This is a genomic window from Nostoc sp. (genome assembly GCF_036919815.1).
GTDB lineage: Bacteria > Cyanobacteriota > Cyanobacteriia > Cyanobacteriales > Nostocaceae > Nostoc.
Genome location: NZ_JBALCE010000124.1, coordinates 1 through 47,019, shown reverse-complemented (window position 1 = coordinate 47,019; position 47,019 = coordinate 1). Strand labels below are relative to the sequence as shown.

General features: G+C 42.2%; 45 protein-coding genes, 1 tRNA gene and 1 pseudogene. 23 read left to right on the top strand and 24 right to left on the bottom strand.

The window, feature by feature from the left end; translation table 11 throughout:
- Positions 1 to 162 precede the first annotated feature (162 nt).
- Positions 163 to 498 (top strand): hypothetical protein, encoded by a 336-nt coding sequence (locus V7K15_RS28180; RefSeq protein ID WP_334911038.1) that lies wholly within the window; start codon positions 163 to 165, stop codon positions 496 to 498.
- 253 nt (positions 499 to 751) lie between these two features.
- Here the strand turns inward: V7K15_RS28180 and V7K15_RS28175 are convergent, their stop codons facing one another.
- Positions 752 to 2,014: a DUF4912 domain-containing protein gene (locus V7K15_RS28175; protein WP_334911036.1), complete on the bottom strand. Its 1,263-nt coding sequence runs from the start codon at positions 2,012 to 2,014 to the stop codon at positions 752 to 754.
- A gap of 673 nt (positions 2,015 to 2,687) precedes the next feature.
- Here V7K15_RS28175 and V7K15_RS28170 point away from each other — a divergent pair.
- Entirely contained in the window at positions 2,688 to 3,194 is a 507-nt protein-coding gene (locus tag V7K15_RS28170; RefSeq protein ID WP_334911034.1) for a DUF1993 domain-containing protein, read from the top strand.
- Here the strand turns inward: V7K15_RS28170 and V7K15_RS28165 are convergent.
- The 4 genes from V7K15_RS28165 to V7K15_RS28150 all read right to left on the bottom strand — a co-directional run bounded on the left by V7K15_RS28165 (position 3,191) and on the right by V7K15_RS28150 (position 5,830).
- Positions 3,191 to 3,487 (bottom strand): hypothetical protein, encoded by a 297-nt coding sequence (locus V7K15_RS28165; protein ID WP_334911032.1) that lies wholly within the window; start codon positions 3,485 to 3,487, stop codon positions 3,191 to 3,193. The two genes, V7K15_RS28170 and V7K15_RS28165, sit on opposite strands and share 4 nt — an antisense overlap.
- A gap of 101 nt (positions 3,488 to 3,588) precedes the next feature.
- Positions 3,589 to 4,125 (bottom strand): bifunctional pyr operon transcriptional regulator/uracil phosphoribosyltransferase PyrR, encoded by a 537-nt coding sequence (pyrR, locus tag V7K15_RS28160; RefSeq protein ID WP_334911030.1) that lies wholly within the window; start codon positions 4,123 to 4,125, stop codon positions 3,589 to 3,591.
- Between the two features lie 111 nt (positions 4,126 to 4,236).
- The gene (gene cbiB, locus V7K15_RS28155) at positions 4,237 to 5,208 is read right to left on the bottom strand and encodes an adenosylcobinamide-phosphate synthase CbiB (RefSeq protein WP_334911028.1); all 972 of its coding nucleotides are present in this window, start codon (positions 5,206 to 5,208) and stop codon (positions 4,237 to 4,239) included.
- Between the two features lie 181 nt (positions 5,209 to 5,389).
- Positions 5,390 to 5,830 carry an Rrf2 family transcriptional regulator gene (locus V7K15_RS28150; protein WP_334911026.1) on the bottom strand — a complete coding sequence of 147 codons (441 nt, stop codon included), beginning with the start codon at positions 5,828 to 5,830 and terminating at the stop codon, positions 5,390 to 5,392.
- A 448-nt stretch (positions 5,831 to 6,278) separates the two neighbouring features.
- Between V7K15_RS28150 and V7K15_RS28145 the strand changes: the two genes are divergently transcribed.
- Positions 6,279 to 6,692 (top strand): AbrB family transcriptional regulator, encoded by a 414-nt coding sequence (locus tag V7K15_RS28145; protein WP_334911024.1) that lies wholly within the window; start codon positions 6,279 to 6,281, stop codon positions 6,690 to 6,692.
- A gap of 49 nt (positions 6,693 to 6,741) precedes the next feature.
- Here the strand turns inward: V7K15_RS28145 and V7K15_RS28140 are convergent, their stop codons facing one another.
- Entirely contained in the window at positions 6,742 to 8,646 is a 1,905-nt protein-coding gene (locus V7K15_RS28140; RefSeq protein ID WP_334911023.1) for a chloride channel protein, read from the bottom strand.
- Positions 8,647 to 9,123: 477 nt separating this feature from the next.
- On the opposite strand from V7K15_RS28140, the gene V7K15_RS28135 reads away from it, so the two are divergent.
- The gene (locus V7K15_RS28135) at positions 9,124 to 9,510 is read left to right on the top strand and encodes a hypothetical protein (protein WP_334911022.1); all 387 of its coding nucleotides are present in this window, start codon (positions 9,124 to 9,126) and stop codon (positions 9,508 to 9,510) included.
- A 307-nt stretch (positions 9,511 to 9,817) separates the two neighbouring features.
- Here V7K15_RS28135 and V7K15_RS28130 read toward each other — a convergent pair whose 3' ends face one another.
- The 3 genes from V7K15_RS28130 to V7K15_RS28120 all read right to left on the bottom strand — a co-directional run bounded on the left by V7K15_RS28130 (position 9,818) and on the right by V7K15_RS28120 (position 12,680).
- Positions 9,818 to 10,678: an SDR family oxidoreductase gene (locus tag V7K15_RS28130; RefSeq protein WP_334911019.1), complete on the bottom strand. Its 861-nt coding sequence runs from the start codon at positions 10,676 to 10,678 to the stop codon at positions 9,818 to 9,820.
- Between the two features lie 231 nt (positions 10,679 to 10,909).
- Positions 10,910 to 12,145, bottom strand: a complete 1,236-nt coding sequence (locus tag V7K15_RS28125; protein WP_334911017.1) for a cytochrome P450 — start codon at positions 12,143 to 12,145, stop codon at positions 10,910 to 10,912.
- A gap of 70 nt (positions 12,146 to 12,215) precedes the next feature.
- A complete protein-coding gene (locus V7K15_RS28120) occupies positions 12,216 to 12,680 on the bottom strand; it encodes a MarR family winged helix-turn-helix transcriptional regulator (protein WP_334911015.1) in 465 nt (154 codons plus the stop codon).
- 315 nt (positions 12,681 to 12,995) lie between these two features.
- Here V7K15_RS28120 and V7K15_RS28115 point away from each other — a divergent pair, with 315 nt between their 5' ends.
- Together V7K15_RS28115 and V7K15_RS28110 are read left to right on the top strand one after the other, a co-directional pair.
- Complete coding sequence (locus V7K15_RS28115; RefSeq protein WP_334911013.1) at positions 12,996 to 14,201, top strand: murein hydrolase activator EnvC family protein; 1,206 nt, start codon at positions 12,996 to 12,998, stop codon at positions 14,199 to 14,201.
- Positions 14,202 to 14,266: 65 nt separating this feature from the next.
- Positions 14,267 to 14,339, top strand: a tRNA-Arg gene (locus V7K15_RS28110).
- A gap of 687 nt (positions 14,340 to 15,026) precedes the next feature.
- On the opposite strand, the gene V7K15_RS28105 is transcribed toward V7K15_RS28110, so the two are convergent.
- From V7K15_RS28105 to V7K15_RS28095, 3 genes are all read right to left on the bottom strand, one after another.
- On the bottom strand, positions 15,027 to 15,377 hold the full coding sequence (locus V7K15_RS28105) for a hypothetical protein (RefSeq protein WP_334911011.1): 351 nt from the start codon (positions 15,375 to 15,377) through the stop codon (positions 15,027 to 15,029).
- 388 nt (positions 15,378 to 15,765) lie between these two features.
- Complete coding sequence (locus V7K15_RS28100; RefSeq protein ID WP_334911009.1) at positions 15,766 to 15,990, bottom strand: hypothetical protein; 225 nt, start codon at positions 15,988 to 15,990, stop codon at positions 15,766 to 15,768.
- 282 nt (positions 15,991 to 16,272) lie between these two features.
- Complete coding sequence (locus tag V7K15_RS28095) at positions 16,273 to 16,851, bottom strand: Uma2 family endonuclease (protein ID WP_334911007.1); 579 nt, start codon at positions 16,849 to 16,851, stop codon at positions 16,273 to 16,275.
- 147 nt (positions 16,852 to 16,998) lie between these two features.
- On the opposite strand from V7K15_RS28095, the gene glpK reads away from it, so the two are divergent.
- Together glpK and V7K15_RS28085 are read left to right on the top strand one after the other, a co-directional pair.
- A complete protein-coding gene (glpK, locus tag V7K15_RS28090; protein WP_334911005.1) occupies positions 16,999 to 18,513 on the top strand; it encodes a glycerol kinase GlpK in 1,515 nt (504 codons plus the stop codon).
- A 106-nt stretch (positions 18,514 to 18,619) separates the two neighbouring features.
- Positions 18,620 to 19,222, top strand: coding sequence for a hypothetical protein (locus tag V7K15_RS28085; RefSeq protein ID WP_334911003.1), 603 nt, complete (start codon positions 18,620 to 18,622; stop codon positions 19,220 to 19,222).
- Between the two features lie 130 nt (positions 19,223 to 19,352).
- Here V7K15_RS28085 and V7K15_RS28080 read toward each other — a convergent pair whose 3' ends face one another.
- The gene (locus V7K15_RS28080; RefSeq protein WP_334911001.1) at positions 19,353 to 20,516 is read right to left on the bottom strand and encodes a choice-of-anchor tandem repeat GloVer-containing protein; all 1,164 of its coding nucleotides are present in this window, start codon (positions 20,514 to 20,516) and stop codon (positions 19,353 to 19,355) included.
- A gap of 665 nt (positions 20,517 to 21,181) precedes the next feature.
- Between V7K15_RS28080 and argC the strand changes: the two genes are divergently transcribed.
- From argC to V7K15_RS28050, 6 genes are all read left to right on the top strand, one after another.
- Entirely contained in the window at positions 21,182 to 22,153 is a 972-nt protein-coding gene (gene argC / locus V7K15_RS28075; protein ID WP_334910999.1) for an N-acetyl-gamma-glutamyl-phosphate reductase, read from the top strand.
- Between the two features lie 376 nt (positions 22,154 to 22,529).
- Positions 22,530 to 22,982: a hypothetical protein gene (locus tag V7K15_RS28070; protein ID WP_334910997.1), complete on the top strand. Its 453-nt coding sequence runs from the start codon at positions 22,530 to 22,532 to the stop codon at positions 22,980 to 22,982.
- A 90-nt stretch (positions 22,983 to 23,072) separates the two neighbouring features.
- Positions 23,073 to 23,528: an ankyrin repeat domain-containing protein gene (locus tag V7K15_RS28065; RefSeq protein WP_334910995.1), complete on the top strand. Its 456-nt coding sequence runs from the start codon at positions 23,073 to 23,075 to the stop codon at positions 23,526 to 23,528.
- 465 nt (positions 23,529 to 23,993) lie between these two features.
- Positions 23,994 to 24,635, top strand: a complete 642-nt coding sequence (locus V7K15_RS28060) for a hypothetical protein (RefSeq protein WP_334910993.1) — start codon at positions 23,994 to 23,996, stop codon at positions 24,633 to 24,635.
- Positions 24,636 to 24,645: 10 nt separating this feature from the next.
- A complete protein-coding gene (locus V7K15_RS28055) occupies positions 24,646 to 25,437 on the top strand; it encodes a pentapeptide repeat-containing protein (RefSeq protein ID WP_334910991.1) in 792 nt (263 codons plus the stop codon).
- A gap of 179 nt (positions 25,438 to 25,616) precedes the next feature.
- Entirely contained in the window at positions 25,617 to 27,065 is a 1,449-nt protein-coding gene (locus V7K15_RS28050) for a PQQ-dependent sugar dehydrogenase (RefSeq protein ID WP_334910989.1), read from the top strand.
- A 215-nt stretch (positions 27,066 to 27,280) separates the two neighbouring features.
- On the opposite strand, the gene V7K15_RS28045 is transcribed toward V7K15_RS28050, so the two are convergent.
- Positions 27,281 to 27,952 (bottom strand): DUF6875 domain-containing protein, encoded by a 672-nt coding sequence (locus V7K15_RS28045; protein WP_334910987.1) that lies wholly within the window; start codon positions 27,950 to 27,952, stop codon positions 27,281 to 27,283.
- 1,046 nt (positions 27,953 to 28,998) lie between these two features.
- Entirely contained in the window at positions 28,999 to 30,669 is a 1,671-nt protein-coding gene (locus V7K15_RS28040; RefSeq protein ID WP_334910985.1) for an alpha/beta hydrolase, read from the bottom strand.
- Positions 30,670 to 31,262: 593 nt separating this feature from the next.
- Between V7K15_RS28040 and V7K15_RS28035 the strand changes: the two genes are divergently transcribed.
- On the top strand, positions 31,263 to 31,718 hold the full coding sequence (locus V7K15_RS28035; RefSeq protein WP_334910983.1) for a hypothetical protein: 456 nt from the start codon (positions 31,263 to 31,265) through the stop codon (positions 31,716 to 31,718).
- Between the two features lie 44 nt (positions 31,719 to 31,762).
- Here V7K15_RS28035 and V7K15_RS28030 read toward each other — a convergent pair whose 3' ends face one another.
- From V7K15_RS28030 to V7K15_RS28015, 4 genes and pseudogenes are all read right to left on the bottom strand, one after another.
- On the bottom strand, positions 31,763 to 32,818 hold the full coding sequence (locus tag V7K15_RS28030; protein ID WP_334910981.1) for a M28 family peptidase: 1,056 nt from the start codon (positions 32,816 to 32,818) through the stop codon (positions 31,763 to 31,765).
- A gap of 134 nt (positions 32,819 to 32,952) precedes the next feature.
- Positions 32,953 to 33,153: pseudogene (locus V7K15_RS28025) on the bottom strand (type II toxin-antitoxin system death-on-curing family toxin); the annotation flags it as partial.
- 12 nt (positions 33,154 to 33,165) lie between these two features.
- A complete protein-coding gene (locus V7K15_RS28020; RefSeq protein WP_334910980.1) occupies positions 33,166 to 33,351 on the bottom strand; it encodes a hypothetical protein in 186 nt (61 codons plus the stop codon).
- Between the two features lie 372 nt (positions 33,352 to 33,723).
- Complete coding sequence (locus V7K15_RS28015; protein WP_334910978.1) at positions 33,724 to 34,686, bottom strand: toll/interleukin-1 receptor domain-containing protein; 963 nt, start codon at positions 34,684 to 34,686, stop codon at positions 33,724 to 33,726.
- A 264-nt stretch (positions 34,687 to 34,950) separates the two neighbouring features.
- Here V7K15_RS28015 and V7K15_RS28010 point away from each other — a divergent pair, with 264 nt between their 5' ends.
- Complete coding sequence (locus V7K15_RS28010) at positions 34,951 to 36,198, top strand: urease accessory protein UreH domain-containing protein (RefSeq protein ID WP_334910976.1); 1,248 nt, start codon at positions 34,951 to 34,953, stop codon at positions 36,196 to 36,198.
- Positions 36,173 to 36,850 (top strand): hypothetical protein, encoded by a 678-nt coding sequence (locus tag V7K15_RS28005; RefSeq protein ID WP_334910974.1) that lies wholly within the window; start codon positions 36,173 to 36,175, stop codon positions 36,848 to 36,850. The genes V7K15_RS28010 and V7K15_RS28005 overlap by 26 nt, the downstream gene beginning before the upstream one ends.
- 180 nt (positions 36,851 to 37,030) lie before the next feature.
- Here the strand turns inward: V7K15_RS28005 and galE are convergent, their stop codons facing one another.
- Entirely contained in the window at positions 37,031 to 38,029 is a 999-nt protein-coding gene (galE, locus tag V7K15_RS28000; RefSeq protein WP_334910973.1) for a UDP-glucose 4-epimerase GalE, read from the bottom strand.
- 425 nt (positions 38,030 to 38,454) lie between these two features.
- On the opposite strand from galE, the gene V7K15_RS27995 reads away from it, so the two are divergent.
- Positions 38,455 to 39,108, top strand: a complete 654-nt coding sequence (locus tag V7K15_RS27995; RefSeq protein WP_334910971.1) for a hypothetical protein — start codon at positions 38,455 to 38,457, stop codon at positions 39,106 to 39,108.
- 45 nt (positions 39,109 to 39,153) lie between these two features.
- Here V7K15_RS27995 and V7K15_RS27990 read toward each other — a convergent pair whose 3' ends face one another.
- Entirely contained in the window at positions 39,154 to 39,420 is a 267-nt protein-coding gene (locus tag V7K15_RS27990; RefSeq protein WP_334910969.1) for a hypothetical protein, read from the bottom strand.
- Here V7K15_RS27990 and V7K15_RS27985 point away from each other — a divergent pair.
- The gene (locus V7K15_RS27985; RefSeq protein ID WP_334910967.1) at positions 39,389 to 41,140 is read left to right on the top strand and encodes an ABC transporter ATP-binding protein; all 1,752 of its coding nucleotides are present in this window, start codon (positions 39,389 to 39,391) and stop codon (positions 41,138 to 41,140) included. The two genes, V7K15_RS27990 and V7K15_RS27985, sit on opposite strands and share 32 nt — an antisense overlap.
- A 7-nt stretch (positions 41,141 to 41,147) precedes the next feature.
- On the opposite strand, the gene V7K15_RS27980 is transcribed toward V7K15_RS27985, so the two are convergent.
- Together V7K15_RS27980 and V7K15_RS27975 are read right to left on the bottom strand one after the other, a co-directional pair.
- Entirely contained in the window at positions 41,148 to 42,797 is a 1,650-nt protein-coding gene (locus tag V7K15_RS27980; RefSeq protein ID WP_334910965.1) for an endonuclease, read from the bottom strand.
- A gap of 9 nt (positions 42,798 to 42,806) precedes the next feature.
- Positions 42,807 to 42,944 (bottom strand): hypothetical protein, encoded by a 138-nt coding sequence (locus V7K15_RS27975; protein WP_334910963.1) that lies wholly within the window; start codon positions 42,942 to 42,944, stop codon positions 42,807 to 42,809.
- Between the two features lie 370 nt (positions 42,945 to 43,314).
- On the opposite strand from V7K15_RS27975, the gene V7K15_RS27970 reads away from it, so the two are divergent.
- The 4 genes from V7K15_RS27970 to V7K15_RS27955 all read left to right on the top strand — a co-directional run bounded on the left by V7K15_RS27970 (position 43,315) and on the right by V7K15_RS27955 (position 46,391).
- Positions 43,315 to 43,989 carry a HupE/UreJ family protein gene (locus V7K15_RS27970; RefSeq protein WP_334910961.1) on the top strand — a complete coding sequence of 225 codons (675 nt, stop codon included), beginning with the start codon at positions 43,315 to 43,317 and terminating at the stop codon, positions 43,987 to 43,989.
- Between the two features lie 496 nt (positions 43,990 to 44,485).
- A complete protein-coding gene (locus V7K15_RS27965; protein WP_334910959.1) occupies positions 44,486 to 45,298 on the top strand; it encodes an aminoglycoside adenylyltransferase domain-containing protein in 813 nt (270 codons plus the stop codon).
- 67 nt (positions 45,299 to 45,365) lie between these two features.
- On the top strand, positions 45,366 to 45,941 hold the full coding sequence (locus tag V7K15_RS27960) for a leucine zipper domain-containing protein (RefSeq protein WP_334910957.1): 576 nt from the start codon (positions 45,366 to 45,368) through the stop codon (positions 45,939 to 45,941).
- Between the two features lie 63 nt (positions 45,942 to 46,004).
- A complete protein-coding gene (locus V7K15_RS27955; RefSeq protein ID WP_334910955.1) occupies positions 46,005 to 46,391 on the top strand; it encodes a DUF2358 domain-containing protein in 387 nt (128 codons plus the stop codon).
- Between the two features lie 407 nt (positions 46,392 to 46,798).
- On the opposite strand, the gene V7K15_RS27950 is transcribed toward V7K15_RS27955, so the two are convergent.
- Positions 46,799 to 47,019: hypothetical protein (locus V7K15_RS27950; RefSeq protein ID WP_334910953.1), on the bottom strand; the 221-nt coding region annotated here is incomplete at its 5' end.

Below are 47,019 nucleotides of genomic sequence, written 5' to 3'. Positions count from 1 at the left end.
CCCAACCCCTTCTCCCAAATCTGGAAGAAGGGGAGTCACAATTTCAAAGTCCCTCTCCCATATCTGGGAGAGGGATTTAGGGTGAGGGCGAAAACTACGGTTCTCAACTTAGATGAGGTTTAATCTGAAAATTTTGAAACCTGAATCTTAGGAGTAAAAACAATGGTGCAAGCTGTACAACAAGAACTGACACTAGAACAGGTAAATAAAGCTATTGAAGCAATCCTCAATGTTTTGGATGTTCCCGAACCCGGAAATGATTTACACGCCAAGGCTTTATCTGCCTTTAAAAATGGCGATTACCAAACTGTAAAGCGGTTAGCCTCGACCAATTTATCTGATTGTTATCTTAAAGCACTGGGTTATTTAGGTGGAGCTTTGAAGCTAACGCCAAACACTGACACAATTCTGGCAGAGTCGGCACGGGCGGCGGCTGATTTTGCACGAGAGAGAACATTACGTAAACTTGGGGATGCGTTGGCGAAAGCCTTGTCGTAGATATCGCATCTGCACTCAACTAATAATTTTTTTGTATACATAATAATGCCAAAAAAACCGCTATAGGATTACTATAGCGGGGAATAAATTAAAATTTTAGTCTGGAGTTAAGTAAGTGGGCGAGGAAATTTCCAAGTATGTAACGAAATGTAAATTCGGCAGATACCTTACAAATTCGTTATTTCAGCCTTTTCACAAAACTAAACATATATTGGTTTTATCTTGCCTACCTACTTAATCTCAGATCCAAAACTTAAGGGAACCATTCTAAAACAGCTTCTTCTTTGGTGTTAGTATTTCGGGATGGTGTCTCACGATTGAATTTCATCTGAATTGACCGGGTTTGCTCACCATCAGCAGCTACAGCCAAAATTGGATAGTCAATTAAACCATCTTGGAAGGACATCTGGAAGCGGAATGTTCCATCTGGATTTAGCTTAATTGGACGGCCGCCAATAGTTACGGTAGCATCAGGTTCGGTTGCACCGTAGACTATCAATTCAGCATCGGCAATTAACCAGAACTGGCGCGGACGCACTGGTACGGCGGAAGCTGAGAAGCCAACACCTGACATTCCTGCACCGGAAGCGGTTAAACCAGACACCGTGGGAGCTGCCCACATACCCACACCAGATGGGAAAATGTAGGAGCTAATGGTTTGTTCAGGACGTGCCAAAGCTTGCTGGGAGCCGAAGATAGAACCAGCAACCCGTTGTGCTTCGGTAGATTCCGCTAAACCAAATATTTCGTCGTAGATGGGGTTGCCGTTGCCATTCACAACAGCATTACCAGCATTACCATTGGCGGTAACTGCGATCTTCTTAGCAGGGGGAACTAGTTCGTATTGAGTCTTGCCACGCAAATCTTCTTCAAAATTTACAGTGACGAAGACATCCTCAATCCAATCAGAAGGATAGACGGGAGGAATGTGTACTCTAGCAGAACGAGCAAGTACCAACCAGCGGCCATCAGCAGCACGATAGCCGATATCGATCACATAATCCCGATCGCTAACTGGAACTGGTATATACCATTCTCTAGCTAGTTCATCAGCCGGATATTCTTGAATGCTGTGGGGGCTTTGGTATTCGATATTGATATCGCTGACATCATAAATCCGTAATGCCAGTTGTTGTCCCCCTTGTCGGCGTAGTTCCTGTTTATGTTCATTGGGAATATCCCAGTAAGTGTAAGCCCACTGAGGATCGCGCGGTAAGAGTACAATCCGGCTCTCACCATACCCAGATGGCAAATCTGCGAGTCCTTCATCAACATCAGCCAAAGATCCACCAGTACGATCTTCCTGACCTAATTCAAACTTTGCAGCTTCCACGGTTTCCTGTGCCTCCAATGAACGAGATGGACTGAGTGAAAGTTTGGTGCGCTGGACTTCTTGTATTGATGCCAGCAGTTGTGATTTACGCATTCGGCTATAGCGAGAGATGCTATATTCGCTAGCAACTTTACGTAGTTGGCGTAAGGTCATCTCCTCTAGTGGCGGGCGTTCTTTTGCCATTAATTTGGCCTCCAGTAGTTTAAGTGGTAAATGATTTCCCCTGGTTAAAGAATGCTATATAAAATCTCATCCACTCCAGATGAATTTCTTATTCCTGACTCCTGGTTTTGGCCAGTTTTTAAGTTTTTTAGTCTGTTTTTAAATTGAGGTAACTTTCTTTCAATTCCTAATTATGCCAAAATCAGCATTTCTTTGGGATCGGAGAAGTTCTATTTCTTAAATCAATATTAACCACTAAGCATATCTAGGGATCAAGGGGTAATAGGTAGGTTTTTTGCCTGTTTCACGAATTTATCAGGCTTTCTGGGATCAGATTGTCATGATTTCATAACATTGCTAGCTAGTTGGATGTTGAGCGATCGCCATAATGTCAAATTTTCATCACATTAAGCTGTGGGTTAGCCAAAAACCATAATCCACAAGATTTTGGGGCAAAAAACAAGTTATTAGTGTTGAATGTAAGTTGTGGTGGTAGGCGTTGCACTTATTCTTGTTCAGTTTCTTCAACACCTTGCACAGTTTTGAGAGTATCGCAAAGAGCGATCTTCATGACGATCGCGCGTTTATGTGTAGCGTTTATCTGATGCGATAGATTTAGACTGAGCGAATCGCACCACTTATCTCGACAAGACCCCAACTATACAAAGATTGAACTTTTTCTGGAGAAATATCAATGATCATTTCAATGTATCAAGCTTCAGTACCAGTGTTTATTCATACACTAAATAGCCTTATAGGTATTCTTGAAAAAGGTGCTACATATACAGAAACGAAAAAAATAGATCAGCATGTGTTGCTCAATAGTCGTCTATTCCCAGATATGTTTCCATTGTCAAGACAAGTACAAATTGCCTCTGACATCGCAAAGAGAGGTGCTGCACAATTAGCAGGGGCAGAAGCACCCAAGTTTGAGGATAATGAAACTACATTGCCTGAACTTATTGACCGCGTTCAGAAAACTATCTCTTATTTAGAGACATTTAAACCCGAACAAATAGATGGTTCGGAAGATAAAACAATTACCATTACGCAGGGTGACAAGAGCCTATCTTTTGAAGGAATGCCATTTCTCCTATATTTTGTTTTGCCAAACGTTTATTTCCATATCACAACAACCTATGACATTCTCAGACACTGCGGTGTAGAGCTTGGCAAAAAAGACTTCTTAGGCAAGCCTTAACGCTCCGCAATATAAAAGCGAACTGATTTCCATTCTCCATATCGGGTGAGCGTATAGCGGCTAAATCGTTGCATCGCCCGATAATTCCTATTATTAGTGTAGCGATCGTAGTTAAGTTTGTTGAGTAGAGAACTCGGAACTCCGACCTCTGAACTCGGAACTCCGACCTCTGAACTCGGAACTTCCACCTTTGAACTCGGAACTTCCACCTCTGAACTCGGAACTCCGACCTCTGAACTCGGAACTTCCACCTTTGAACTCGGAAGTTTGACCTCTGAACTCGGAACTCCCACCTTTGAACTCGGAAGTTCGTGTTCAGAACTTGAAACCCAAACCAGAAGCGCTATAGTTCAGCCTCCCAACTCCAAATGACATAATGACAAATGACAAATGACTAATGACTAATCAACTCCACTCCATCTCGTCCATCGGAATTTTGTAAGTAAACTTTGACAATTTCTTCTTTAGCAGTAGGTAACTGTTTGCCAATAAAATCTGGGTGAATTGGTAATTCTCGATGACCCCTATCTACTAACACAGCTAAACGAATCACCTCTGGTCTACCGTAATCGTTGACTGCATTCAAAGCAGCGCGAATCGTCCGTCCTTTGAAAATCACATCATCTACGAGTACAACCGTTTTCCCCGTCAGGTCAAAAGGAATTTCGCTTTTCGTTGGAGTTCGCAATCCAATTTTGTCGAGGTCATCTCGATAAAAAGTAATGTCCAAAGCGCCGACTGACACCGCTACACCTTCCAACGTCTCAATCTGACGCGCCAACAATTCGGCTAATAAAACACCCCTAGTATAAATCCCAATAAGCACAAGTTGAGACAAATCACGCGTCCTTTCCACAATTTGAGAGGCAAGGCGAGTCAAGGTACGACGGATTTCTTCCGATGAGAGAATTTCAACTACTTTGGCAGACATAGGGAGTGATAAGTTAGGAGTGATGAGTTAAGAGTGATGAGTTAAAAATTAGAAGTTTTTATTCTTAACTCCTGTAGAGACGCGATTAATCGCGTCTCTTTATATTTATCATTATCTGTTTGGAAGTATTAAAAATATAGCGATCGCTATCCCTAACCATAGCAAAAAACAATATCGAGTCAGTTGCAAAGCATTCTGAATAGAAGTTGCAGTAATCGGATAAATAGCATCTCCTAGCAGTGGTTTGTACTTAGCTACCCCGCGATACCAATTTGTACCCCCCATCTGCACACCCAAAAAAGCAGCATAGGCGCACTCACTCCAGCCAGAATTGGGACTAGGATCGTTAATCGCATCCCGACGACAAATTCGCCAAAGGTGCATCGGTTTACCCGATAACAGCGCCAGAGTCACAACTGTTAACCGACAAGGTAGCCAAGTTAAACAATCTTCCAACCGCGCACAGAACCATCCCAAATAAGTATAGGGTGCTTCCCGATAGCCCACCATTGAATCAAGGGTACTGCTGGCTTTGTATGCTAAAGCCAAGGGACTTGGCCCCACAAATGGCACAAAGACACCAACAATTGCATAAAAAAGCGGAGCCATTACCCCATCAGTGGCATTTTCTGCGACTGTTTCTAAAACGGCTCGTGAAATTTCTGCTTGTGAGAGGTTTTGGGTATCTCGACCAACATAATTACTTAAGATATTACGAGCCTCACCCAAATTTCCTGCTGTTAAAGGTTGTAAAACAGCCACAGCTGCTACTCGCAAACTTCTGCCAGCAAAACAACTAGCCAAAAGAATGCTATCTATTGCAATTCCCAACAACGGATGAACCCATCGGGCACTTTGAATCATCCAAAAGCCAACAATACCGCTACCAATTATTAGGATAATCCCTAATACTATTCCAGCTAGGCGTTGTGTTAGAGAATTTTGACACAAGTGGAGAGAAAATTTGGTCAGATGAGAAATTACCCACCCCATAACTTGCACTGGATGAGTCCAATCCCAAGGATCGCCAATTAAGTAATCTAAAAGTGCAGCAATTATTAAAATATAGATGCTATTAATCATAAGTCACCAGTCAAGGGTCAAAAGTCAATGGTCAATAGTCCAAATATTGACCGTGCCAATTTTAGATTTTTGATTCCCGATTTGAGATTTTTTTTGGTTCTAGTAGGACTAACGTCCTGCTACCGGCTTTCGCCCCTTGTGGGTGAAACAAATCCAAAATCCAAAATGGATTGACTCTTGACTAAACCACAAAACTAGCCTCTTCCCCAAGGGAAGCTTGCCAGCTACGAGCATCGTAATAAAGGTCTGCCAGAGTAATACTGTACAAAGCTTCTTTGAGCTTTTGGTTGAGTCTCTGCCAGAGGCTAAATGTTACCCAATCTTCAGCTTGTGCCGGCGCTGGGGTGTGATGGGGTAAATGGCTAGTGTCGCCAACTGCTTCTAAAATTTGTCCTATAGATATTTGTGCAGGCTCTCTGGCCAATTGGTATCCGCCGATGCTACCACGAATTGATTTCACTAAAGACGCACGACGCATTTCTATTAGTAGTTTTTCGAGGTAAGGAGCTGGGATATCTTGGCGTTTGGCGATCGCTTTCACAGATACAGGCCCATATTTGGGCTGTAAACTTAAATCTAGCAACGCCTTCACACTATAGTGTCCTCTAGTCGTTAGTTTCATTTTGGCAAGCTTTGTTGTTTGTCTGTTGTCCTCTTTCCTTTGTAAATGACCAATACTTCTCTACGAGAGGCTACACCAACGACAACGCTCAGTACAAGTGACTAATCACCAATGACCAATGACTAAGAATCAGTTTTGCTTATCATTCTGTGACTTAGTTATCATCCTCAGCAACTAGACAACCTTTTGAGCGTTAGTTTAGAAAACTTAAAACTTGTTATAGTCTAGCAGTGATTCACAAAGTATATATATAGTTATCAGCATTGCCAGCATTCTCTAAAATAGATTGTCGTGGAAATATTGTTAATCAGATAACAATTGTGCCGATGAGTGTAATATACTTGGCTAGGTTGAGATAAAAACTAAAGGATTATGTTCCTATTAGCTCAACCTCAGCTAAAATAAAATCGATTCAAACAGTTCAAACATTCGTTTTCGACCTAAGTTGATGCCTAAACTGAAAAAAATTGAACCCCTACTCGGTGATGAACTGCTCAAAAAAGTCAAAGAGCTAGAGAGTGAGAGCAAGGAAGACAAAGCCAAAAAGTGCGGCTACTATACCATTACCAAAAACGGTATAGAGCGCGTAAATATGATGAAGTTCTTAAATGCCCTAATTGATGCCGAAGGCATTCAGTTGGACAGTACACCCAGTTCAAATGGGCGTGGTGGACGTAGTGCCAGTTATAGAATTAGTGTGCAATCGAATAATAACTTACTTATAGGTTCAGCTTACACAAAACAGATGAATCTTAAGCCAGGAGATGAGTTTCTGATCACTTTAGGCAAAAAGCACATTCGTCTGAGACAGGTAGATCCAGAAAATCGGGAAGATGATGAAGCCATAGAAGCCACGGCTTAATAAATTAGTCATTAGTCAATTGTCATTTGTCCTTTGTGAAAACCAATGACTAATGACTAATGACTATATCTGTGGTGGGTAAGACTGGTAAATAGTGGCGAAGCGCCTTGCGTGTAACTGCTAAATTGCAGGTGAATGCAATTTGCTCTTTTTCTAGTAAACCCAAAATGCGATCGGGTTTGTCTCGTGCTACCACTGGTAATTGATGCAAACCTCGAAGATTCATCCGGTCTAAAGCCTCAGATAATAGTTCATCCTGCCATGCATAGAGGATTTCAGTAGTACAAATATCTATCAGGGTTTGACTCGATAAATTATCTGGAATTTCAGTTAGGGAATTTGGGTAAGTTTGCCAAAGAGCAAGGGCACGGTTAATATCTTCCAGAGAAAGTATACCAACTAATTGCTCTGCTTCATCAATTACTAAAGCACTGTGGACGCGATCGCGGGTCATTTCCACAGCTGCATCTAACACCCCAAGGGTTGCAGGGAGCTTTTTTGGACAAGGGTACATAGCATCTTCTACCAAAATTTGCTGCACAATTTCCGCTTGTTCATCTTTCAATTCCGAAAGACCAATTTGTTGTAGATTAGAGTTAGAGTTAAAAGTTGGTTTAATCCTTTCCACTAGCCAAACACTCAAACCCACAGCTGCCATCAACGGTAAAACAATCCGATAGTCGCGGGTTAATTCAAACAGCATTAAAATAGCGGTTAACGGCGCTCTGACACTAGCAGCCAGCACTGCTGCCATTCCTACCATTGCGTAAGCTGGAGGAGCCGCCATCTGATCGCAAATTGCCGGGAATACCACAGCCAACATTTTGGCGTAAACTGATCCAAAAGAAGCGCCTAAAAACATTGCTGGTGCAAACAAACCGCCAATGAAACCACTACCCGCACTAATTGCAGTCATCAATAACTTCACTACCAACAGCACCACCAACAGGTAGAGGGGAAACTCCACATCCTGAAGCATTTCTTCCACAGTTTCATAACCGACGCCCAGAATTTGCGGGAAGTGCAAAGCAACTGCGCCAATAATCACACCGCCAATGATTGGATGAATCGGCTCAGGAATTCGTCCCAAAAAGGCAAAACCTGGAACCTTCCCAGCAAAGCAGGCTTTTGCCAAACGAATTGATTGAGTATAAGCCAGAGAAACTAGGCTGGCCCCTAAACCCAAGCCAAGGTAAAGGGGTAATTCCAAAGGACTGCGGACTTGGTAAACAGGTAAATCAAAAGCAGGTTGCGCCCCCAAACCAATTTGGGCAATTAATGCTGCTACCACCGCCGCTAGCAGCACCACACTCACCGCAGAAGTAGCGAAAGATGTAGCTCCCATCACCACCTCAAGGGCAAAAAATACTCCAGCGATGGGAGCATTAAATCCAGCAGCAAGTCCAGCCGCCGCGCCAGCACCTAAGAGCAAACGTTGTCGTTCTTGAGATACATTCAGGATCACAGACAACAACATCCCAAAATTTGCGCCAATTTCTACACTCGGGCCCTCTGGCCCCAAAGAAGCACCGCTCCCCAAAGAAACAGCTGCGGCTAGCATTCTGGTAACTGGTCGTAGTGGTCGCCTAATCTCTGTTCCTTGGGAGGCGGCAATCAGAGATGAAAGTCCAGGGCCAAAATCTTGAGTGCGCCAGCGCATTAAGCCAACGATTAAGCCGCCAAGGGTGGGAACGCAAGCTAAAGTCCATGCACCCCAGACGCCGATTTGACCCATTAAATTTTCCAGCATCAGCTGGTGAATCATCTGGATTAAATAGTGAAAAGTGACTACACCCATACCAGTACCACCGCCAATGAGCATGGCTAAAAACAGGACAACTGTTTCTGGGGATGGTTGAAAACGATTAATTAAGTGAGCTAAAGGAGCGGAAGGTGTAGGAAAGTCAGGTTGTTCCGTTACCTTCCTCAGTTGAGTGGGAGGCAAGAGAGTCATTCAGAGGCGGGGTAAATGTAAGAAAAAATTTAAATTTTTATCTGTTACTTATCATTGTGAGCCATTATTTAGCAACCGGACAAGTAGACTTTATTTGCTTGATTTATAAAGCTTTAGTAAAAAATGTCATTGTGCAAAATTTTTGTGGGAACAATGGTTAAATGGGAGACAATTATTATTTAAGGGTCAACGAGGGCTAATGGAGTGCGAGTGGCCACGATCGCTATTTCTTTCTAAAGACAACAGAGTTTTTTGGGGGCTGGGTGGACGCACCCGTAAACAAAAACTTGGGAGTCATCCTTGCCTAAATCTAGCTATACTCGTGTTGCGACCATTGAGCGAGCCTTGGTAGTAATACAATATATGTATGATTTATGCTTGATTTCAGACCATGCTTGGAAGTCTGCTAAGTGTTGATCCCAATTCAATATAGCTATTGATTATAGAGCGAGTAAATGGACTAGGCGGACGAGGTAAATGAATATACACACCTTTGATAATCATTATGTTACTTGCCCAATTTGCCAAAGAAATGGTACGCCCAAACCAATTAAAACGCGGATGGGCTTATTTTGCTGTCCCTATTGTCAGGAACGGCTAGTAGTTTGCCAAAGCGGTCATTATGTGCGCGATCCGTTTACTTGGAGACAATTGATGATTTCTTCGTCGCTACGTCGTCAAAGCCGACCGTTAGCGAGGATTATCAGAGATTTTGTCTTGCTAAAACGTCCGATGATCGCTCTGGCTGTAGGAAGTGCTATTTTCTTTAGTGCGATCGCCCTAACTCAGGAAAGGACAAATAACGGTCCCCAAATCTTTCCCACAACAGAGAAAGTTGATGAACCAGGAAACAAATTTCAGTAAATGGATTACTTTGCTATAAATCAAATATTACTTTGATTTTTGTAATTTTATAAGTAAATACTCCTGCAAAACCGTGTCTTATTACCCCAAATAGGACACGGTTTTAGCTTGTATCCCCTTAAAGACCCGTCCTAGTGCAACACTCAACTTATTCGGTGGAGTATCCTAATTGTCATCAATTTTTCTAAAAGGTTGAGGCTGTAAAAATAATCAATACTAATTATTGTTATGCACCTGAAAATTGCTACAGAGTGTAAAGCAAATCATGAATATTTAAGGGGGGAGAAGGACATGGTGCGGGATCTCCCTATAAATTGAAAAGAGCTTTTAACCCCTCTCGAAGTGATGCAGGCTTTCGCCCAAGAAGATTCTCCAGATCGGGGCTTACTTCTTCTTCCTGCCCGTTTTTAATGTCGGTTAGAAAACCTGTGACCCTCTCAATTATAGTTTCGGGGACGCCGCGTTCTTTCATTTGCGCCTCAAATGCTGATTTCTCAGTAGGTGTATAATCTATCTCTTTGCCTGATAAGTCAGTTAAGGTAACTGCGACATTCTCAAAGGAATAGGACTCACTTCCTGTGAGTTTGTAGATTTGGTTACCGCAACCGCTCTCTAACAGTGCATTCGCAATGGCTTCTCCCATTTCGCTTCTAAGGGCAAAGGGGACTCTTCCCTGATCGGCTGGTAAGTTAATACCCGTATCAAAAACTCTTTCCCCTACGAACTGCGGAATGGTGTCCATATACAAGACATTGCGAAATATGGCATAGTTCAACCCACACTCCTTGATGTAATCTTCCGTCTGAAAATGACCCTCCATCAACTTGTTTGCCAAAGTGTTTCTGTTTTTCAACGTTCGACTGGTGTAGGCGACACATTGAACCCCTGCCTTTTTTGCGGCATCCACGACATTTTGGTGTTGCCGAAGGCGGTTATCTTCATCCGTTCCGGCTATCAGCAAAACCCTTTCAATTCCCTGCATGGCCTTGTCGAGTGAAGCAGTATCATCGTAGTTGCCTACACGTATGTCTACCCCTTTTTCTTTCAAGGCAAAGGCTTTACTTTCATCACGCACAAGTGCGGCAATTTGGTTGGCGGATGTTTTTTCCAGTAGATTTTGGACTACTGCTGTACCCAACTGTCCGGTGGCTCCTGTTACCAAGATCATGGTTTTTCCTTTTTTGTTTGAATTTTGCTTTGTGCTTCGTTAAAATTGTCGGCGTCATTATCTTCTCAGATACCGAAAGAGTGCTTTTCTCGCCTACGTGAGGACATGGTCGGGTGTGACCGTGGCGGCGTTGCTGAAGTCTCCCTGACGCACGTCCACGCCCTTCTGCGACCACTCGGCGGCTCGCCTCTCACCCTTGCGCCGAGTGTTGCAAAGCGCACGATTCTCTTTTTATTTCAGTAGTACCGGAAGCGTGACCGGGGCGCGAAGTCCATGGTGGGGGATTTCCGGCACGATCGCACCCGGCACAAGATGCATGGACGGGAAACGCTTTGCGGCACGAGTGACCGCCTCGCGCAATTGCAGACGGGCGAGCAGCGGACCGACGCAATAGTGAGCACCGTAGCCGAACGTCAAATGTTGGCGGGCGTTCCCACGCGGACACTGGAGCGTTTCCGGCGCGTCGAATAGGGCAGGATCACGGTTCGCCGCAGCATACGACACCCAAAGCGTCGCGCCCTCCGGCACAGGAACGCCGCCGATAACGGTATCCACGGTGGCACGTCGGTATAAACCCATCACCGATGTGTCGTAGCGCAAGAGTTCATCAGTTAGATTTTCGACGTCCACGGTTCCCGATGCGACGGCTTCCCATTGGTCACGCCGATTCAAAAGCGAGTGGAACGCATTGGCGATCGTATTGATGGTGGTTTCGTGTCCGGCAAAGAAAACGATAGCAATGTCCGCGACTAACTCATCCTCTGACAAATCATTTTCCCCGGCGGCGCGACTGGCGACCAACGCGGAAATCAAACCGTCGTCCGGCATCGCCGCTTTTTCAGCGACCATTTCGCGGATGTAGTTTTCCAACGCCCGCAAACCGTGTGCCGCGCCGACTTGCACCTCGATGGGTAAGCCGGGTGTCTGGAACGCGACAAGGGCATCCGACCAGTCGCTCAACTTCTCGGCGTCCGCAAGCGGAACACCCAGTAGTCGGCAGATCGTTCGTAGCGGAAGCGGCTTGCACAAGGTCAGGAGCAAGTCAGTTTGACTGCCCGACACCATGATCGAATCGAGCAGGTCTTCGACATCTGCTATCACCGTCGGGGCTAGCGACTGAGTGCGCTTTGGAGAGAACGCCGCCATGAGCGGGTCACGTAAGCGCGCGTGGAGCGGCTTGTCCACGTTGATCAGGTTGTAGGCGAAGAGCGGCGACGTGAGTGAATAGATGGCGAGCGCTTCGGGTGCGAGATGAACTCCCGCGCTAAACGCCTCGGATGACGCGAATGTCACAGAATCGCCCAAAATGTCATGCACTTCCTGCCACCGCGTCACGGCGTAAACATGAAGTGCGGGCAGGAATGTCACGGGAGCCTCGGAGCGCATCTGCGCGAGGAGCGTGAATCGGTCAGCGGTAAATCGCGGGTTGATCGGGTCGAACTGTTCGGCAGCGGTTGGGTGTGACATGAGGTGGGTGGCTTTCTCACGAGCAATATTGACAATATGCTGTCAATATTGCCATATTGACAATATGCTGTCAATCTTCGATTTGCATTTTCTGCGTAATGGCTTCCAGAAGTGCCACAGCACGAGCGATTTGTTCGGTGTCAAAGTCCTCGGCGATCGCATTTGTCCACTGCCATTCGCGCTCCAACGCATCGTGATACGTTGCCCTGCCGGCTTCGGTGAGAAGCAAGTGCATCGCTCGGGCATCGCCGGGATTTTCGGCGAACTCAACCAGACCGTCGCTTGCCATGTCGTCAGCGAGTCGTTGTACGGCTTGCCGTGTTAAGCCGATATGCCGCGCCAATTCGCTTACCGTGACGCGCTTTTCAAGTGCGAATAACTCACTCAGCGTTTGCCACCGAGCATTGGTTATTCCCGTACCCCGCATGAGGCGTGTTCCTGATTTTTGCACTGTTGCGTTCATACGAAGTACGGTGCGAATCAGATCGGTTAAAGCGTTCGACGCGGGCGTTTTTTTATTATGGTAAAAAGGCACGTTCTTGTTTCCCGCAATTCGGGATTATTTGAGGGTCAAACAGTACGATAAAGCTGGTCAAAGATTAATAGCCACATTGGTTGCTCTTATCTGCCCAAGTCAAAGACCACCCTGCTGATTTTATTTTTTGGAAGTCCCTTAGAGGTGCGTTCAGACATCTCATCGGCTGATCTACCTGCTCAATGCTGACACAAATGGAATCTTTGTGTTAAAACTTGGCAGACCAATTTGATACATGGTGTTGGAGTGGGTGAATCAGATTTTGGGAATAATCCTCATAGTGTTTGAAAACATCGTTTTAGTTAGGTTCGCACTATGAGAGCGCGATTTCTCGGAAAACAGCAGATTTATTACTGTTTATATATTGCATTTTGCTGCATTTTATGGATTTATTTAGCATTAATTCCAGTCCACGCAACTTCCGCAGGATCTATTGATACTCTGCGACAACAGCAGCAACAAATGAATCAGCAGCATCAGGGTGTAGTTAACGATCGCGATCGCTTAACAAATCTCCAACAAGAAGCTGAAAAACACCTGACTGGTTTAAAGCAAAATCTGCAAACTACAGATAGCTATCTTCAAGAGAGCGAATCACGATTACAACTTGCCACCCAACGCCAGAAGCACTTAGAAACTGATTTAGCTGTAGCGGAACGTGACTATGAGGAGCGGCAAATAGCAACAGTAGCACGATTGCGTTATCTCCAGCGATCGCCTGCATCTGTTGGATGGGCAGTTTTGCTCGAAAGTGAAAATATTAACGACTTTATCAGCCGCCGTTATCAGTTGAAGTTAGTCTATCAGGCAGACCAGCAAATTTTGGTAAAACTCAACGCCCAAGCAAACCTGATTAATAAACAAAAAACGGAAGTAGAACAGCAAAAAAATCAAGTTGCCTTGATGCGTGAGCAACTGCTGGCAGAAAAAGCCGATTATCAAACTCAGGCGCAGTCACAATCAGAATTAATTCAACGCCTGAATAGCGATCGCCTGGCCTTGGAAGCGGCGCAAAATCAGCTAGAGAGAGATTCCAAAAATTTGGAAGTCTTGATTCAACAAAAGGTAGCAGAAGCTAGAGCAACGGAAGCGGCGCAAGCAAAAACCAATAGCCGGACAAGTTTGATCATTCGCGGAACTGGTGTAATGACATATCCTAGCGATGCTCCTACTAGCAGTCCTTTCGGCTGGCGGATACACCCAATCCTCGGCTATCGTCGTTTTCATGCCGGGTTGGATTTTGCTGCTAGCTATGGTAGCACAATTCGGGCAGCCGATTCGGGAACAGTGATTTTTGCTGGGTGGTATGGTGGTTATGGCAGAGCATTAATTATCGATCACGGCAATGGCATGACTACATTGTACGGACATACCAGCGAATTGTATGTTACCGAAGGACAAGCAGTTGAACGCGGACAAGCGATCGCTGCTGTTGGTTCTACAGGTTTCTCAACTGGTCCCCATCTCCACTTTGAAGTTCGTCGAGATGGCACACCCGTAGACCCAGCTAATTATCTTTAACCCAGAAACCAAGTTTTTCTAGGTTGCAAATTTTATCACAGATATGCTATAATATTGAAAATTAAGGGCGCGTAGCTCAGTGGATAGAGCAACAGATTCCGGTTCTGTGGGTCGGGGGTTCAAATCCCTCCGCGCTCGTTACCTTTGGAAGACTAACCACAAAATCGAGAGGTCATTTTATCTCAGTTTTGTCTTACGGGATAAAACCAATCTACCCTATGAGACAGAATTGCAACACATAGCTGTAATATAGAAAAATTATATCTCCGACTTATTAATATAATTTTTGGTTATAAGTTATTTATAAAACCTGTCTCTGATAATTCCTAAGAACTTGCTAGAAAATTTTTAATATAATTTATACTAAACTTGACTTTTCTAATGTTTTGTGCATCAATATGTTGTTGATTTTATATAATAGTGCTGTCTCTGTGTTAGAGTGCTATCATCTATATTTATAGGTATGTACTTTAGTATGCAAAAACTCTACACCTTGCATACTTCAGTATATTTTCATCCAACTTTTTATGCTTGCTAAAGAATCCAAAGGAAATAGGACTCTTAATTAATAAAAATACTGTTAGAAAATGTCTAATTCCTACTTTCCATGCGTTATTTAACGACTGCAACTATGAAACATAAGATGTAAGGCAAATCTGCTATAGCTTTAGTAGCAGCTATCCTCAAGTAAATAACTCCTCTTAGGTTGAGCTATACAGCGTTTATTTTTTGTTTCAAGTATCATGTCATTTTCATAAGTGAGAATCTAGAATGTTCATTCTAGATAGAGTACTGCTGTAAAAGTAAACGGGAAGTAACAATTATCTATCTTTCAGCTACATCACCAGCAATTAATGCTTCTCTATATAACCAAGCTTCTCTAGCTGTTTGAAAACCATCTATCCACTTACTTACTTTCTTATTTTTAATTCGATATCCTACTCCCCAAGTGTCATTATTAAAGCAATAGTAGATTTTATAAAGCATTACAGGTTGTGCAAAATCATTTCCACAATCACTGTTATCTTCTATCACAGTTTTATCCTTTCTTATACCGTAAAAACGTCGTTTTTCCTTATTTATGTAAACTTCAACAATTTCTTTTAAGTGTTTAGAATGTAAAATGATGGTTCCATCTAAGTCGATAGTATGTCGTTTGGGGTTATGCGTAGACATTACTTATAAATCCTTAATGTGAGTTAAAGCTTTAATCATCTGATTTTTAGTTTAATTTGCCATCAGTGTATTTCCTTAAATAGGTTTTTAGTTTTCAATTGGTTAGTAGAACTACTGAGGTATCGACAAGTTTAAAATATTACTGTATTCTAGATACTTAAAATTTTAATCTAAGATGCTTAAACGTTTCTCATTTTCTCGTTTAATAATGTGTGGTATTACTTTATTTTTTGTATGGAGACTATTGTTTGTATTATATGTATTAATAATTTTAATATTAGGTATATACGATATTATTAATATATTAATGTTACGTGCAAAATCTAAGAACTAAAGTAAAAAACATCCCAGAGAATTTGGGATGTTTTTTACAGTTATGGTTTCAGAGTTATTTAATTGGTTCTTTAACGTCTACCAATGTTTCTGCAAGTGGTGTTTCAGATTCTAATCTAGCTTTAAAAAATTTATTAAAATCTTTCTGATTTTCAAGTATATTTCTTGCATTTGACATACTAAAATTATAAGTGTCATTTGATAGTTTTATTCTGACTCCATCTGACGATTTATGAGTAAAATCAGCACCAATTTTTACATCTGCAAAAGGGATTTTCATTTTATCTTATTTTGAATTATCTATAGTACAGTATCACCTTAATAAAAAAGATTAGCCATAGAGAGTATTTTACGTTCCTCAACCCAACCTACACATTTTTATTTTTTAGGCTTAGTGATTTTCAACAAATAAATTATCCAATCTTGTGGGGTAGGCCGAAAAGCCCGCCTTTAGCTACTGGCTGCTGCATTTAGAGTTTTTTGGTACTACGGTACTGGTCAAGGAGTGATCACAATTTTAGCAATTACCCCTCATCCCTAGTTAAATTGTTAATTTCCAATTTCACTCCCAAATTCGTTGCAGATTGAGTACAAATGCAGGTAAAATATTCTCCCCAGAAAGAGTTTGAGGTAATTCTAAAACTTCCATTTCTTGTCCTTGGCGATAAATTTCTACTTCCTGTTTTTTCCTGTTTATTAACCAACCTAGACGACAGCCATTTTCGATATACTCTTGCATCTTATTTTGAGTTTTTTTCAAGCTGTCATTAGGTGAAAGTAGCTCGATGACAAAATCAGGACATAGGGGAATAAATTTTTCTTTTTGTTCTTTAGTCAAAGCATCCCAACGAGATTTTTCCACCCAAGAAACATCTGGAGAACGATCAGCCCCTGAAGGGAAAGTAAATCCAGTTGATGAATCAAAAACTTGGCCAAGTTGATTTTGTTCATTCCATGATGCTACTTGAAGAATTAAATTAACATTACTTCTCCCTGTTTCTCCTCCTGTGGGTGGCATTATAATTAATTCTCCCTGAGCATTGCGTTCTAATTTTAAATCGGGGTTTTCTTCACACAATTGATAAAACTGCTCTCTGGTCAGTTTAATTACAGAATTGAGGTTTAATGTAAGTGCTGTCATCGGAGTATTTCCCGTTTTTGTTCGCTGACTGGGCTACAAACCTATATCCATTTTGTTGTATACCACAATAAAAGGGGATGAAATACTAATGTATATCTGATTTGACGTATATTGCTAAAATAGCGATTGCGGCATGTGAAAGCGGCTATGCACACACTTGGCAACACAACTCCATCATCGGGTTACATCTTAGCACTGGACTTAGGTACGACAGGCAACCGCGCCTTTGTGTTTAACGCAGACGGCAAGATTGTTGGGCAGGCATACAAAGAACTAACTCAGTATTATCCTCAGCCTGGATGGTTAGAGCATGACCCGCAACAAATCTGGCAAGATACCTGTTGGGTGATGCAAACCGCCATTGGGAATGCCCAGATTGCTCCATCAGCGATCGCAGCCTTGGGACTAACTGTGCAGCGTGAAACCTGTTTGATTTGGGACAAAACTACTGGTAAACCACTCCAAAGAGCGATCGTCTGGCAAGATCGCCGCACTGCTCCCCTTTGCCATCAGTTACAACAGCAAGGCTACGCTCAAGAAATTTACGATCGCACCGGATTAATTATCGATGCCTACTTTTCTGCTACCAAACTCAGATGGCTATTAGACAATTTTATTGATATTGACCTAAACAATGTCTTGGCAGGAACTATTGATACCTGGGTGCTGTGGAACCTCACAGGTGGGAAAGTCCATGCTACTGACCACAGCAACGCCAGCCGGACAATGTTGATGAATCTCAAAACCTGTGAATGGGATGAGATTTTACTGGATCTGTTTCAAATTCCGGCTGATATTTTGCCCCAGATTCAGCCTAGTTTAGGAGTATTTGGAGTTACTGATGCTACTTTGTTGGGCGCTGAAATTCCGATCACTGCCATCTTGGGAGATCAACAAGCGGCTCTATTTGGTCATGGCTGCGATCGCCCCGGTATGATCAAATCTACTTACGGTACTGGTAGTTTTTTAGTGGCTCACACAGGTAATCAAATTGTGCGCTCGCCGCATCAACTGATTTCGACGGTGGCATGGACACAAGGGAATTCAAGGGGAACTTTAGATGTAGGTTATGCTCTTGAAGGCAGTATGTTTACCAGTGGCGCTTGTATTCAATGGTTACGCGATCGCCTGAAGCTGATTAAAACTGCTGCTGAAACTGAAGTGATGGCAAATCAGGTAACAGATAATGGCGGAGTCTACTTTGTGCCTGCATTTAGTGGACTGGGTGCCCCCTACTGGGATATGAGCGCTAGGGGAGCCTTTTTCGGCATTACCGCCAGTGTACAACCAGAGCATCTAGTTCGCGCCGTGTTGGAAGCGATCGCTTATCAAGTTCTGGAGGTGGTGCAGGCGATAAATGCATCTAGCAGTACTTCAGTTGGGCGATTAACTGTAGATGGTGGTGCTTGCGAAAACAATTTCCTGATGCAGTTTCAGGCTGATGTGCTAGGTATTCCAGTTGAACGTCCGATAATGCGCGATATGACCGTTCAGGGTGCAGCATTTGCAGCAGGTTTAGCTGTAGGATTTTGGGAGAGCCATGAAGCATTGGTGCAACAACGGCAGATTGAACGTGTGTTTGAGCCAGGGAGCGATGACCGATTATCCAACTTTGCGACTTGGCAAAAGGCAGTGAAACGCACTCTCGCTTGGGACGACTAGCCCTTGATCAAAAACGAGTTGAAGCAAAAATTATTACCCTGAAAGGGGGAAGGCGAAGGAAAAAATAACAATCTATTACAAGCAAATTGATGGAGAATTATTTCTCATGCCCTACAGTCAATTCACCATTAACAAAGTCAAACAAGATTTTCACCTGAGTACTGTGGAAGGAGTCCGCTTTTTCCCAGACTCAATTGAACGAATTACTCCAAGTTTCAGACTGCAAGGTATTTTAGAGGATTTAGCGTGGGCGAACGCAGTAGATACAGAAAAAGCTCGTTCAGAGGTGATAATTAATCCTGTATTGCTGGAAGTGCGGCGCATCTTCAATTCATCAATTAGCGTGTTTTCAGGGGAAGAGTTTAACGTTGATGCGAGTATTGGACTCAACGGTGTATGTGACTTCTTGCTTTGCCGTTCACCTGAACAGTTAACGGTAGAAGCACCTGCAATTGTCATAGTTGAAGCGAAAAAATCAGATTTAAAATCTGGATTGGGACAATGCATTGCAGAAATGGTAGCTGCACAGCGATTCAATCAAGCAAGAGAACAACCCTTAACAGCAATTTACGGTACTGTCAGCAGTGGAACCCAATGGCGATTTCTTAGACTAGAAGGGCAAATAGTCACAATTGATTTAATAGATTATCCTCTTCCTCCTATCGAAACAATTTTGAGCTTTTTGGTATGGATGGTGAAAGCAGGCTAATTTCATTCAAAAATTGATCAATAAAATAACTCCTACTTTTTCAACTTTCAAATAGTCAGTAAGCGTGACTATCTGAAAGTTGAAAAATCTACGTTCTACTATTTATTTGCCACGTAGGTCATCTTTGAGGCTATGGTGTAAATTTAAACACAGTTCCTTGTCCAGAAGCGCCACCAGTAGAGGCAGTACCGTAAAATGCACCATTAGCAAGTTGAATTAGCGTGGACTGCGGAGTTGCCCCATTCGTGCCATTAAAACTAAATAACAAAGTGAGAGTTCCTCCAGTCAACCGATAGATAGCTCCTTTATTATTTACACCACCTGTAGAAGTTGTACCATAGAAGTTACCGTCACTTCCTTTTGTGAGTGCAGCTGTGGGGTTAGCTCCATTGGTGCCATTAAAGCTAGCAACTAAAACCGGTGTACCGCCACCGAGCGGAATCTTGAATATAGCTCCTTTATTACTGGCTCCACCCAGAGAAGTCGTGCCATAGATAAATTTAGCAGATTCAATTAATCCAGACTGAGGACTTTGCCCATTAGCACCACTAAAGCTATATGAAGTTATTGCTCCTGCGGGAGTTAACTTGAATGCTACACCTTTATTAGTTGCTCCACCTGCTGAGGCGGTGCCATAGTAGTTTCCGTCACTACCTAATTGCAACCTTGCTAATGGAGTTGCTCCATTAGTACCGTTGAAGTTGACTACAACAGTGGGGACACCACCTGTTAGCGGAATCTTGAATACAGTTCCTTTATTGTTGACTCCACCAGCAGAAGTTATCCCCCACAAGTTGCGATCGCTACCTGAAATCAATCGACCTGCTGGTTTGGCTCCATTAGTGCCATTGAAATTCCAAAGATTTGTCAGAGTTGTAAAAGTTGTTTTTTGCAATTTAAACAACGTACCGGAGTTATTTGTACCACCTGTAAAGGTCGCACCATAAAGATTGCCATCACTTGCCTGGAATAATCTCGCAACTGGGTTAGTTCCATTGGTTCCAGTGAAGTTAACCAGTGTGGTCAGAGTACTAAAAGTAGCACCAGTTAATTTGAATGCTGTTCCTTTACTTTGCGAACCACCTGCGGAAGTAGTTCCATAAAGATTGCCATCGCTCCCTGGAAGTACACCTGCACTTGGAGCTGCTCCATTAGTACCGTTGAAATTTACAACGGTGGTTAATGTTCCTGCAAAGGCTTGTTGCAAAGGCAATACTAATGGAGACGCCAACACAGCTAGGGAAGTTAAAATCAATACCCTATTCTTGCTTTGACGTTGTTTGCACAGATTCATTTTGTTTACTTAACTCCTACAAAAATTTGCTCAGGCACTTAGCGGTAAATAAATCGAAGAGCCTACCTTTCTCCCATCCGTGAGACACACTCACAAACGGGAACTGCTCCGCAGAACGTGGTTTCCCTGTGAGCGTAGTCAGTTATTCCTTTTAATAAGGCTCTTCGATTTATTTTTATGGATCTCCCTCAGACTGGATATAGCGATTCTTGTATGGATGCAATACGTTATAGAGCGCAAGACTTTGCACTCTTCAACAGATATGTATTCCAGACAATTGAAAACAGCTATAAAATCTGTTATTTCAACTAGCTTTTAGTGAGAACTCACCAGGAATTTTGGTATAGTCTTGGTCAGGAAGAATTTAGAAATCCTTTGGCTGCCTACACCGCAATGCCTGTATTCACACTTAAGTTAATTACTGAAAATTAGATCATTTATGACCTCGCTCAGGAGAATAACATACTCATTATTTTTTAGATGTCGTGAGCAACACAAATTTAGATGTTCTCAGTAACACAAAAAAGTTTAATTAAACTTTTACCTCTGCGAGCGCAAAGCTAGATTACCTCTATTTTTGGCAAAGGTATTGACTTTTATAATTCATTTACCAAAAGTCAAGTAAGTATCAATCAGTCAAAATATCACTTACATATAAGAAGCGCATGACTACTAAACCGAAGATTTTCATTGATGGGGAATCAGGAACCACAGGCTTACAGATTTTCTCACGCCTCAACCAACGCGATGATATCGAGTTAGTTAGCATTGAGGCATCTAAACATCGGGATGCAACTGAGCGAGCCAAACTAATTAATGCCGTCGATGTTGTCATTCTCTGCCTACCTGATGACGCAGCCCGCGAAGCTGTGAATTTAGTCAGTAGTAATACGGTGAAGATCCTTGATGCTAGTAGCGCTCATCGCACAGCTAAAGACTGGGTATATGGTTTTCCTGAACTAAATCCAGGACAGCGAGAGAAAATCGCCAGCGCCCAATTTGTCAGCAATCCGGGCTGTTATCCTACAGGATTTTTAGCTTGTATCCGTCCGTTGATTGCTAAGGGACTGCTGAAGAGTAATTTTCCGATTACCGTTAATGCAGTCTCAGGTTACTCTGGGGGCGGAAAGAATCTGATCAGACAATACCATAGCTTCTACGAACAACAAGCCGGGGGAGAGTCGCTCTACCCTTATGGCATCTACGGTTTGCAGTTTGGGCATAAGCACGTTAAGGAAATGCATCAGTATTCAGGGTTAGCATCACCGCCACTGTTCGTACCGGCAGTGGGAGATTTTGAGCAGGGAATGTTGGTGCAGGTGCCTTTACCACTAGGGATTTTGGATAATCCCCCATCAGGTGAGGTGATTTATCAAGCGATCGCTGACTACTACCAAAGTGAAAAATTTGTGCAGGTTGCTCCATTCCAAGATTCTACTCTGCTGAGAGACGGAATATTTCTGGATGCGATCGCAATCAACGGCACCAATATTGTTCAGGTTTTTATATTCGCCAATGATACTACCAAAGAAGTGTTGCTAGTTGCTCGTCTTGACAACTTGGACAAAGGCGCATCGGGAGCCGCAATTCAAAACCTAAACATCATGCTGGGTTTTCCAGAAGATTTGGGATTGTGATGAAAGAGCGTTAGGCAATAAGGAAAAGGGAGTATGACTTTTACAAGTTAGCCGGTAAGCGAAAAGCTGTTTCTGTCATTGGGTTTTAGATTCTATACAGTCAGGATATAGTAATTTTTTACTAAAATTATATTCAGAAAAGACAGTTTTTATTAATACTTGTTTCTTTCTGCCCTCTGCCTTTTTTTTTGTAACTCGCTCCTTGGTTTATAAGGTTAAAATCCGGCGTTGCAGAGAAAGCGGGATGATTTTGCTGCTATTGTGGGATGGGCATCTTGCCCGTCCCTTGTATTTTCAGGTGGGCAGGATACACACCCCACAATAATCATCCCTTGATTCAGCAATACCTAAAATTCTTGTTGTTTTACGCTTTAGGTTGGGAATTATAGAAAGTAATACTTTAAATACAATTATCTTTATGCGATTTTTCTTAGTACCCGCTTCTATAAGTATTTTATTAGTGACTCTTTTAGCTGGGTGTTCATCACCACAAAAAGTGCAATTAACAGTAAAATCACCCATCTCCTCCCCAAACGCTGAATCATCTGCGCCTCTAAATAATCCTAAAATTTCATCAGAATCGCCTAAAAATACTTTTCAAGATGCACTAGATACAGCTGCTGGCGCTACTAGCATAAGTCAATCCTCTGTATCTAAAGATGATTGGAATTTAGTTTATAGTAAATGGCAAGAAGCAATAAATTTGATGATAACTATACCAGATAATAGCGAAAATTATGTGATGGCTCAGAAAAAAATTGCTGAATATGGTAAGAATTTAAGTTATGCAAAACAGCAAGCCACAAAAAAAGAAATTATCAAAGAATAAAAGGTATTAATTCCTCCTGTAATAATAGAAACATGTCCAGAGAAGGAAATAATAAAGTCTTTATTTAAAGATGTTCAAAAATACCCTCAGATGATTAATGAGCCGATACCTAAATATGCCCCAGATGCTTGGGGTTCGCCATTTGCTTTATTGCATACAGCAGTTGGATTTGGTTGTAAAGTATACGTCGAATTACTAATTTCCATGAACGCATATGTTAACAATGTGGGTCCTCAGGGCTTAACACCACTTCATTTTGCATGGAGAAAAGATATTGCTGCACTTCTCATTGCAAAAGGTGCAAATATTAATACAACAGACGATAAAGGTTTAACTGCACTACACTATAAAGCACAAATTAATACTAAAGAAGGTAAGGCACGTCTTTATTTAAAAGATATTTTAGAAACAGCTGAATTTTTGATATCTAAGGGTGCAAATATAAATGCTAAAGATAATAATGCTAAAACTGCTCTTACTTATGCAAAATCAATCAATTTTCAAGAAATGATTAGGCTACTGAAAAGCTATGGAGGACAAGAATAGGTATTAGGGTTATTAGAGATATTGTTGGCAATTTGGCAGCGACCTTACCAGCTATACTGACATTAACGCAAAGGCTGGACACACAAGGACATTTGGGATTAGCGTAGACGCTTCTTCGGCTTGTCGTCAGACATCGCTAAGTCTATTGTGGTAGAAAAATATGTTGGAGCGATGCCTACGGCGGCAAGCTACGCAATTAACTCAACCTGACACCAGGGTACTGAGTATAATATCAATTTTATCAGTAAATCGACCCAAGCACTGCTCGATTTGTGCCTAATAAAACCTGTACAATTGTCAAGGCGGTTTTTACTGCCAGAGTACTTCTCAGGTGTAAAATTTATCGACAGCAAAATTTTTCTACTTTGTGTTTTTCCATCCTTCACTTGTGGCTAAAATGCCCCAAGTTAGGCGCTCATATCTTGCAATAGATAACTTTTACCCTTATGACTGGAGAGCAAAATCTTGGGAATAGAACTACGCAGTTTCGTATTTCTCGACAGCCTGCAACCTCAACATGCAGCATATATGGGAACAGTAGCCCAAGGCTTCTTACCATTACCAGGGGATACATCACTGTGGATTGAAATCTCTCCTGGTATCGAAATTAATAAGATTACGGATGTAGCCCTGAAAGCTGCCTCTGTCCGTCCCGGAGTGCAGGTAGTTGAACGACTGTACGGACTATTGGAAGTTCATTCTAGCTCCCAAGGCGAAACGCGAGCTGCTGGTCAAGCCATTTTGGCCTTACTGGGAGTCCGAAGAGAAGAATGTCTCAAACCGCGTGTTGTTTCTAGCCAAATTATCCGCAACATCGATGCTTACCAAACACAACTTATTAATCGCACCCGCCGGGGACAGCTACTACTAGCAGGGCAAACGCTGTATGTATTAGAAGTTGAGCCTGCTGCTTACGCCGCACTGGCTGCGAATGAAGCCGAGAAAGCGGCAGCGATTAACATCCTTGAAGTTCAAGCTGTCGGTAGCTTTGGACGGCTTTACTTAGGTGGAAAAGAGCAAGATATTCTCGCAGGTGCGGCGGGAGCCTTAACGGCGATTGAAAGTGTAGCAGGTCGGGCAAATCCTCTGGGTGGGCGTCAGGAGTAAAGGAGAGAAAATGGCAAATCGAGACCATCTAGCTTTACTCAAAGCAGGTGCAGTTACATGGATTGAATGGAGAAAGAAAAATCCTCAGATTGAACTAGACCTCAGCGCCGCAAACCTGCAAGGGGATAACCTCAGAGGCGCAAACCTCCAAGGGGTAAACTTGAGGAAGGTGGATTTGGCTAATGCTTTACTGGTGCGAGCCAACCTCAGTGGTGCTGACCTCAGTAGTGCCAACCTCTACAAAGCCTTCCTCGTTGAAGCTAACTTGAGTGATGCTAACTTGAGTGTTGCTAACTTGAGTGGTGCTATACTTACGCAGGCAGATTTGAGTCATGCCAATTTGATTGGATCTGACTTGAGTGAGGCGAATCTTAGAGGCGCTGCGATCGCTCATGCTAATCTAATTGGAACTGACTTAAGAGGCGCTAACTTGAGAGATGCCGATTTAGGTGCAGCGAAGTTAATACGCACTAATCTCTCTTTTGCCAACCTCACTGAAGCTAACTTGATTGCGGCTGACCTCAGCGAAGCAACTTTATACGAGGCGGAAATGTTGGGGGCTTATCTTTATGAAACTGACCTTTACAAAGCTAATCTCAACAAAGCTCACCTCACTGGTGCTTACCTGCTGCGGGCTAACCTAAGTGAAGCTGATTTGAGTCAAGCTGATTTGAGTTGGACTAACCTTAGAGGCGCGAATTTGGCAGGGGCGAATCTCAGAGGAGCTAACCTTAGAGGAGCTGACCTGAGGTTAGCTCACCTGAACGGCGTAAATCTTCAGGAGGCAATTAATTATGCCTGACGCTGACCGGAACTAACGCCATCAACGGTATAAGTACCAGTGTCCCCCCTTACCCAACAAGAGACTATTTATCAGCTAGTACCCATTGCTCATTTCATTTCACCCCGTAAGCTCTAAAATTTTTTCCTGATTAAGAAGATTTCCCAACAAAATCATCTGACTATTTTATGAAGAAAATAATGAATAACACTAAATCGTCCAACCAAGTTCAACGCAGATTTATCGGAAAGTTCGCTCTAAAAAGGTGCTTTTTGGCAGCCAAAACGCTGTTATTTACAATAGTTCTATTAAATCATGGCACTGCTGGAGTAAATGCTGCACCTAAAGCCCTGCGTCCTAATATTCAGATTCGCAATATTATCAATACGTTATCGGTTTCTCCTTCTGTTCGGATTGCAAAAGATCCACGAAACAATACCCTCTATTACCTCAAACTAAATGGTGAGATTTATCGAGTCAATTTAGGCTCCTCTACTAGTACACTTGTGTACAACTCTACTAATCATAATGTAGGTGAAACTCAAGGTATGGCCATTGGTTCTAACGGTACAATTTATTTGGTTGGCAATGTAGACCTTGTGAATAACCAGACCAAAGGAATTATTGTTAAGGGCGTAATTAATTCGGGTACAGGAGAGCGTATCTGGTCTATTTTAGCTCAGAGTGCAGGCTATCCCAAAAGCAAAACAGCCTATGACCATCGCTTCAACGGCGTAGTTGTTAGTCTGGATGGTAACTTTATCTATGTGAATAGCGGTTCTCGTACCGATCATGGTGAGGTTCAGTCTGTTAATGGTCTATATCCCAACACTCGTGAAGTAGGATTAACCGCCTGTATACTCCGTCTCCCTACTAATGGCAAAAATCTCTTTCTTGCAAACAATCGAGCAACCTTAAAGGCAGCTGGCTATATTTTTGCAGAAGGAACACGTAATACTTTCGATATGGCTTTTGCACCCAATGGGGATTTATTTGGCACAGAAAATGGCCCCGATCGGGATATGTCAGAAGAATTAAATTGGCTACGTCTAGGTGGTAATTACGGCTTTCCCTGGCGGATTGGTGGGACAGACAATCCCCAACAATTCCCCAATTATAATCCTGCCAAGGACTTGTTGTTAAACCCCAAATTTGGCGCAGTCACAAAAGGCTACTTTCGTAACGATCCAACTTTTCCTATTCGGCCTGCTGGAAACTTAATTGAACCAATTCCTAATTTTGGCCCGGACGCAGACAATTACCGTGATCCTCTAGATGGCAAAGTCAAAGATGCTAGTGTTCTTAGCCAAAATTTTAGCACTTTTACAGCACACCGTTCTCCTTTGGGCTTAGTTTTTGATACACAAGGAGTAATGAGTCCAGAATTCAAAAGAGATGGATTTATGTTGAGTTTTACACCAGGCGACCCCACTGGCGAAACATTACCAGGTCCTTTTAAAGATGCCAGCCAAGACCTACTGCATTTAAAGTTAACTAAAGTAGGAACTACCAACTATAAACTTAATGCCACGCGCATTGTCGAAGGTTTTAGTAATCCCATTGATGATGAGATTATCGGCAATAAGATTTATGTTCTGGAATATGGTGGAAATCAAGGAATTTGGGAAATCTCTATGCCCACTAGATAAACGCTCTGCAAACAATTGCCATATCCGCGATCGCTGGATAATGGATTTTGAGGTGTTCACAGTTAAAAAATCCGTGTTTGGAACCAAACACAGAGAAATAGTAAACCAAAAAGTTTTTTAGAAGCCTTGCTATGTGAACATTTCAATTACAGGTGTTTTCATTTATTTCTCCAAAAAGCATTGCTTAATTCTCCAGTCATGTCAGAATTTAAGTTTTACCTGAAAATAGTTGTAAGTTGTGCTTTCGCTAAAGCCAATGCTTGATGAGCATTTTTAAACTTTGTTTCATCTGTAAATTTATCACCAAAACACTTTAAATAAGCTTCCAGATACCGAATACGTAAGTGTGGATTAGCCGGATTATCAAGAAAGGGGAGGTCAGCTTCAACCATAAACCGGATAGCCAACAAGGGGATAGGGCTACGAAGTGGACGAAAGTTTGGGTTGTGCAGACCAGGACTTTGATTAAGTTCATGAAATTCTCCGATCATTAGTCCTGACTCAACAAATAAAGGTTTAAGTTTTTGTTGGACACTATCTATTAGTTTAGAAGCTTCTTCTATATGGATATCAGGAAAGATAAGTAAAAAAGCTTTATTGATTGCTAATTCCTGCTCTTTAACTTCCATCCTCAGAAAAATATCTCGGTAGTCTTCAACAATCTCTTCTACTTGTTCTGGATACAAATCTTTTGCGCGAATAACTGCCAGACGAATACTGTTTGACTTGAGAGAGTGAGGTACAAAAGGGCAAACTACGCCGGGTCTTCCCAAGTTAGGATGAGGCTTTCCTAAAAAATTTTTCACCCACTCCATAATTTCAATTAAGTAAGGAAGGTTTTCGTGTTGTTGGAGTTGTTCGATTTCACGAGTTGTATAGAGTTGCATGAGCTTGAGAGGATGTTTGAAAAGTATTTCATGAAACAGCAAAAGCCTCAAAATCTAACCACCCTACCCCCATTTCCTTGTAGGTAAGAAGGGTTTCTATTCCTCTCAACCTTTCGGGTAAAGGAATATAAAAGGGGTTTTTTAGTATACTTTAAGACTTTCCAAACCTCCTCTTAACTAAACCGCATTAATTTATATGCAATAATTCACCAAATTTTATTGTTTAAGTTGTTCTTTCACTAAAGCCAATGCTTGATGAGCATTTTTAAACTTTGTTTTATCTGTAAGCTTATGACCAAAACGGTTTAAATAAGCTTCCAGATACCGAATACGTAAGTATGGGTTATCAAGTAAATGCTCCTACTTTTTTTTACACATAAACTTTATATTATTTTGAATAAAAATATTATAAAGTTTATGTGTAAATAGTTCTTTTTAGTATAAAAATTTAGTATTGTTTTAACAGCAAATATGAGTTCAATATCAAGTTACGATAATTTTCTATAATTAAACTTTATATATATAGGACTTACGCAAAACTACACGCGGTAGGGGCAATACCCTGCGGTCAGCTAAAGCTACATGAATTGCCCCTACCTAAAAATCATTCTTTTCAGCTATTGTTTGCGTAAGTCCTGATATAAAGGGAAGGGAAGGAGAAGTTCTGATGCCTGTCTGGAAAAGTTTGGAGCCTCGGAAAGTGAGGCTGCAAGTTTTCGCTGTGGCGGGCTGCGCCAACGAGTCATCTCCCTTCGCGTAGCGTCTCGTAGAGAAGGGGAGATGCTTTAGCGCAACGAGGGTCGAAAACCGACACTCAGACAACTCTGGACAAGGCACTGGCTCCCTGACACAATACGCTTGGTGTTAGACCTAAAAACCTTAGACTGCGTAGGTTGGGTTGAGGAACGTAGCTTTCCTCCCGCAGAGTGACCCAACATTTTCGGGCATTTGTTGGGTTGAACGAAGTGAAACCCAACCTACTATTATCGTTAACCCAAGCGTATTGCTCTCTAACAAAATTGGATATTTTTTTAATTAGAAGTCCCTTATTTCTCAACAAATTCTTTCACCACTGCCATAGCATCAGGAGGAATCTGTGTAATTAGGCGAAATGGAAATGCCGCAGTCGAAGCAAACTGGGCATAATCTGATGTCAGAAAGATAGCGTAGTTTTTAGCTTCTGGAGTCATCTGTGCAGCAAACGCCAAAGCTATAGCTTTAACATACTTGCGAACATCAGCTGCTTGTTCACCCACAACTTCACCGCCACTAATGGGTGTATTCGGTTGTCCTATCTGATCCAAAGTGGTCTTGGGGTCTTTTACACTCAGATGAGTACCCCCAACTATACCAACTAGCCATTTTGGGGATGGAATTTTGTCAAATCCGGCAATCTGTTCAGTTAAAGCTGGGGTGGTTTTATCTGCGGAACTTGCTAACACTAGGGTAGGAACTTGCACCTTGGTTAACCCAGTTTCGCCAAACATCAGAAAAGTTGTAGGATTGAGAGCGATCGCCTGTTTTATTCTAATATCCCGTAGTTGATAGCTATTTTCTGGTAGTTCTTGAGCGATGCACTGCATAACTTCTCCCTCACTGAAGCTAGTCAAGTTCTTTTTACAGCGTTGTTTGAGTCGTTCTAGTTGTAACTGTGCCCCAGCAATTTCTAAAGCTGTACCACCACCAAAAGAATGGCCAATAACCATCGCGTTTCTGGTTGCAAGTTTCCCTTGTAGAGGATGATTAGCCGTTTGGTTGAGCTTTTCTAATTCGTCGAGGACAAAACTAATATCTTGAGGGCGATCTAAAAACTCCTGAGGCTTCATAACTCTGGTTTTGCCTTGTAATGCTGAGTTAATATTTGCCTGATTACTACCGGGATGTTCTAAAGCTGCTACTACATAACCGTGGGATGCTAAATGTTCTGCCAGGTAACGCAAGTCCGTGCGGACTGACGCAAAGCCGTGAGAAAGGACAATTACGGGTTTATTGGCAGTTGCAGCAGTTGACCAATAAATATCAACTGGAATTTGGCGATGACGCTTTTGGTCATTCAGGCTTAATTTGAGTATTTTTACTTGAGCTATTCCTGGTTGGCTGGGATCAAAAGGGAAAGCAATCTGCGGTGCTTTGGGGTCGAGTTGGGGAGTGATGGCTAGCATAAATTGTTGGGTACGCCAAAAAGCTGTATTCAAACTCCCTGCAACTATAAAAGCCTGTGGCAAATCAATTTCTAGGCGTTTACTCGGATAAGCGGCGATAAAACTCAGTATAGAAAGACCCGTCGGGGCAGTAGAGCCTAATACCAATCCTGCTCTCAGTGCTTGTACCCCAGCTTTGTCCTTTCGGGCTAAGGCCGTAGCGAAGTCATTGAGAATGCTTGTACCAATTTGAGTATTAACTAACTTATTAACAGTGACAACATTTATTGGTACATTCATGGCCAGCGCCCCCAAGAGGAAGCGGCGTTGTTCTTCAGATAATCCTTTAGTGTAAGACTGCAAACTCCCAGACAATTCCCCAGTTTTTGCAGCCTTTTGCAACTCAGCAAGAGAGATGGATTCTGTAAATAAACCCAAACGCACAACAACTGTGTCAGCCGCGATCGCTGAAGTATTTACCCCAAACTGTGTAAGTGCGATGCCTACGGCAAGGGCTTTGCCCAACGCGCCAAAGATACCCGCAACTGTCTTAAGACTTCTCCAACTTCTTCCCATAAATATTTATACCAAGTGTTACTTACGGAAATATAACGGATATTTGTGTATTTTTCTACCGATTAATTGCCTAGAAATCAAAGCAGATTTTTTCCTGAACTTGATGGCGATGTCTAAGATGGTCACTGAGCCTGCGCCGAAGTGCGGGCTGTGACGCTTGTTCGCCTTCGCGTCTCCCTTTGGGAGCAGACTCGCTATCGGTGACGCCCTGATCTATTCAAAATATCTGCTGATGTGAACAAAGATCATCAAAAGCAACGAATTGTAGAATTCATCACAGCTAAAAATTTGAGCATAAATCAGTGTTAATAGCCACAAAAGCCCAATTGTTTCTCAGCTAGGTTTAATACTGTAACGAAGCTTTAGAACCGGGTAAGCGATGCCTACGGCGGTAAACTACGCATCTACAATCTGCAATTTTTCTGGGCTGATATCTTGACTACAATTTTTTTTGACAGGGAAGTTTAAGCGACTGCTTAATGTTTTGTCTTTGCCCTTTAGAACGTGTTGCAGGTCGATAGTCTTACTGCTGTAGCTGTACTATCATTACTCATCAAATTCTACCAGCCGCCTCAACAATTTTTCTTGGCTTTATGCGTCGCAGACTCCCCTATATTTTAATTTCGCTGCTCTCCCTGAGTATTATTACGCTGTGGTGGCCTGTGAATGATTCTGATTGCAATTTCGAGGCTTTTCTAGCATCAAAAACTACAAAATTCCAAGTACATGCTAGTAAGGTAATTGTTCAGCCGTGGCGTGGCCGTCACCATGTATATGGAATCTTTATGATTCCTGATGAATACAAACAAGCTCCATTTTTTGTGTTAACAGTTCCAGGTGCTGGTAGTTACTGTTCAAAACAATTTGGTTATAAAAAAAACTTTGATGATATTTATGCTGAACCAGGAACTTATCTGGTAAAGAAACCTATTAGAACTCGAAAAACTCTGCGGCTTATTCTCCAAGGTTTGTATTTTCAGGTCAATGATAAAAATAATTGGACATTGACTTTCCCTGCACCAAAAACTAGTACCACTACGCGGAATTAGTCATTTCTTCTTTAATTACGAATTACGAATTACGAATTATTCGGTCAGCTTGGTGGTTGAGTTTCTAAAACTTCGTTCTTTTCCAACAAGGCAGTAGTAGTATTTAGTATAATCTGTGCTGCTCCTGTAAAAAACGATCGCTCGATAGTCGCTGGAAGATCGCTAGGTTTATGATAGTGGGGAGTACGTAAATTTGCGGTATCTGTCACCAGCACAGCACCCACACCCTGATACCAAAATGGCGCATGGTCACTGCGTAGGGTGTCTGGTGTCAGTAAACCTTTAAAAGGAATTGGTACTGTTAGGACTGCTGGCAGATTTGATTGCTGTTTATTCCCGGCGGTTGAGGGGAGCATCTGTGAGTTTTGAAAAGCATTCAGTAAAGGCAAATGTTCTGTATCACCGACTACTGCCAAAAAGTCGCCCTTGTCGCTAGGTGGGGTAATAGGCAACTCCGCAGGGTATTTTTGACACCCAGCAGTGTAACAAGCATAACCCACCATATCCATAACGATCGCTCCGCCCAAGTTTTGCAAGCGTGCTGTCTTGCTAACGAAAGCCCGACTTCCCAAAAGTCCTGCTTCCTCTTTGTCAAAAAAAGCTAGCTGTAACGTCCGTGGTGTAGGACGAGAACCGAGTAACCGCGCGACTTCCAGCACCACAGCTACACCACTGGCGTTATCATCAGCACCAGGGGATAAGGCAACAGTATCATAATGCGCTGCTACGAGAATTGCTTTAGCGGCTTTGTTAGTTCCTGGGTGTTCGGCAAAAATATTCACACCTTCAGAGAACTTTTCCAATTTGGCCTTCCAGCCTAATTTTCTCAGTTCAGTTGTGATATAAGTACGAGTAAGCGATCGCTCTTTTGTTGTGTAGCGCTGAAAATTTAACTTTTGGATATGGTTTAACAGCTTGTCAGCAGACACTTGCAGCGCACTGTCAACTTTCTTTAACTCTGCCTGTGGTTCGGGTGTTTCCACTGCAATGCTCTGAACAATTGCTGGTGAGGGACGCTGTTCAAAAAACGTGCTACCTCTGCTACCCACCACGGCAACTGCCATCAGTGCCAACAGCATCAGCCAAATCCATTTTTTCATGTCATTTATCCTTGGCTTCCTGACTTAGGGTAGCGCGAATCCACAGGCATAACTTTCCAAGATTGCTAGGAGGGGTTTAATATTTTGGTTCCCTAAATTCTTAAATAAACCTGCAAAGTCACTTTGCAATAAGTTTAATTGTCTATTTTAATACAATTTTCTTTAATCCAATCTGCTATCGATTCTTGAGTCTCTTGATCACTTGAAAGTCTTTTTATCATTAATACAACTTCTTTTTCTGGCACTTCTAAAGAATAGCCGTTCAATATCAGAAAGGTAGCCATCGAAACGAAAGCTACCCTTTTATTGCCATCTATAAATGCATGATTTTTTACAAATGCAAAAGCCTAAGCAGCAGCTAACTCAAAAACAGTTGGTGTAGGTTCACCATAAGCAAATAAATTTTTAGGTCTATCTAAACTAGCTAAAAGCAGATTTCTATCTCTTATACCTGGAAGTCCACCGTGTTCTGCTAGTTGTTCTTCGTGCATCGCTTTAATGACTGCCTCACTCAACCAAAAAATATCATTCACTTAGCTAACTCACGAAGTGCATTCCTATACTTAGTGCTTACTTTTTGATAAGCTTCCATAGCCTTTTCAAATTCAGACTTGTAAGGTATCATTTGAGGATTACGAGAATATTTCGTAACTAAAAGTACCCCATTCTTACTATGTCTAAACTTTAGACTTTGAAAAGATGGTATCAATTTGTTTTTGATCTTACGAAGTCTCAAGGTTTGCATGATAAACTCAAAATGGTGGTTAGAAGTTAGAAGATACAAATGTTGACGGTAATCCTCAGTTAGCCTTCGGTTAATCAGTTATTATACTATAAATTATTTGTGCAAGAGGTCTCTTTTACTTTACAGATTAACCCTGATGACAGAACGCTCATGTTGAGTCTTATTGCAATGGTCTTAGCAAGATGCCCCAAAAATACTCAGCAGCCCCTTGTTGAGACAATGATTTCTTCACATTCTGTTGGCTTGCAAAGAAAGCCATTCCCAAAGGTTGCAGAAAAAGAGCGTGTCCATCATCAACTATAGACATGGATTCATTAATACTATTGTTGCTTCCTGAAGCATTTGAGGAATATGCAATCCCGTTTGTAAAAAGATGGCTACTTCCTCCTGTCCAAATTTTACATTCAGTAGCTTTCTTTCCCGCAATGTAGACAATAGCCGAAAAATGATTTGCATCTATACGTTTAAAATTTGTATCCACTTCTAGATTTCGGTTGGATAATTCAGCAAGTGAATTCTCAAAAAAGTTGGCTATGTATTCAAACGATTCCTCTACAAATTGATCCCTGTCTCGATCCAAGAATGTTTTGCGAATACGGAGATTGCTCGATCTTGGTATATCCAAAATTTGCGGTTTGACAGCAGAACCGTAACTTTTGCTTGGTGGCGTGGGATACTGACGGGGTTGTAAGCGAGTAATTGTCCGTTTTACAGCGTTGACTACTTCAAGAAAAGCATCGTCTTGATCGGGGAATTTTGTGATAGGCTTGCCATCAGTTGGCATGACCAAGAGGTTGCCAAATGGCGCACTGGTCCAATCGCATGGACGCAGGATGACTGGTATAATGTAGGATTCTCCTTTCTCATGCTTTTCCATCGCACGTTGCATCTCAATGTCATAACAATAATTGGAAGCTAGAAAATCTGAACTGACTAATAAAAGAATGATGTCTGCTTCTTCCAAGTTTTTGCTTATTGCCTTATCGAATTCCTCACGAGGAGTTATTCGCCGATCATGCCACGTCTCAATGAAACCTTGCCTTTTTAGCATAGCAAGATGAACTTCCAGCTCATCGCGCAGGGTTTCATCCCGATGTGAATAAGAGAAAAAAATTATAGCCATTTGATGATTATTAATTAAAGGCAGGTATTTACTTATGATTAATAACTTTATATTTTATACTAGTACAAAAGAACTAATTCCCTGGAGTAAACATCAAGTTTGACAGATTGTCTTTTGACAGCGATCGCAACTTAACTTACACTGCCCCACTAGAGGAGTGCTGAGTACTGAGCAAAAAAAAAAGAGAAAAGAATTTCTTGTTACTTCTTCAAAATCTTTATTCTGACACTCAGGACTCATGACTCAGAACTCAGGACTTTTTTTATGGTAGATTTATTGCTGATCGCAATCCTGGGTTTCCTGGGGAGTTTTGGACATTGCTTTGGGATGTGTGGTCCCCTAACGGTGGCGTTTTCTCTGTCTCATCAGCCAAAACAGACATCACCCTCAGAAAAGTCCGACACTTGGCAACAGCAATTAAAATTTCATCTCCTACTAAACCTGGGGCGGATGTTAAGTTATGCTCTAGTCGGTGCTGGCATTGGGGCGCTGGGTTCGGTATTGCTGCAAGGTGGACAGCTAGCGGGTGTTGGCAGCGACTTCCGGCGTTGGATGGCAATCATAACTGGTGTAATGCTGATTTGGTTTGGCTTAGGACAAGTAAAACCCGATTTGCTGCCGCGCATTCCCGTATTACATCCCCTATTGCAAGGTAGTTTACACGATCGCCTCAGCACAGGAATGATTAAGCTTTCCTTAAAAGCCAAATGGTGGACACCAATGCTTTTAGGGATGACTTGGGGTTTAATGCCCTGTGGTTTCCTGTATGCTGCCCAAATTAAAGCTGCTGAAACTGGCAATTTATGGATGGGTGGGGCAACTATGCTGGCTTTTGGCTTAGGAACCCTGCCCACGATGTTAGGTGTAGGCGTTTCCACATCATTGGTAAGTAAAGACAGGCGCAGTCAGTTATTTCGATTAGGCGGTTGGGTGACACTCACCATTGGCGTGATCACCTTGTTGCGGACTGGTGACACAATGGTAGATTACACCGGACACGCCGCTTTGTTTTGCTTAATTTTGGCGTTAATTGCGCGTCCGATTAGTGGCTTGTGGGCTTCACCACTGCGTTACCGCCGAGGCTTGGGAGTGGGAGCTTTTGTGCTTTCTGTGGTTCACACCGCCCACATGATTGAACACTCATTGCAATGGAATTTTGCCGCCTTTGATTTTATGCCGCCAGAATTTCAGTGGGGTATGGCTGCGGGTGCTGTAGCATTGGTATTAATGTCCCCCGCCGCTTTTACGAGTTGGGAATCATTGCAGAAATCTTTGGGCAAGCGTTGGCGACAGATTCATCTATTGGGTGTGCCAGCTTTGCTCTTGAGTGCCATTCATACTGTGTTGATTGGTTCCCATTACCTGGGTTCCTTGCAATCAACTTGGGGAAATAAATTAGCGGCAGTACTAATGGTAATTATTACGCTCGGTGTCTTGCTAGTACGTTCGCGCTTTTTTTGGTCAAAGTTAGCCGTAGAAAAGTTTTATGTCCCCCCAACCAAATCGCGGTAAATCATCTTTGTTTTTTGGCTCAATCCCAACGAGTCAAAAACAGAGAGATTACCTAAACAAAGGAACAATCAAGTATTTATTATTCCTGGGTTCCTTAGTTATATCAATAACTAATCTTTACCCTGTTGCTGCTCATCAGGTGGAGGTAGCCGCAGATGTCGGCGCCACCCTCCACATTGAACCAAATGATAATCCCAGTGCTGGAGAACCCTCTCAAGCTTGGTTTGCACTTACCCGCAGAGGTGGAAGGAGGATTCCTCTGTCACAGTGCAATTGTCAGTTGGCTGTTTATGCCAAACCCTATGCAGCCGGAGAGCCACCACTCGTAGAACCACAGTTAGAACCTGTGGCAGCTGAAGGCTATAAAGGCATCCCAGGTGCAGAAGTTGTTTTTCCCAAGCCAGGGATTTATGAGTTGCAACTAAATGGTAAACCAGTTTCTGGGGCAAGATTCAAACCGTTTAAGTTGAAATTTGAAGTTACTGTGGCAGGTGGCTCTACAGATAACTCACGAAATCGGCAAGATGTCAATGGTGATTTAGGAGAGGGTCAATCTCAGAAATTACCACCTTGGGCGATCGCACTTCCAATCCTCGGATTTATCGGCATCTTATTTGTTGTACTGCAAAGTATGAGAGGGAGTGGGGAGTAGTTAAGAGTTATGAGTGAGGAGTTGAGAGTTATGAATTCAAGATTTAACTATTTTAGATTTTGAATTTTGGATTGAAGGAAAAATCTAAAATTTACTAACTCCAAACTCCTGTACAGACGCGATTAATCGCGTCTCTCCAAACTCCTGTACAGACGCGATTAATCGCGTCTCTCCAAACTTTTATTTATGTCGCTTTTGATGCCACTGCCACGCATGAGCGACAATATCTTGGATAGATGGGTACTGAGGTTGCCAGCCTAAGATTGTTCTGGCTTGATCACTGGTGCCAATCAGAATTGGAGGATCGCCAGGACGGCGATCGCGTTCTTCTACTGGTATCGAAACTCCTGTTACCTGTTCGGCGGCTGCAATTACTTCTCTGACAGAAAAGCCACTACCATTACCTAAATTAAAAACTTCGCTATCCCCACCTTTTAATAAATATTCCAATCCCAAAATATGGGCATCTGCTAAGTCGTTAACATGAATATAATCACGAACACAAGTACCATCAGGCGTAGGGTAATCTGTGCCGAAAATTGAGATAGATTCTCGTTTGCCTAAAGCTGTCATCAGCACCAAGGGAATCAAATGGGTTTCTGGGTTGTGATCTTCGCCCAATAAGCCACTGGGATTAGCACCAGCAGCATTAAAATAACGGAAACGCACTGATTGCAAACCGTAAGCAACATCAAAATCAGAGAGAATCCGCTCTACCATCAGTTTTGTAGCGCCATAGGGATTAATCGGATTTTGGGGATGGGTTTCTGGAATGGGTACAAATTCTGGTACACCGTAGGTAGCACAGGTAGAAGAAAAGACAAATTTCTTCACAGATGCCGTCAGCATTGCTTCTAAGAGCGTCAAAGTGCCAACGACGTTATTTCGGTAATATTTGGCAGGGTCAGTCACCGATTCTCCCACGTAGGCATAGGCAGAAAAGTGCATCACAGCTGCAATATTGCGGGTTTTAAAGAGGTGATCGAGCAAGGCGCGATCGCCTGTATCCCCTACTATCATCTCTACCTGTAAAACCTTTTCTACCAAGTCACGATGCCCATAGACTAGATTATCAAGGATGACAACGTTATAACCCGCCTGCTTCAAAGCAAGCACCGTATGAGAACCAATATATCCAGCTCCCCCCGTTACCAAAATGGTAGGCTTTCCAGGCGACATAGTTTTTCCTTTTGAGTGGATTACTCAATTAATTTAGTTTACCGGTGCCACGTTACTCTTGTGGAAAATTATAAATAATAGACGCAGTGTCAAAAAATTGCACTAGAATCACTACGACGGTAGTCTTTGGGTGTGAGGTTTGAGATATTTTAAGTCAAACAGTGCGATTACAATTTGACAATAAAATAAATCCATTTCCCGAAACCTCTAGGTTGACCCTTACGGGTGACGCTCCTAGCGTCGCTAACGCTAAGAAGTCGCTAGTTGTTTTATGCAGGGAAACCATGCACGGCTGTTCCTCCTGGGGAACCACTGCGTTGCGAGGGTTCCCCAGGTTGAAGCAGGTGGTGTGGAAACCCTTATATCAGGTGGACTGCCTCACCACCACACTGGCTCACTGCACCAGAAAATTTGAGAGTTAATCTATGTTTCTATTGTTAAGCCGGGTACTGCTGTGGCTGCTGATTGGCACTATCGTATATTCTCTGTTCCAGCGATTTTATCCCTCTGGAACTTTTGTCGGACGATTAATCTTAGTCGTTATCCTGGTAATCATCGCCCTATCATTTGTTAACCCCAATGAACCGGCTGTGGCGTCGTTGTCGAGGCTGCTGTCTTTTCCACTCAAGCCTCTGGGAGCCTCTATTTTAATGATGATTTTTGCATCTCAGAAAATCAAAGGAGGTGGGATAGAAAAACCAGGAGGATACTTAATTGGTTGGGCACTGACGATTCTGCTGTTGGCAAGTACACCAGCAGTCGCCTATTTCCTTTATCGGGCACCTCTAGCAATGGCAAGTGAAACTTATGTTGCAACTGCTGCACCAACATCGGGGACACTGGTGGCATTAGGGCAACCAAGCACCACAGCTAACATCTCCGATGTGACGGGCGATCGCATTCTTTCTTATAATTTGAGAGTGCCTCCCTACCTATTACAAGGAAATCTTCAAGATATTCGCACACGCGGTTTACGACTTGAAGACTTTGTACCGAATGCGGAAACGTTGCAATTTACAACAAGAACTTGGGAAAGTTATCTCTTGGAAATTTACAGGTTCTTGCGTGTTCAACGGTAATAAAAACAAACAAGAAGGGTAAAGGGTAAAGGGTAAAGGGTTGAATTAAGCAGCCACCACACCTTTATAGCTTTTTACTTTCCCCATAACACAGCGAAAAGTCTGGTCATGGGGGTTTCCCCAGGAACAACTTTTCAAGATAAGGATTATTTCGCCCATTAGAGGCGTTAGCATAGCGGGACAAAGTACGGTTTTTACCATTCCCCATTCCCCTTCTTTCGATATTCCCTCTACATAGCTGCCTTCTAGGACTACCAGATCAAGTTGCAAAATTGCTTTAATGGCAAAATCTCGACGAATCGCTAAACTCATTGTTTACCTACAACCCCATTGGCGGGAGGCTTCCTTAGGGATTCTCGCTTTGTTGTCTGTCAATGCACTGGGCGTTTATATCCCTTTGTTGATTCGTGATGGTGTTGATAAACTCTCGACAACCTTCACCTGGAGCCAAATACTACCTTACGTAGTCAGGATTGTCTTGCTTAGTTCCGCGATGTGGCTAATGCGGATGGCGTCCCGCATTTGGCTATTTGGGGTGGGACGTCAGGTAGAATTTGACCTGAAACAACGGATTTTTGAACACTTACTCCATCTCGAGCCAGCTTATTTTGCCAGTAATACTGCTGGCGATTTAATTAGTCGAGCTACCAGTGATGTGGACAATATTAAGCGGTTGTTGGGTTTTGCGGTTTTGAGTTTGGCAAATACGGTGTTTGCTTACGCCCTAACACTGCCTGTAATGCTGGCGATTAGCGTGGATCTCACACTAGCCGCCCTGGCAGTGTACCCTTTTATGCTCTTGTTGGTGAGTTTATTTAGCGATCGCTTACGCAAACAACAAGCAAAAGTCCAAGAGCAACTCTCGGACATCAGCGAACTTATCCAAGAGGATATCAGTGGCATTGCCTTGATTAAAATCTATGCCCAAGAAGCAAACGAGCGTCGAGCTTTTGCCAAGAAAAATCAGCAGCTATTAACGGCTAACTTAGAATTGGCAAAAAGCCGAAATACACTGTTTCCGATAATTGTTGGGCTAGCGAATATCAGTTCACTGATAATCATTTGGTTAGGGACAGCGCGGATATCTTCTGGTACCCTTAAGGTTGCCGACTTTTTAGTACTGTTAATTTATGTAGAGCGTCTAGTTTTCCCCACAGCCATTTTAGGATTCACAATTACAGCCTACCAACGGGGTGAAGTTAGTATTGATCGGCTTGAATCTATTCTCTCTGTCACGCCGAAAATTCAAGACACAGCCGATGCTATACATCTACCAGTGGCTGAACTGAAAGGAGAACTGACAGCTAAAAATCTCACCTATAATTACCCTGGTTCCACTACTCCAGCTTTAGCAAATGTTAACTTCACGATTGCTCCGGGAGAAACCGTGGCGATTGTTGGGGCAATTGGTGCGGGGAAATCCACTTTGGCAAATGCTTTACCGCGCTTGTTAAATATTGAATCAGGACAATTGTTTTTAGATGGGTTGGATATTACTAAGATAGCTTTGGCTGATTTACGAAGTGCGATCGCTTATGTTCCTCAAGATAGCTTTCTATTTAGCACTACAATTAAAAATAATATTCGCTACGGTGATCCAATTACCGAACAAAAGCAGGTAGAAGCTGTCGCTCAACTTGCCCAAATTGAATCAGAAATTAACAATTTTCCCCAGCAATACGAAACTATTGTTGGTGAACGTGGTATTACTCTTTCTGGCGGTCAACGACAACGTACTGCATTAGCTAGGGCGATGCTGGTCAATGCTCCAGTGTTAATTTTGGATGATGCCCTCTCTAGTGTGGATAATCAAACAGCCACGCAAATCCTCAAAAATCTTTCTGGTGGTACTGAACGCAAAACAGTAATTTTCATTACCCATCAATTATCGGCGGCAGCAGCCGCTAACCGAATTTTTGTGATGGAAAAAGGAAGAATTGTTCAGATAGGGAATCACTTACAACTAGTGCAACAACAGGGTTTATATAGAACTTTGTGGAGCCAGCATCAAGTTGAAGAATTACTGCACTAGTAGTCTGTCAAGAATTACAGTATGCCCGTTCTCCTAATGTGACATCTAGCACGAATGGATTGTCATTACCTTGAAATTGCGCGATCGCATGACTGCGTTCTATTTCAGTAATATCAGGTAAGTCTTGCTGATTCCATTCACACAAAGTCTGACGCTGATTCTGAAAGTAATTTTCGTCTACTTTCTTAGCCTGATCCCGATAGATAGTGTAAAAGTAGAAAATTGCCCTGGCTATATCCCCTTTTACTTTCTCTCTCGGCTCAAATTTAGAAGCTGCTGATTCGCTAAACTCGTCAATTGCACTACTAGGAATTGTCGATTGAACAATATCATTTCGATACCATTTCTTAGTACTTGTGTCGGCTATATCGCCGAAGGGTTTATTGCCTCGCTCACTATTAATATCTTCTCGTGCGGGAAATAGATGGTGAAGGTCACTTTGAGCATTACCCTTGTTAGCTCCTTTACTTTGTGGCCAAATATGTTCGGTATTCAGTCCTAGTTTGTCAGCTTCTTGACTAGGATCACCATTGCCAATTAAACGAATTGGGTAACTAGCATAAATATCTGTCACAATACCTGCTTGGTTGTCAATAATCCCAAACATTTGATCTCTTGCCCGATCATAATTCAAAGTTTTTCTCGGCGTATACTCCTTAGCTAGTTCTTTAACTAGAGCGACTTTAGATAATTGAGGCAATATAATCGCCGAATCACTTGCGGGAGTCGGTTGGACAACAGGAGGAATCGTGTCAGAGGTAGACTGGTTAGCAGGTAATTTAAACGCTGCAATTACCGGATCATGATCGCTGACAGGCTTACTAAAGCCAACATTGACATGTACAATGTCAATTTCAGGTTGAGCAACACCGGAAAGATTTTTACTGACCAACAAATGATCAATAAGTTCAGGATTTCCCCGAAATTTAAAACTAAACTGATCACTAACAGGTAAACGATCGGTCAGATTCTCAAGAATGTTACCCTTCAAGGTCTTCAAAGGTAGGGAATCTGGTAAATCGTTTAAATCACCCAATACAATTACTTTGGCTTGCGGGTCAACTTGTAGTAGTTGCCCTACGAATTCATTAACGATTTCGGCTTGGTTAACTCGTTTAGCATCGCTGGGAGAACCTCCAAGCTTGGAAATAAAGTGATTAGCAATGATAAACACTTTTTGATCGTTAAATACAAATTCTGCTGCAAGTGGTTTACGACTTTGATCGAAAGCATTATTCGTGGGGTCAATCCGACCTGGGTTGAGGGAGAGGTCAAGACCATTTGAACCTTGAGTAATAGCCACAGCATCTAATGAACCGCCTTTTCTCGGCAGTTTGGCTAGAGTTATCTGGCTGGGTTGAAATAATAAACCTACACGAATATTGCCTCCAGGTTCTCCACCATCTTGATCATCGCTGGGAGCAATATCAACAAAGTCGTATGCTGGACTACCGATGTTTTTCAGCGCCGCAATCAGTTTTTGGTAAGTCTGGTTGGCATTAACAACGTTATCATTGATTGGCCCGTTGTTATCCTGAACTTCAATTAAACTGATGACATCTGGTGCGTTCAAATTATTGGCAATAATTTTGGCAATATTATCAAAGGGTTCATCTTTCGGGTCTAAATTCTCAACATTAAAAGTTGCAACAGTCAATACATCCTGTTAATTTTTCAGCGATGTTGTTTCACGTTCTGCAACTAAAGAAGTTGGCAATTGGGCTATTGGACTAGCTTGCAGTGGACTAATCCATGTAAAGAAGATGAGAGCAATACTAAGTAATAGCAATTTGATAAATTTCATTCTCTGTTCCAATGAACCTATTTTCTAGATTAGTCTTTTTCTTAATAAAATTCAGTTAATAGAAGTTTTAAATTTGGTAAAGGTGAGCATTCCACTTGGGAAGAAATACTAGGACAAAAGTAAATCTCGGCTACATTTTTAAATTCCATTTGCGGTCGATTAAATACCGTCTTAAATGTCAAGTATTGATTATTGTTGGTGGCAATGCCTACAGAGGGAAGATACGCAACCCATTATCAGAAGACTTTTGAAATAACTGTAGCTTTATATAACTTGATAAAGCTAGTGTAATCTGGGGTGATTGCTACGTTAGTTTGTTTTGGTATGTGGGTAGTATAAATTACCGAAAAAACTAATTTGGTAGATGGTGATGTTCAAAACTAAATTATCAGAATCCCGTGCTTGGGGAGAATTTTACACCTTGAAGTTAATGCATCGGCATATTGGAGCGATCGCAGTTCTAATTTTAATTAGCTTACTGAGTTCATTGAGTGGAACACCAGATCGTCATACCATCTCTAACTGCTGGGAAGGCTTTCTCTGGGGACTAGCAGATCCAGTAATTAGCTTGGATTGTTTAATTGGTATTCTTGCTATTGGCTTACTCTCATCTGTGTTTGTTCGTGGTGCTGCGATCGCTAGAGGTTTTGTCTTTGCAGCAGTCTTGGGGATTATAATTCATTTATTCCAGTTAAATTTCCCAGGCACAGAAATAGCCATCGCCATTTCTACCATCGTTTTTGGTACTATGCTGATGATCCCAAATCAACCAAACTTTATAGTACTTGCTCTGATGGGCGTCAGTGCTGGTTTATTTCAGGGTTACGCTAATGCTGAATCGATCATTGGGACGGGAATCATCCCAATAATTGCCTACATCCTAGGGATTACCTTAACTCTGTTTGTGGTTGCCATGAGTGCCAGAGAAATTGGTACTGCAATGGGTATGGGAGAAATCAACCGAATTTTACCCTGGAAAATGAGCATTGCTGGCTTCGCTTTCTGTGCGATCGGCATCGTGTTTTTGAGCAATTCGATAATTTAAATCAAATATTTCAATTCAGTGGTAGGACTTACGCAGAAGAGATCCCCCAACCCCCTTAAAAAGTTGGCTCTTTAAAATTCCCCCCTTAAAAAGGGGGGATCAAGCTTTCAAGTTTTCAGTGCGTAATTCCTAAGTGAAATATATTCTATTTGTGGGGGCGTACACTTAGCTGTGCGCCCCCACTACGTGTTTGTTGTTAGATTTACTGCTGGAAATTGTCCAGCAAGCCACCACCTTAGATTAAGCCATTCAACAGAATGAAGCGATCGCCCGTAGCGTGCTAGAACGCCTAGTAGAAGCGGGTTTACTTGAAGCTTACGGTGTCAAAAAAGGGCGTACCGATACTTTAAGTCACTAATCACCTCTGCAAACTAATTACAAAGCAAGCAGTATGGCAAGAATTGTAGTTACAGACTGCCAAGTTGCACTCTGTGCAAGCTATGATTGACTTTTAGTTCTGACTACTTTTGAACAACAAAAATTTATGCAGTGGAGTATGGATACTCGCATCCCAGAATGTATTCGTCCAGTGTTAAATGATTATTTGTTGTTATTACGAACCGAACTCCCCGGTCTTATAGGTGGTTGCTATATTCATGGATCTATTGCGCTTAATGCCTTCAACCCATACTTGAGTGACATTGATTTCATTACTATCCTGACGCGACGGGCTAAAACATCCGAGGTAAAAAACCTAAAAGCCATCCATCAAAAACTAAAACTGAGCTATCCACAGTGGAAACTAGAAGGAAGTTATTTGCAATGGGAAGATGTAGGGCGATCGCAACAAGAGATTGCTCCCTATCCCTACTACCATGATAGCGGCCTGCACTCTGCTGGTTATCACGATATAAACCTTGTTACCTGGTGGGTGTTGAAACATCGAGGTATTTGTCTAATTGGACTTCCGCCAGAAATCCTTGCATTTACAGTAAATTGGAATCTGCTGCAAAGAAAGATGAAGGAAAATCTGAACAGCTATTGGGTAAGTTGGACACGAGCGCCAAGTAAAGTAGCATATTTATTAACGGATAGCGGTATTCAGTGGGCTGTACTTGGCGTTCTACGTCTCTTTTACGCGTTGAGAGAGCATGAAATCCTCTCAAAAAATGAGGCTGGTCGATATGCATTGGTGCATCTTCCATCAAGGTGGCATCAACTTATTCAAGAGGCAATCAACCTTCGTGAAATTCGGCACGGTTCCTCCTATCGTAGCAAAGTCAGCCGGGCTGTTGAAGCAGTACGCTTCTTACGCTATGTAATTAATGTATGTAACGAACAGGCATCTTCAAGAGAAAACAGCTATTAGATAGCCTTTTAGTGAATCAGCTGATCCACCTCTGCGCTAATCTAGAGGCTATATCTAACAAAAACTTATGACACCGGAAGAAATTGCGGATACGCTAACAGAATTATTTGACACATCTGCTGTTGGTACGCTCGCTCCTGGATCGTGGCAAGTAAACACTTCTACTTTTCGGCTGTTGGTGTTGCTTTCCGAAGATAATACTTGGCTGCGAGTTTTACTGCCTATTCTGCCCATCCAAGAAGCCCAAGCATTTTTAGAACAGTTCCTAGAAGCCAACTTTGATGACACTCAAGAAGTACGGTACGCTTTGTATGAAGGGGTAATTTGTGGTGTATTTCAACATAACAGTAGTACTTTAGTGAGTGCAGATTTGTTCAATGCAATCAACCGACTTGTATCTCTGCATCAGGCTGGATTAGATAATGTCTTTAATCGACTAATTGAAAGCCGCATTCGGCAAATTATTCAGGCAGCAAAACAACAAGGACAATCTCTGCAAGCTACTATGCAAAGCTTAGAACGCTTTTACGCAGAAGGATTGATGGGCGAAATAGATCAAACCGCAGAGGCACGAGAAAAAGTTATAGCTGCTTGGCGGCTTCAGTTAGAACGTTTATGGAATGAAGTCGATTTTAATTCCTAATAAAGATTTATATCGGTGTCCCGTTTACATATTAAATCAATTTACAGATATAGCTATATGATCATGGATATCATTGAAATCCTCAAACAAGACTATCAAAGATTCCCAGTAAATCAAACTTACAGCATTTACGCCTCAGACGTTTATTTTCAAGATCCACTAAATAAATTTCGTGGTGTTAAACGTTACAAACAAATGATTAATCTTATCGAAACTTGGTTTTTAAATCCCAAGATGGACTTACATAACATTCAACGTTTAGGAGATACAATAAAAACTGAGTGGACACTCAGTTGGAATACTCCTCTCCCCTGGAAGCCACGGATTTCTATTCCTGGTTGGAGTGAATTAAGTCTCAACTCTGATGGTTTGATTGTCTCCCATGTTGATTATTGGAATTGTTCACGCTTAGACGTGGTGAAGCAGCATTTATTTGCTACAAAAATGTAAACAATTAAAGCTTAGGAACGTGGATTAAATAAAATGCAAAACTTCATCCTGTCTCTAGCTTCCCTCTCCTTAATAAGGAGAGGGATTGAGGGTGAGGTAAGCCAGGGATATAAATTATATGTTATTTAATTCTTATTCCTTAGGGATTTCCCACCAATACGGTTCAGTTAAGGCTAAAACTCTTTGTCAAAGTCAATTTTTTTAACGAACCGCAAAGGACGCAAAGGACGCAAAGGAAGAGAAGGAAGAGAAGAAAGAAATGCTTAACTGAACTGTATTGGATTTCCCACAATAAGTAGTTGAGTATTTTTTTATTTGTCAGTCCCTTACTCTAATTCCCTCCTTAAAAAAGAGAGTTAGGGAGGATTAAGTTTTAACCCAAGCCTAGTTTTTTTAAGCATAAATACTTACTCTAACTCTAGCTTTTTTCCATCCTGAAAGTGCGTTTCGCACATAGACTGCTGATGAGAAGCTGCTAGGCGTCTACGCACTTCCATGACAAGCCATTTTGAAACATCACGACATTCATCATCAACATCACGACATTCATCATCAACATCACGACATTCATCATCAACATCACGACATTCATCATCAACATCACGACATTCATCATCAACATCACGAC

Coding starts and splice junctions, on each gene's coding strand:
- V7K15_RS28095 (WP_334911007.1), bottom strand. CDS start 16,851: ATGACAGCACTTACATTAAACCTCAATTCTGTAATTAAACTGACCAGA.
- V7K15_RS27965 (WP_334910959.1), top strand. CDS start 44,486: ATGGATACTCGCATCCCAGAATGTATTCGTCCAGTGTTAAATGATTAT.
- V7K15_RS28170 (WP_334911034.1), top strand. CDS start 2,688: ATGATCATTTCAATGTATCAAGCTTCAGTACCAGTGTTTATTCATACA.
- cbiB (WP_334911028.1), bottom strand. CDS start 5,208: ATGATTAATAGCATCTATATTTTAATAATTGCTGCACTTTTAGATTAC.
- V7K15_RS28040 (WP_334910985.1), bottom strand. CDS start 30,669: ATGGGAAGAAGTTGGAGAAGTCTTAAGACAGTTGCGGGTATCTTTGGC.
- V7K15_RS28055 (WP_334910991.1), top strand. CDS start 24,646: ATGGCAAATCGAGACCATCTAGCTTTACTCAAAGCAGGTGCAGTTACA.
- glpK (WP_334911005.1), top strand. CDS start 16,999: ATGCACACACTTGGCAACACAACTCCATCATCGGGTTACATCTTAGCA.
- V7K15_RS28115 (WP_334911013.1), top strand. CDS start 12,996: ATGAGAGCGCGATTTCTCGGAAAACAGCAGATTTATTACTGTTTATAT.
- V7K15_RS27960 (WP_334910957.1), top strand. CDS start 45,366: ATGACACCGGAAGAAATTGCGGATACGCTAACAGAATTATTTGACACA.
- V7K15_RS28035 (WP_334910983.1), top strand. CDS start 31,263: ATGCGTCGCAGACTCCCCTATATTTTAATTTCGCTGCTCTCCCTGAGT.
- V7K15_RS28145 (WP_334911024.1), top strand. CDS start 6,279: ATGCCTAAACTGAAAAAAATTGAACCCCTACTCGGTGATGAACTGCTC.
- V7K15_RS28180 (WP_334911038.1), top strand. CDS start 163: ATGGTGCAAGCTGTACAACAAGAACTGACACTAGAACAGGTAAATAAA.
- V7K15_RS28065 (WP_334910995.1), top strand. CDS start 23,073: ATGATTAATGAGCCGATACCTAAATATGCCCCAGATGCTTGGGGTTCG.
- V7K15_RS28045 (WP_334910987.1), bottom strand. CDS start 27,952: ATGCAACTCTATACAACTCGTGAAATCGAACAACTCCAACAACACGAA.
- V7K15_RS27955 (WP_334910955.1), top strand. CDS start 46,005: ATGGATATCATTGAAATCCTCAAACAAGACTATCAAAGATTCCCAGTA.
- V7K15_RS28080 (WP_334911001.1), bottom strand. CDS start 20,516: ATGAATCTGTGCAAACAACGTCAAAGCAAGAATAGGGTATTGATTTTA.
- V7K15_RS28005 (WP_334910974.1), top strand. CDS start 36,173: ATGTCCCCCCAACCAAATCGCGGTAAATCATCTTTGTTTTTTGGCTCA.
- V7K15_RS27995 (WP_334910971.1), top strand. CDS start 38,455: ATGTTTCTATTGTTAAGCCGGGTACTGCTGTGGCTGCTGATTGGCACT.
- pyrR (WP_334911030.1), bottom strand. CDS start 4,125: ATGTCTGCCAAAGTAGTTGAAATTCTCTCATCGGAAGAAATCCGTCGT.
- V7K15_RS28085 (WP_334911003.1), top strand. CDS start 18,620: ATGCCCTACAGTCAATTCACCATTAACAAAGTCAAACAAGATTTTCAC.
- V7K15_RS28010 (WP_334910976.1), top strand. CDS start 34,951: ATGGTAGATTTATTGCTGATCGCAATCCTGGGTTTCCTGGGGAGTTTT.
- V7K15_RS28030 (WP_334910981.1), bottom strand. CDS start 32,818: ATGAAAAAATGGATTTGGCTGATGCTGTTGGCACTGATGGCAGTTGCC.
- V7K15_RS27975 (WP_334910963.1), bottom strand. CDS start 42,944: ATGAAATTTATCAAATTGCTATTACTTAGTATTGCTCTCATCTTCTTT.
- V7K15_RS28175 (WP_334911036.1), bottom strand. CDS start 2,014: ATGGCAAAAGAACGCCCGCCACTAGAGGAGATGACCTTACGCCAACTA.
- V7K15_RS28135 (WP_334911022.1), top strand. CDS start 9,124: ATGAATATACACACCTTTGATAATCATTATGTTACTTGCCCAATTTGC.
- V7K15_RS27990 (WP_334910969.1), bottom strand. CDS start 39,420: ATGAGTTTAGCGATTCGTCGAGATTTTGCCATTAAAGCAATTTTGCAA.
- galE (WP_334910973.1), bottom strand. CDS start 38,029: ATGTCGCCTGGAAAGCCTACCATTTTGGTAACGGGGGGAGCTGGATAT.
- V7K15_RS27985 (WP_334910967.1), top strand. CDS start 39,389: ATGGCAAAATCTCGACGAATCGCTAAACTCATTGTTTACCTACAACCC.
- V7K15_RS28050 (WP_334910989.1), top strand. CDS start 25,617: ATGAATAACACTAAATCGTCCAACCAAGTTCAACGCAGATTTATCGGA.
- V7K15_RS27970 (WP_334910961.1), top strand. CDS start 43,315: ATGTTCAAAACTAAATTATCAGAATCCCGTGCTTGGGGAGAATTTTAC.
- V7K15_RS28125 (WP_334911017.1), bottom strand. CDS start 12,145: ATGTCACACCCAACCGCTGCCGAACAGTTCGACCCGATCAACCCGCGA.
- V7K15_RS28140 (WP_334911023.1), bottom strand. CDS start 8,646: ATGACTCTCTTGCCTCCCACTCAACTGAGGAAGGTAACGGAACAACCT.
- V7K15_RS28100 (WP_334911009.1), bottom strand. CDS start 15,990: ATGAAAATCCCTTTTGCAGATGTAAAAATTGGTGCTGATTTTACTCAT.
- V7K15_RS28105 (WP_334911011.1), bottom strand. CDS start 15,377: ATGTCTACGCATAACCCCAAACGACATACTATCGACTTAGATGGAACC.
- V7K15_RS28130 (WP_334911019.1), bottom strand. CDS start 10,678: ATGATCTTGGTAACAGGAGCCACCGGACAGTTGGGTACAGCAGTAGTC.
- argC (WP_334910999.1), top strand. CDS start 21,182: ATGACTACTAAACCGAAGATTTTCATTGATGGGGAATCAGGAACCACA.
- V7K15_RS28150 (WP_334911026.1), bottom strand. CDS start 5,830: ATGAAACTAACGACTAGAGGACACTATAGTGTGAAGGCGTTGCTAGAT.
- V7K15_RS28015 (WP_334910978.1), bottom strand. CDS start 34,686: ATGGCTATAATTTTTTTCTCTTATTCACATCGGGATGAAACCCTGCGC.